At 68.3% G+C, this 56,556-nt stretch carries 56 protein-coding genes and 1 other RNA gene (2 of these 57 cut by a window edge); 20 read left to right on the top strand and 37 right to left on the bottom strand.

All coding sequences use genetic code 11. From position 1 onward, the window contains the following. Positions 1-1,056 carry the end of an endo-alpha-N-acetylgalactosaminidase family protein gene (locus BLU77_RS03130; RefSeq protein ID WP_089771652.1) on the top strand. Its footprint begins 2,424 nt before the window's first position, so only the last 1,056 of its 3,480 coding nucleotides appear in the window; its start codon lies beyond the left edge, outside the window; it ends in the stop codon at positions 1,054-1,056. A gap of 99 nt (positions 1,057-1,155) precedes the next feature. Continuing rightward, positions 1,156-1,695, top strand: a complete 540-nt coding sequence (locus tag BLU77_RS03125) for a DUF4916 domain-containing protein (RefSeq protein ID WP_089771651.1) — start codon at positions 1,156-1,158, stop codon at positions 1,693-1,695. A gap of 30 nt (positions 1,696-1,725) precedes the next feature. On the opposite strand, the gene BLU77_RS03120 is transcribed toward BLU77_RS03125, so the two are convergent. From BLU77_RS03120 to BLU77_RS03100, 5 genes are all read right to left on the bottom strand, one after another. Then, positions 1,726-3,393, bottom strand: a complete 1,668-nt coding sequence (locus BLU77_RS03120; protein WP_089771650.1) for an FAD-dependent oxidoreductase — start codon at positions 3,391-3,393, stop codon at positions 1,726-1,728. Between the two features lie 51 nt (positions 3,394-3,444). Beyond that, positions 3,445-4,302 carry a carbohydrate ABC transporter permease gene (locus BLU77_RS03115; RefSeq protein WP_089771649.1) on the bottom strand — a complete coding sequence of 286 codons (858 nt, stop codon included), beginning with the start codon at positions 4,300-4,302 and terminating at the stop codon, positions 3,445-3,447. Between the two features lies 1 nt (position 4,303). Further along, the gene (locus tag BLU77_RS03110) at positions 4,304-5,251 is read right to left on the bottom strand and encodes a carbohydrate ABC transporter permease (RefSeq protein ID WP_175476925.1); all 948 of its coding nucleotides are present in this window, start codon (positions 5,249-5,251) and stop codon (positions 4,304-4,306) included. Beyond that, positions 5,235-6,533, bottom strand: coding sequence for an ABC transporter substrate-binding protein (locus BLU77_RS03105; RefSeq protein ID WP_089771647.1), 1,299 nt, complete (start codon positions 6,531-6,533; stop codon positions 5,235-5,237). The genes BLU77_RS03110 and BLU77_RS03105 overlap by 17 nt, the downstream gene beginning before the upstream one ends. 63 nt (positions 6,534-6,596) lie before the next feature. Further along, a complete protein-coding gene (locus BLU77_RS03100; protein WP_089771646.1) occupies positions 6,597-7,625 on the bottom strand; it encodes a LacI family DNA-binding transcriptional regulator in 1,029 nt (342 codons plus the stop codon). 254 nt (positions 7,626-7,879) lie between these two features. On the opposite strand from BLU77_RS03100, the gene BLU77_RS03095 reads away from it, so the two are divergent. The 5 genes from BLU77_RS03095 to BLU77_RS03075 all read left to right on the top strand — a co-directional run bounded on the left by BLU77_RS03095 (position 7,880) and on the right by BLU77_RS03075 (position 12,587). Beyond that, positions 7,880-9,388: an alkaline phosphatase D family protein gene (locus tag BLU77_RS03095; RefSeq protein WP_245708646.1), complete on the top strand. Its 1,509-nt coding sequence runs from the start codon at positions 7,880-7,882 to the stop codon at positions 9,386-9,388. Further along, positions 9,381-10,949, top strand: a complete 1,569-nt coding sequence (locus tag BLU77_RS03090) for a beta-N-acetylhexosaminidase (protein WP_245708645.1) — start codon at positions 9,381-9,383, stop codon at positions 10,947-10,949. Before BLU77_RS03095 ends, BLU77_RS03090 begins: the two co-directional genes overlap by 8 nt. A gap of 40 nt (positions 10,950-10,989) precedes the next feature. Next, the gene (locus tag BLU77_RS21985; RefSeq protein WP_175476924.1) at positions 10,990-11,130 is read left to right on the top strand and encodes a hypothetical protein; all 141 of its coding nucleotides are present in this window, start codon (positions 10,990-10,992) and stop codon (positions 11,128-11,130) included. Beyond that, entirely contained in the window at positions 11,118-11,522 is a 405-nt protein-coding gene (locus tag BLU77_RS03080; RefSeq protein WP_245708644.1) for a DUF3054 domain-containing protein, read from the top strand. The genes BLU77_RS21985 and BLU77_RS03080 overlap by 13 nt, the downstream gene beginning before the upstream one ends. Before the next feature lie 120 nt (positions 11,523-11,642). Continuing rightward, positions 11,643-12,587: a type IV toxin-antitoxin system AbiEi family antitoxin domain-containing protein gene (locus tag BLU77_RS03075; RefSeq protein WP_089771643.1), complete on the top strand. Its 945-nt coding sequence runs from the start codon at positions 11,643-11,645 to the stop codon at positions 12,585-12,587. A gap of 60 nt (positions 12,588-12,647) precedes the next feature. On the opposite strand, the gene BLU77_RS03070 is transcribed toward BLU77_RS03075, so the two are convergent. The 3 genes from BLU77_RS03070 to BLU77_RS03060 are packed head-to-tail and all read right to left on the bottom strand — an operon-like array spanning position 12,648 to position 15,938. Further along, complete coding sequence (locus tag BLU77_RS03070; RefSeq protein ID WP_217632344.1) at positions 12,648-13,532, bottom strand: carbohydrate ABC transporter permease; 885 nt, start codon at positions 13,530-13,532, stop codon at positions 12,648-12,650. Next, positions 13,532-14,479 (bottom strand): carbohydrate ABC transporter permease, encoded by a 948-nt coding sequence (locus BLU77_RS03065; RefSeq protein ID WP_089771641.1) that lies wholly within the window; start codon positions 14,477-14,479, stop codon positions 13,532-13,534. Before BLU77_RS03065 ends, BLU77_RS03070 begins: the two co-directional genes overlap by 1 nt. Position 14,480: 1 nt before the next feature. Then, positions 14,481-15,938, bottom strand: a complete 1,458-nt coding sequence (locus BLU77_RS03060) for an ABC transporter substrate-binding protein (RefSeq protein ID WP_089771640.1) — start codon at positions 15,936-15,938, stop codon at positions 14,481-14,483. Positions 15,939-16,100: 162 nt separating this feature from the next. Here BLU77_RS03060 and BLU77_RS03055 point away from each other — a divergent pair, with 162 nt between their 5' ends. Then, positions 16,101-17,021 carry a sugar-binding transcriptional regulator gene (locus BLU77_RS03055; RefSeq protein WP_089771639.1) on the top strand — a complete coding sequence of 307 codons (921 nt, stop codon included), beginning with the start codon at positions 16,101-16,103 and terminating at the stop codon, positions 17,019-17,021. On the opposite strand, the gene BLU77_RS03050 is transcribed toward BLU77_RS03055, so the two are convergent. From BLU77_RS03050 to clpS, 8 genes are all read right to left on the bottom strand, one after another. Further along, a complete protein-coding gene (locus BLU77_RS03050; RefSeq protein WP_089771638.1) occupies positions 17,011-18,495 on the bottom strand; it encodes a mannitol dehydrogenase family protein in 1,485 nt (494 codons plus the stop codon). The genes BLU77_RS03055 and BLU77_RS03050 overlap by 11 nt on opposite strands. Before the next feature lie 91 nt (positions 18,496-18,586). Further along, on the bottom strand, positions 18,587-19,237 hold the full coding sequence (rdgB, locus tag BLU77_RS03045) for an RdgB/HAM1 family non-canonical purine NTP pyrophosphatase (RefSeq protein WP_425441216.1): 651 nt from the start codon (positions 19,235-19,237) through the stop codon (positions 18,587-18,589). Further along, positions 19,234-20,022: a ribonuclease PH gene (gene rph / locus BLU77_RS03040; protein WP_089771636.1), complete on the bottom strand. Its 789-nt coding sequence runs from the start codon at positions 20,020-20,022 to the stop codon at positions 19,234-19,236. The genes rdgB and rph overlap by 4 nt, the downstream gene beginning before the upstream one ends. A 170-nt stretch (positions 20,023-20,192) precedes the next feature. Then, a complete protein-coding gene (locus tag BLU77_RS03035; protein WP_425441203.1) occupies positions 20,193-22,889 on the bottom strand; it encodes a phosphoenolpyruvate carboxylase in 2,697 nt (898 codons plus the stop codon). 234 nt (positions 22,890-23,123) lie between these two features. Continuing rightward, on the bottom strand, positions 23,124-23,897 hold the full coding sequence (locus BLU77_RS03030; protein WP_089771635.1) for an MBL fold metallo-hydrolase: 774 nt from the start codon (positions 23,895-23,897) through the stop codon (positions 23,124-23,126). Continuing rightward, a complete protein-coding gene (gene murI / locus BLU77_RS03025) occupies positions 23,897-24,739 on the bottom strand; it encodes a glutamate racemase (protein WP_245708642.1) in 843 nt (280 codons plus the stop codon). Before murI ends, BLU77_RS03030 begins: the two co-directional genes overlap by 1 nt. A 39-nt stretch (positions 24,740-24,778) precedes the next feature. Continuing rightward, positions 24,779-25,399 carry a DUF2017 domain-containing protein gene (locus tag BLU77_RS03020; protein WP_089771633.1) on the bottom strand — a complete coding sequence of 207 codons (621 nt, stop codon included), beginning with the start codon at positions 25,397-25,399 and terminating at the stop codon, positions 24,779-24,781. Between the two features lie 5 nt (positions 25,400-25,404). Continuing rightward, positions 25,405-25,716 (bottom strand): ATP-dependent Clp protease adapter ClpS, encoded by a 312-nt coding sequence (gene clpS / locus BLU77_RS03015; RefSeq protein ID WP_089771632.1) that lies wholly within the window; start codon positions 25,714-25,716, stop codon positions 25,405-25,407. Between the two features lie 75 nt (positions 25,717-25,791). On the opposite strand from clpS, the gene BLU77_RS03010 reads away from it, so the two are divergent. Continuing rightward, on the top strand, positions 25,792-27,132 hold the full coding sequence (locus BLU77_RS03010; protein ID WP_089771631.1) for a nicotinate phosphoribosyltransferase: 1,341 nt from the start codon (positions 25,792-25,794) through the stop codon (positions 27,130-27,132). A gap of 141 nt (positions 27,133-27,273) precedes the next feature. Here BLU77_RS03010 and BLU77_RS03005 read toward each other — a convergent pair whose 3' ends face one another. From BLU77_RS03005 to BLU77_RS02990, 4 genes are all read right to left on the bottom strand, one after another. Continuing rightward, positions 27,274-29,013 (bottom strand): DEAD/DEAH box helicase, encoded by a 1,740-nt coding sequence (locus BLU77_RS03005; RefSeq protein ID WP_245708772.1) that lies wholly within the window; start codon positions 29,011-29,013, stop codon positions 27,274-27,276. Positions 29,014-29,099: 86 nt separating this feature from the next. Next, on the bottom strand, positions 29,100-29,441 hold the full coding sequence (locus tag BLU77_RS03000; protein WP_089771629.1) for a DUF3039 domain-containing protein: 342 nt from the start codon (positions 29,439-29,441) through the stop codon (positions 29,100-29,102). A 122-nt stretch (positions 29,442-29,563) separates the two neighbouring features. Beyond that, positions 29,564-30,364: an ABC transporter permease gene (locus BLU77_RS02995; protein WP_089771628.1), complete on the bottom strand. Its 801-nt coding sequence runs from the start codon at positions 30,362-30,364 to the stop codon at positions 29,564-29,566. Then, positions 30,361-31,272, bottom strand: coding sequence for an ABC transporter ATP-binding protein (locus BLU77_RS02990; RefSeq protein ID WP_425441202.1), 912 nt, complete (start codon positions 31,270-31,272; stop codon positions 30,361-30,363). Before BLU77_RS02990 ends, BLU77_RS02995 begins: the two co-directional genes overlap by 4 nt. A gap of 88 nt (positions 31,273-31,360) precedes the next feature. On the opposite strand from BLU77_RS02990, the gene BLU77_RS02985 reads away from it, so the two are divergent. Continuing rightward, positions 31,361-32,308, top strand: a complete 948-nt coding sequence (locus BLU77_RS02985) for a TetR/AcrR family transcriptional regulator (protein WP_089771626.1) — start codon at positions 31,361-31,363, stop codon at positions 32,306-32,308. A gap of 137 nt (positions 32,309-32,445) precedes the next feature. On the opposite strand, the gene BLU77_RS02980 is transcribed toward BLU77_RS02985, so the two are convergent. Further along, positions 32,446-32,727, bottom strand: a complete 282-nt coding sequence (locus BLU77_RS02980) for an HU family DNA-binding protein (RefSeq protein WP_089771625.1) — start codon at positions 32,725-32,727, stop codon at positions 32,446-32,448. A 271-nt stretch (positions 32,728-32,998) separates the two neighbouring features. On the opposite strand from BLU77_RS02980, the gene BLU77_RS02975 reads away from it, so the two are divergent. Both BLU77_RS02975 and BLU77_RS02970 read left to right on the top strand, forming a co-directional pair. Further along, complete coding sequence (locus tag BLU77_RS02975; RefSeq protein ID WP_089771624.1) at positions 32,999-34,156, top strand: acyl-CoA dehydrogenase family protein; 1,158 nt, start codon at positions 32,999-33,001, stop codon at positions 34,154-34,156. 125 nt (positions 34,157-34,281) lie between these two features. Then, positions 34,282-35,052, top strand: a complete 771-nt coding sequence (locus tag BLU77_RS02970) for an ABC transporter ATP-binding protein (RefSeq protein WP_089771623.1) — start codon at positions 34,282-34,284, stop codon at positions 35,050-35,052. 9 nt (positions 35,053-35,061) lie between these two features. On the opposite strand, the gene BLU77_RS02965 is transcribed toward BLU77_RS02970, so the two are convergent. Both BLU77_RS02965 and BLU77_RS02960 read right to left on the bottom strand, forming a co-directional pair. Next, positions 35,062-36,039, bottom strand: a complete 978-nt coding sequence (locus BLU77_RS02965) for an ABC transporter permease subunit (protein WP_089771622.1) — start codon at positions 36,037-36,039, stop codon at positions 35,062-35,064. Beyond that, positions 36,039-37,004, bottom strand: a complete 966-nt coding sequence (locus BLU77_RS02960) for an ABC transporter ATP-binding protein (protein WP_089771621.1) — start codon at positions 37,002-37,004, stop codon at positions 36,039-36,041. The genes BLU77_RS02965 and BLU77_RS02960 overlap by 1 nt, the downstream gene beginning before the upstream one ends. Positions 37,005-37,268: 264 nt before the next feature. Here BLU77_RS02960 and BLU77_RS02950 point away from each other — a divergent pair, with 264 nt between their 5' ends. From BLU77_RS02950 to BLU77_RS02940, 3 genes are all read left to right on the top strand, one after another. After that, positions 37,269-37,991, top strand: a complete 723-nt coding sequence (locus tag BLU77_RS02950) for a GAF and ANTAR domain-containing protein (RefSeq protein ID WP_089771619.1) — start codon at positions 37,269-37,271, stop codon at positions 37,989-37,991. 290 nt (positions 37,992-38,281) lie between these two features. Further along, positions 38,282-38,551, top strand: coding sequence for a GlsB/YeaQ/YmgE family stress response membrane protein (locus BLU77_RS02945; RefSeq protein WP_089771618.1), 270 nt, complete (start codon positions 38,282-38,284; stop codon positions 38,549-38,551). Positions 38,552-38,621: 70 nt separating this feature from the next. Further along, a complete protein-coding gene (locus tag BLU77_RS02940) occupies positions 38,622-38,801 on the top strand; it encodes a CsbD family protein (protein WP_089771617.1) in 180 nt (59 codons plus the stop codon). Positions 38,802-38,981: 180 nt separating this feature from the next. Here BLU77_RS02940 and ssrA read toward each other — a convergent pair. From ssrA to BLU77_RS21980, 4 genes are all read right to left on the bottom strand, one after another. After that, positions 38,982-39,351: a transfer-messenger RNA gene (gene ssrA, locus BLU77_RS02935) on the bottom strand. A gap of 137 nt (positions 39,352-39,488) precedes the next feature. Beyond that, positions 39,489-39,905, bottom strand: a complete 417-nt coding sequence (locus BLU77_RS02930) for a hypothetical protein (RefSeq protein ID WP_089771616.1) — start codon at positions 39,903-39,905, stop codon at positions 39,489-39,491. 74 nt (positions 39,906-39,979) lie between these two features. Beyond that, entirely contained in the window at positions 39,980-41,836 is a 1,857-nt protein-coding gene (locus BLU77_RS02925) for a DUF2207 domain-containing protein (RefSeq protein WP_089771615.1), read from the bottom strand. A 19-nt stretch (positions 41,837-41,855) separates the two neighbouring features. Next, complete coding sequence (locus tag BLU77_RS21980; RefSeq protein ID WP_175476923.1) at positions 41,856-42,002, bottom strand: hypothetical protein; 147 nt, start codon at positions 42,000-42,002, stop codon at positions 41,856-41,858. Between the two features lie 26 nt (positions 42,003-42,028). Here BLU77_RS21980 and BLU77_RS02920 point away from each other — a divergent pair, with 26 nt between their 5' ends. Beyond that, positions 42,029-42,745, top strand: coding sequence for a hypothetical protein (locus BLU77_RS02920; RefSeq protein ID WP_089771614.1), 717 nt, complete (start codon positions 42,029-42,031; stop codon positions 42,743-42,745). 2 nt (positions 42,746-42,747) lie between these two features. On the opposite strand, the gene BLU77_RS02915 is transcribed toward BLU77_RS02920, so the two are convergent. The 9 genes from BLU77_RS02915 to BLU77_RS02875 all read right to left on the bottom strand — a co-directional run bounded on the left by BLU77_RS02915 (position 42,748) and on the right by BLU77_RS02875 (position 52,365). Further along, a complete protein-coding gene (locus tag BLU77_RS02915; protein WP_089771613.1) occupies positions 42,748-43,422 on the bottom strand; it encodes a YceI family protein in 675 nt (224 codons plus the stop codon). 80 nt (positions 43,423-43,502) lie between these two features. Continuing rightward, positions 43,503-44,021 carry an SsrA-binding protein SmpB gene (gene smpB, locus BLU77_RS02910; RefSeq protein ID WP_089771612.1) on the bottom strand — a complete coding sequence of 173 codons (519 nt, stop codon included), beginning with the start codon at positions 44,019-44,021 and terminating at the stop codon, positions 43,503-43,505. Positions 44,022-44,141: 120 nt separating this feature from the next. After that, entirely contained in the window at positions 44,142-45,563 is a 1,422-nt protein-coding gene (locus BLU77_RS02905; protein ID WP_139177569.1) for a M23 family metallopeptidase, read from the bottom strand. Positions 45,564-45,568: 5 nt separating this feature from the next. Continuing rightward, complete coding sequence (ftsX, locus tag BLU77_RS02900) at positions 45,569-46,483, bottom strand: permease-like cell division protein FtsX (RefSeq protein ID WP_089771610.1); 915 nt, start codon at positions 46,481-46,483, stop codon at positions 45,569-45,571. Between the two features lie 8 nt (positions 46,484-46,491). Beyond that, positions 46,492-47,181 carry a cell division ATP-binding protein FtsE gene (gene ftsE, locus BLU77_RS02895; RefSeq protein WP_089771609.1) on the bottom strand — a complete coding sequence of 230 codons (690 nt, stop codon included), beginning with the start codon at positions 47,179-47,181 and terminating at the stop codon, positions 46,492-46,494. A gap of 235 nt (positions 47,182-47,416) precedes the next feature. Further along, positions 47,417-48,544: a peptide chain release factor 2 gene (gene prfB / locus BLU77_RS02890; RefSeq protein WP_089771608.1), complete on the bottom strand. Its 1,128-nt coding sequence runs from the start codon at positions 48,542-48,544 to the stop codon at positions 47,417-47,419. Further along, entirely contained in the window at positions 48,523-50,109 is a 1,587-nt protein-coding gene (locus BLU77_RS02885; RefSeq protein WP_089771607.1) for an aldehyde dehydrogenase family protein, read from the bottom strand. Before BLU77_RS02885 ends, prfB begins: the two co-directional genes overlap by 22 nt. A 94-nt stretch (positions 50,110-50,203) precedes the next feature. Next, on the bottom strand, positions 50,204-51,604 hold the full coding sequence (locus tag BLU77_RS02880; protein WP_245708641.1) for a multidrug effflux MFS transporter: 1,401 nt from the start codon (positions 51,602-51,604) through the stop codon (positions 50,204-50,206). Positions 51,605-51,792: 188 nt separating this feature from the next. Then, positions 51,793-52,365: an HhH-GPD-type base excision DNA repair protein gene (locus tag BLU77_RS02875; RefSeq protein WP_089771606.1), complete on the bottom strand. Its 573-nt coding sequence runs from the start codon at positions 52,363-52,365 to the stop codon at positions 51,793-51,795. A 488-nt stretch (positions 52,366-52,853) separates the two neighbouring features. Between BLU77_RS02875 and BLU77_RS02870 the strand changes: the two genes are divergently transcribed. From BLU77_RS02870 to ehuA, 4 genes are read left to right on the top strand one after another with little or no spacing between them, the layout of a single operon-like run. Beyond that, positions 52,854-53,780, top strand: coding sequence for a transporter substrate-binding domain-containing protein (locus BLU77_RS02870; protein WP_089772934.1), 927 nt, complete (start codon positions 52,854-52,856; stop codon positions 53,778-53,780). An 11-nt stretch (positions 53,781-53,791) separates the two neighbouring features. Next, positions 53,792-54,505, top strand: a complete 714-nt coding sequence (locus BLU77_RS02865; protein ID WP_089771605.1) for an amino acid ABC transporter permease — start codon at positions 53,792-53,794, stop codon at positions 54,503-54,505. A gap of 1 nt (position 54,506) precedes the next feature. Further along, positions 54,507-55,157: an amino acid ABC transporter permease gene (locus BLU77_RS02860; RefSeq protein ID WP_089771604.1), complete on the top strand. Its 651-nt coding sequence runs from the start codon at positions 54,507-54,509 to the stop codon at positions 55,155-55,157. Beyond that, positions 55,144-55,944 carry an ectoine/hydroxyectoine ABC transporter ATP-binding protein EhuA gene (gene ehuA / locus BLU77_RS02855; RefSeq protein WP_281242035.1) on the top strand — a complete coding sequence of 267 codons (801 nt, stop codon included), beginning with the start codon at positions 55,144-55,146 and terminating at the stop codon, positions 55,942-55,944. Before BLU77_RS02860 ends, ehuA begins: the two co-directional genes overlap by 14 nt. 85 nt (positions 55,945-56,029) lie before the next feature. Here the strand turns inward: ehuA and BLU77_RS02850 are convergent, their stop codons facing one another. After that, positions 56,030-56,556, bottom strand: partial view of a heavy metal translocating P-type ATPase gene (locus BLU77_RS02850; RefSeq protein WP_089771603.1) — the end only. It continues 1,600 nt past the right edge of the window; 527 of the gene's 2,127 nt are visible here — the last part of the coding sequence; its start codon lies off the right edge, out of view; its stop codon occupies positions 56,030-56,032.

The raw sequence follows: 56,556 nt of genomic DNA, 5'->3' as shown, positions 1-56,556 counted from the left end.
GTCACCACCACGTTCACCAACACCGAGGACGAGACGGTGACGAACGTGGGCGCCATGCTCGACACCCCGGAGGGGTGGCTGGTGCAGGTGGCCGAGGGCTCGACGAACCTGGTCGAGACGCTCGAGCCCGACGAGTCGATGAGCACCAACTGGGTGCTCACCCCGCCGGCGGAGGCCGCCGGGACCACGGAGGCCCTGCAGGTGCAGGCGCAGTACCTGCACGGGTGCACGAAGACCGTCACCGCCGACCTCACGGCCAACACGGCCACCCGCAGCCGGATCCCCAGCGAGGCGATCACCGTGACCGCCAGCAGCGAGGAGACGAACGTCTCACCCACCCGTGGCCCCGCGGTGAACATGCTCGACGGTGATCCAAGCAGCATCTGGCACAGCCGGTGGACCAGCGACGCCACCAGCTACCCGCACGTGCTCACCTTCGATCTGGGCACCGAACAGGCACTGGACGGGATCTCCTACCTGCGCCGGCCGGCCAACCAGAACGGTCCGATCAAGGACTACCTGGTGGAGGTCTCCTCCGACGGCGAGACGTGGACGCAGGTGGCCGAGGGCGCCTGGGAGAACACCGACCAGTACCAGGACGTCGACTTCGACGAGGTCACCACCCGGTACGTGCGGGTGACGGCGCTGAGCTCGATCTCGGGCACCCAGTTCGCCGCCGTGGCCGAGATGGTCTTCTACGGCGACCCGGGTGCTGCGCCGGCCGCGCACGACCCGCAGCCGCTGCCGGAGGACGACTATTCCGCGTGCACCGCTCCGCCTGCGGTGGAGGTCGAGCCAGGTCGGGCGCGTGCCGGGGCTGAGGTGTCGGTCACGCTCACCGGGTTCCCGGCTGAGTCCGAGGTGACGCTGGCCCTGGATGAGGAGACCGTGGGCACCGCGGTCACCGATGCCGAGGGAAGTGCCGTGGCCACGGTGACGGTGCCGGCGGAGACCGAGCCTGGGCCGCGTGCCCTGGTCGCCGCTGAATCGGGCGGCGGCGCGTCGGCATCGACCGAGCTGCTGGTGATCCCCCGGGGCGGCCCGAGCACCGGCTGATGATCAGGCGGCACCGGCAGCGGACGCACGCGCACTCCCCCGGGTGCGCGTGCGTCCGAGCGTTCGCCAACCGACCCCTCGGCGGGGTACAACACAGGGGTGAGTGATACGACTGTCGAGGCCGGTGACGGCTGGTTCGAGCCGGACGAGCTGGCTGCCGTGCGGCGCCGGCTGCCGATCCTGTACGTGGATGTGGTGCCGGTGCGGGTGGACCCGGACGGCGTGATCCAGCGAGTCGGGATGTTGCTGCGCACCCCGCGCGACGGCGGCATCTCCCGCGCGCTGGTCTCCGGGCGGGTGATGTTCCACGAGTTGATCCGGGACGCGCTGGCCCGCCACATCGACAAGGACCTGGGGCCGATGGCGCTGCCCCGCATCCCGGTGACGCTCACCCCGTTCACGGTGGCCGAGTACTTCCCCACGCCGGGCATCACCGCCTACCACGACGCACGCCAGCACGCCGTCTCGCTCGCCTACATCGTGCCGATCGACGGCGACTGCCAGCCGCAGCAGGACGCCCTCGACATCGGCTGGTTCACCCCCGAGGAATCCGTCTCCCCGATGGTGCAGGCGGACATGGTGGACGGTCACGGGGCCCTGGTCCGCACCGCCCTGGCCACGGTGGGGCGGCTGGTCTGAGCGAGAGCCCGACGGCGCAGCCCGCCACGGTCACCGCGGCAGGTTTCTGGCCCCAGCACTGGACATCTGCTTCTGCAGCACGGGACCGGCGGCATCCGGGCGGCCGGTGCGGCGGATGTGCTCCGGCCAGGCCAGCGGCACGCCGAGCCGATCGGAGAGCACCTCTTGGAACGCGCGGAGCTCGGCGGGGTCCTGGCGCACCTCGGCCGGGGTGAGCCCGGCGTTCAGGCTGTAGGCGGCGACCGCGCCGGCCGCCTCGCCGATCGACCACTCCACCGGGTGCAGCCGGTAGGCACCATTGGTGATGTGGGTGGTGCCGATGTTCTTGTTGGCCGCGAGCAGGTTCTCAGCCTGCGCCGGAATCAGTGCGCCGAGCGGGATCTGGAACGGGAACGAGGCGATGTCCACGTAGGTGCGCCCGGACGTCGACGGGTGCAGGTCGATCCGGTAGAAACCGATACCGACCGTATCCTCGAACACCTCCGAGCCGGCACCCTCACCCCGCATCTGACACCCGATATGCGCCTCCGTCACCGTGAACAGGGCCTTGATCCGGCGGGACTCACGGATGTAGGGCTCACGGGCCAGCCCGTCGCTAGTGCCGAGGACGTCACCGCGTAGCTTCAGTCCCGGATAGCCCCGGCCACCGTCCGGCCGTGGCGCCTCGGTCTGCATCCAATACACGAACGAGAGCGTCAGTTCGCGGGCACTGCGGAGCGCCTCCTGCCGAGTCTCTTCGGATACCCCGAGCAGCGGGAGTTCCCAGTAGTCGGTGTGCGGCCAGTTCACCAGCGAGATGTCGCCACCGGTGTAGGACGACTGCAGCTGGCGCGCCGCGAGGATGCGTCGGTAGTGCCACAGGTCGCGATGCTCACTGTGCACTGCCTGCTCCGGACTACCCTCGAAGAGAGGCCGGTATCGGTCCTCCAGGGTGATCGGGTGGACGTCGGTCCACGAGAGTTGAGAGCCTGGCCACCGCGGGTCGACGGTGTCGCGCCAGTAGGCGTAGTCCGTCGGCTTCTCGATCACATGGTCCTCGCCGGCCCGATACTCCACGGCCGCACACCAGGTGATGGCTTGCTGGTCATACCGGTCGGCACGCTCCGGGGCATGCAGTTCACCGGTCTGCGCGCGCGACTCCGCCCCGATCACGTGCGGGATATCGGCGAGCTCAAGCAGGTCACCGAGCTCGGTCGCGTCGAGGACCATCTGGCCCTCCACCCGGTGCCGCTCCCCCGTGCCGCGATCGCAGAGCGTCACCGAACGCACCCGGTCCCCCACCCGTTCGGCGGCCACCGGTTCGTGTTCGAGCAGGAGGGTGAGCCGACCATCGGCGACCTCCGGGGCGAGCATCTCGGCCAGGACGGTCGCGGAGACCCTTGGTTCGTGACACAGCGCGGAGACGAAACCAGCGCCGGGATTGAGCCGCTCATCCGCTCGTGCCCGGTCCGTCAACGGGTAGTGCCTGCGGTAGTGCTCGCGGATGCGCGTGCGCAGCTGGGCGTAGCTCGCCGAGACGAAGTCGCTTTCGATCCATGGGTGTTCGTCCGGCGGGACGGCCTGGGTGGTCATCTGGCCGCCGAGCCAGTCACCGGCATCAGTCAGGATGACTGTTCGCCCGAGCGTCACAGCTGCGCGGGCGGCGGCCACACCGCCCAGCCCGGCACCGATGATCACTATGTCTGCGCTATATGGCACGTGCGCGTGCTCCTCGTGAGTAGTTGGTGCAGCAGGTCAGGTCACGACCTCTTATCCCTTGATGCCGCCTTCGGAGAGGCCGGCGATGAAGCCTCGCTGGTTGACGAGGAAGACGGCGAGGACTGGGAGGGTGACCAGGATGGTTGCGGCCATCAGTGCGCCGTAGCGCACATTCCCAGTCGCCGCGAAGGTGGTGATGGCCAGCTGGACTGTGGTGCTGCGCTCGGAAGCAGAGACCACCAGTGGCCAGAGGAAGTCGTCCCACACTCCGGTGAAGGAGAACACCGCGACCAGGGCGAGCAGCGGTTTGGCCATCGGGAGGTAGATCCGGACGAAGGTCCGCAGCTCACTGGCCCCATCGATCCGTGCGGCCTCGGCGAAATCTCGGTCCATACCGGCGAAGTACTGCCGGGACAAGAAGATATTCATCGTGCCCACCAGGTAGGGCAGCATCAGGCCTCCGACCGAGTCCAGAAGACCGCTCCCGCCGTCACCGAAGATGTCGTTACCTCCGGCCAACGGAAAGTGCCGGGCCATCAGGAACAGCGGAATGAGCGTGACCGAGACCGGGATCGCCACAGTCGAGAGCAACACGTAGAACAGGGGCTTGCTGCCGCGGAACGGCAGGTGAGCGAAGGCATACCCAGCGATCACCGGCACGGTGCAGTTCGTCGCGACAGCGATCACGGTGACGATCGTGGAGTTGGCAAAGGCGGTGTCCAGGTTGGCGGCCTGGACCGCAATCGTGAAGTTCTCGATAGTGGACTGCTCCGGGATGAAGCCCACCGGCTGCCCCTCCGGGGTGAACGCCAGGCTGAGCATCCACCAGAACGGCAACAGCACCAGCGCGGTCACCAGGGCCAGGACAGCAATCCGGATACCGCTGCGGTGTCGACGTGTGATCGCCATGTCAGTCCCGCCTTCCTCGACCGGCTCGCAGAGCCACGATCGTCAGCCCTGCGATGAACGCGAACAGCACGAACGCCATCGCCGAGGCGCTGCCCATCTGGTTGTACTGAAACGCTTCGGTGTAGATCAGGTAGTTGACCGTGGTGGTGGATCCATACGGACCTCCCTGGGTCAGCACGAAGATCTCGGCGAACCCTTGGGCCAGGTAGATGATGTCCATCACGATCACGTAGGTGAGCATCGGGCGGATACCCGGCAAGGTCACCGCGCGGAACTGCTGCCACGCGTTCGCACCGTCGACGCGGGCAGCCTCATACAGGTCCTTCGGCACTGTCTGCAGCCCGGCCAGCAGGAGCACCATGTTGCTGCCCAGGGCCTTCCAGACGCGCATCGCCGAGACCGCATTCAGGGCGCCACCCTCGGTGGTCAGCCACCGCTGCCCGGACTGCCCGAACACCTCCAGCACCTGGTTGACGAGCCCCTGGTCGGAGTACATCCACAACCAGACCATGCTCACTGCGGTGAGAGAGACCACGTGCGGCACGTACAGGCCTGTCCGGAACAACCCCACACCCCGGAAGGCCCGATTGGACAGCATCGCCAGACCGAGCGCGATCACGACCGTGACCGGCAGCACCTGCAGCACGTACCGACCGGTCACCAGCATCGCCTGGCCGAACTCGGGATCACGCACGATGGCGGCGTAGTTGTCCCACCCGACGAAACTCGGCCCGTCCCTGCTGATCGGACTATAGGAGTTGAAGCTCAGCACCAGTCCATAGACCACCGGCCCGAGCTGAAAAATCGCCACGTACAGAGCCGCCGGCAGCACGAACAACAGCCCCATCCGTGCCTGCGGGCTGCGCAGCCGACTCTTGCGCCCCCGAGCCGGCGGTGCGCCGGCCGGAGCTTCCGGCCGGCGCACGGTGGGATCAAGAACCCGAGGCAAGGAACTGCTCCACCTCGCTGTTTGCCTGCTCGAGCGCCTCAGCGGGCTCAACCTCGCCGTGCAGCGCACGCTCCAGGTGCTGCCCCATCGCATCCCGCATCTGCGTCCACGCTGGCACGTTCGGGTTCGGATGGGTACTCGGCAGGGCCTCGACCGCACGCTGCAACTCCGTGTTGGCGGAGATGTACTCGGACTCGATCGACGACGCATGCACCGGCAGCGCGCCGAGCGCCTCCGCGTACTCGAGGTTGGTCTCCGGGCTGATCATTTCGGCGATGAAGTCCCAGGCCAGGTCCGGCACGTCGCTATCGGCATTGATCATCAGCCCGTTCGCGGGTCCGCCGAACGCACCGGGCTCGTTGCCCTCGAACGCCGGGGGCATCATCAGCCGCAGGTCACGATCGGGGCCTGCTTCCTGAAGCTTGACGATGTCACCGGCGGAGATGAGCTGCATGGCGGCGGCTCCCGTCACCACCGGGACCTCAGCAGGCTGTCCGGGAAGCTGTGCGCCGAGGGTGTTGTCCACGGCGTTCTCACCCTGATAGAGGCTCGCGTAGAACTCCAGAGCCTCGACCCCCTCCGGAGAGTTCATCGTGGCTGCGGTGTTGTCCTCGTTGAGGAACTCCCCACTGTTGGACCACAGGAACGTGCCGAAGCTCTGCTGTACCCCGATGGGGTCGCTCGGCACAATCAAGCCGGCTCGGCTGATCTCGTCGCCGTTGCGTTCGGTGAGTTGTTCGGCGACCGCACGGACCTCCGCCCAGGTCTCCGGTGGCGCGTCCGGGTCCAGGCCAGCCGCTTCGAAGTCGGCCCCGCTGTACGCGATCATTCGGATGGTCATGATGAGTGGGGTCATGTAGGGCGTGCCATCGACCTCCCCGCCGGGGAGGGCGGCCGCCATGTCCTCACGTTCGCCGGGGTCCATCTCGTCCAGGTACGGACCGAGGTCCAGCACCCGTTCGTTCGCGGCAAGGTCCGCGGTGGCGGCCACGCCGTGGCCGATCACATCCGGTGCGGTTCCGGCGGCGAACGCCGCATTGAGCTTCGGCCCGAGGTCACCCCAGTCAACGAAGGTCACCTCGACGTCGACGTCTGACTCCTCCTCGAAGGCTGGCACGATGGTCTCGTTCACCAGTGCCATCTCGGCCTCGCTGTTGCCGGGGAACCAGACGACCAACTGATCTCCACTCGCCTCCGAGCCTCCGCCGGAGCCGCAGGCCGCCAGGGACGCCACCAGTGCTCCGGTCGCCAGCGCGACGGGCACTCTTCGAACGTGTTTCATCGTCGAATCCTCTTCTGATCACATTGAGTTCACCGCCGGACCGTCATCGGACCGGCGGACTTGCTACGTCAACGGCAGCAGCGTCGACCCTGCGACAAACTCGCAGGGCAGCCGTTCGTGGACCGTGCGCTCATGCAGACCGGCGAGAGACTCCAGGAGCAGGTCAACGGCCCGCATCCCCATCTCCCGCCGGGGGACGTGCAGGTGTGTCCATGGGTGGGAGGCGACCGCAGGATCGATCATCGAGTCGAGGCCGACGATCGAGATCTGCCCGGGCACGTCCAGGCCCGCCCGGTCGCACAGCGCACCGATCACCTCGAGCTGCGCCGTGCTCTCCACCAGCAGTGCGGTGGCGCCGCTGTCGACCAGACCACGCAGCCAGACCTCGTCGATCGTCTTCGTCGCAAGCTGCGCGTCGTGGACCACGTCGAGACCGGTCTCCGCGACTGCCTCCTGGAAGCCCCGGCGACGCTCGACACGTGGTTCGACCCGGTCGTCCAGGCCGAGATAGGCGACCTTCCGGTGCCCGAGCTCGAAGACGTGCCGAGTCACGTCACGCACACCCTCGACATAGGCGGCCGTCACGTACGGGCCGAGGGCGGCCGGCTTCTCCCGGCGCCCGATGAAGACGAACGGAAAGCCCTCCTCGGCCAGTCGAACGAGCTCCTCATCGTGCTGGTGGAAGCCGATGATCAGGGCGCCATCGGCGATCCGGAGCCGATTCCTCCCTTCGTCGAAAATGCTTGCCGGGCCCTTCTGCTGGTGCATCGAGGTGAACAGCACGAGATCGTGACCGGCGCGGATCGAGCCCTGTTCAATCCCGACCAGGATCTCCTCGTAGTACGACTCCCGGCTCGTCGGGAAAAGCGGCTCGTAGGCGTGCACCCCGATCAGCCGGTTACGTCCGCCGCGCAGGGCGCGCGCAGTGACATTCGGGACGTACCCGAGCTCACGGGCAGCGGACATGATCCGCTCCTCGGTCTCACTGTTGATGCCGTACTCCACGGTCTTGCCGTTCAGAGTCAGGGACACCGTGGTCTGAGAGACGCCCGCCATCTTGGCGATATCACTCTGCCGGGGTCGAAGCGCCATCGGCTCCTCCAATTCGGATTAGACGGGACGTTAGCAACCTCTCACGATCGGAGTCAACAACTTTTGTCGTTAACCCATCGTTCGCTTACTAATTTGAATTAGAGTCTTGACCTGCCGATCCGAGCGCCGACATGCTCGTCGTCACAGGCGTCGGTTATCGACGGTCGGCGCACGATCTGGGGAGTGAGATGTCACAGCGGAGACAGACCAGCCGACGACGTTTTCTCGGGTACACCGCAACGAGCACGGCCGCAATGTTGCTGGGCACTGGCGCCTGGGACAGCGCAGCCGCCGCACCGCACACAGTTGGCGGTTATCCGTTCACCCTGGGTGTGGCCTCAGGAGATCCGCAACCGGACGGCGTGGTGCTGTGGACCCGACTTGCACCAGAGCCACTCGCCCCAGACGGGCGGGGCGGCATGCCAGAGCGGGTGGTTCCGGTCCGCTACGAGGTGGCCGCTGACGAACAGTTCCGGCGCATAGTCCGCCGAGGCGTCGCGCACGCGACCCCACGATTGGGGCATTCGGTCCATCCGGAGATCCACGGGCTCGAGCCCGGACGCGAGTATTGGTACCGCTTCTTCGTCGCCAACCACGCCTCCCCGGTAGGGCGGACCAAAACCGCTCCACCACCCGGGTCGACGCCGTCGCTGCTCAAGTTCGGGTTCGGTTCGTGCCAGAGCTACGAGGCCGGGCACTACACCACCCTGAAGCACCTGGCCGAGGAGGACCTCGACCTGTTCGTGCACCTCGGTGACTACATCTACGAGGAGTCCTACGTAGAGAACCCCGTCTTTCATCACAATGGCGAGCCGCTCTATGACTATCTGTTGACCGAGTGCTTCGACCTGCCGCGCTACCGGCTCCAGTACGCGCTGTACAAGATGGACGAACACCTGCAGGCCGCACACGCCCAGTTCCCTTGGGTACACACCTTCGACGACCACGAGGTCGAGAACAACTGGTGGGCTGACAACTCGCAGCGGGACAACGAACCCGACCAGGATCCAGTGATCTTCCGCCAGCGCAAGGCTGCCGCCTTCCAAGCGATGTACGAGAACCTGCCGCTCCGCCAGGCGCAGATGCCCAACGACGCCGACATCCGCATCCACCGCAAACTCCAGTACGGCACACTGGCGGAGTTCACGATGCTGGACACGCGCCAGTACCGCACATCCAGATCGTCGCGCACCGACCCGAATTCGACGATGCTCGGTGGACGTCAGCGCGACTGGTTGATCGACAGCCTCACCGCCGGCGATGCCCAGTGGAAGATCATCGGGAACCAGGTACCGATGGTGCAGGTGGACCGCGACCCTGACGAGGAGGTCGAGCAGTTCTTCATGGATGGCTGGGACGCCTACGTCGCCGAGCGTGACAACGTGCTCAGCGCAGCCCACGAACATGACGCAGAGAACATCGTCGTCCTGACCGGGGACCGGCACAGCAACTACATCTCCGAGCTGAAGACGAACTATGACGATCCTGATTCGCCGTCGGTCGGGACCGAGATCGTGGGAACGTCGCTGAGCAGTAACAGGGACGGCGCGGACATGCTTCCGGTCGGTGAGGACTACCTCAAGACCAACCCGCACCTGAAGTTCGTCAACTTCCAGCGGGGCTACAGCCGGATCACGGTGACGAGGGACGAGCTGCAGAACGACTTCCGGGTCGTGGAGAAGATCTCCGAACCCGACTACCCGATCTCCACCCGGGCCACGTTCGCCATCGAGGATGGCGTGGTGGGCGCCCACCGTGTCTGAGCGCCCCGACCTCGTTCCCGCACCCCGCCAGTATCGACCGCGGCCCGGACAGCTCACGCTCGAGGGACGGATCGGCCTGAGCACCGACTGCGCCTCCGAGTCGAGCGCCACACTGCTCACCGAGGCCTTGACCCAGGCTGGCGTGCAGGTCCGGAATGTGGAGCGCAGTGAGCGGACCGCGGTCACCCTGCGCATCGATTCCGGCATTTCGGCAAGCCCCGAGGGCTATCACATCGACATCACCACCGAGCGTGCCCTGATCACCGGAGCCTCGGCGGACGGCCTTGCTCGAGCGGTCCAGACCATTCGTCAGCTGCTGCCGGCCGATGCGCTTCGCCGCGCTCCGGTCGGCGGAGCACCGTGGCTGCCCTGCTGCGAAATCGACGACGCGCCCCGGTACGGCTGGCGAGGCGTGCACCTCGATCCGGCCCGGCACTTCATGCCGGTCCCGTTCGTCCTCAGGATGATCGATCTCGCTGCCCTGCATCGCCTGAACGTCGTCCACCTGCATCTCACCGACGACCAGGGCTGGCGACTCGATGTGCCCTCCCGCCCCCTGCTGGCCGAGCATGCATCATGGCGAACGGAGACGGTGATCGGTCGAAGCTCGGACTTCGACGGCACCCCGCACGGTGGCTACTACTCGCGAGCCGATCTCGATGAGATCGTCGAATACGCCCGACGGCGGCACATCACCATCGTCCCCGAGGTTGACCTTCCCGGGCACGTCCAGTCGGTGCTGTCCGCCTACCCCGAGCTCGGCAACACCGGCCATCCGGTGGAGGTACGACGCACCTGGGGCATCTCCGAGAACGTCCTGGCGCCCACCGAGGAGGCACTCGCCTTCGCCAAGGAGGCGCTGGACGTGGTGATCGAGGCATTCCCCGGCCCATGGGTGCACATCGGAGGCGACGAGGTGCCGCGCACCGAGTGGCGGGCCAGCGCGGTCGCAGCCACTCGAGCCAGGGAGCTCGGGCTGCGGACGGTCGACGCACTTCAGAGCTGGTTCCTGCGCGAGCTGCACGCCTACCTGGCAGAACGGGGGCGCCGGGTGGTGGGCTGGGACGAGATCCTCGACGACGGCGGCATGCCCACCGACACCATCGTGATGGCGTGGCGCGGGACGCAGCCGGCCATCGCAGGGCTGACGTCCGGGCATGACGTCGTGATGGCCACCAACACCGTGACCTACCTCGACTATGCCGCCTCCGACGAGGAGGGAGAGCCGATTGCCCAACCGCACACCCTCACGCTCGCGGACATCCTCGACTGGGAACCCGAGCCACCGCAGGCCGCCGACCTGCCAGGCACGGTGCTCGGGGTCCAGGCCCAGCTGTGGAGCGAGTACCTGCCCTCCGCCCGCGAGACCGAGTACGCCGCCTTCCCACGGCTGTGCGCCATCGCCGAGGCCGGCTGGTCGGCGCCCGAGTCCCGACCGGACCTCATGGATCGTCTGCCTGCTCATCTGCGCCGGCTCGACGCGCTGAGCGTCAACTACCGCCCGCTCACCGGACCGCGGCCGTGGCAGCGTGGCGGCACGGGGAGCCGTCGTCGCCCGTAACCACACCATCGCCGGGAAGGCACACAGCTATCCTGCCGTGATGGAAGGTACGGATTTGAACAGCGCGACGTGGATCTTCACCCTGCAGAGCAGCGGTCCAGCAATGACCGCCGTGAATGTGGCCGATGGGCACGGCGCCCTGGCGCGCACCGCGTTGGCGACCGTGGGGTGGTCGGTCTGAGCGAGAGCCCGACGGCGCAGCCCGTCCCGATCGGCGCGGCTCGCCCCGCGTGGTCGGCTGAGGCCGATCTAGTGGCGGTGCTGGTGTTCGTGGTGGCGGGCCGGGGCACGCACCACGAAACTGTGCTGCTGGGTGCGCTCGGCACGGCGTGGCCGTTCCTGGTTGCCCTCGTCCCAGGTTGGGCGCTCGCCCGCGCGTGGCGGGCCCCGGTGTGCCTGTGGCCCACCGGGGTGATCGTGTGGCTGGTGACGGCGGCCGGTGGCCTGGCCCTGCGCGGCCTCACCGGTGGTGGTCTCTCGGGCGCCTTCCCCCTGGTGACCGTGCTCGCCCTGGGCGGACTCATGGTCGGCTGGCGGGCCGCCGTCGTACTCTGGCACCGATTTCGGCGCTAGCGGGTTGCTTGAGTGTCGTGAATCGGCCGAAACGCGACACTCAGCCAACCCTCGTCGGCGAGATCGACCGATATCCACAGGCCAGAGCGGATGATCGCCGCGATGTGGTGCGATCGAGTCATGGCGGATCATCGGGCGATCGCGAATGCGGAAGCGCTCGCCAGACGTCAGGCCGGGATGATCAGCCACGCCCAGGCCAGGGCTGAGGGGGTCACGCTCGCCCAACTGCGCACCCTGGTGCGACAGGGCCGCTGGGTTCGAGGCACCCGTGGCGTCTATCGGACCCCGGTGGACACCCGGCTGGACTCGTGGGACGAGGCCAGGCAGCAGGCGGCATGGATGGGTGTGCTGGCCGTCCCCGGTTCCACGGCGGTCGGCATGGCCGCCCTCGCGCTGCTGCAGCTCCAGGGACTGCCACGACAGATCCCGTCCGAAGTGTGCGTTCCGCACGGGCGGAGCATCACGGGTCCGGCGGGTGTGCTCGTGCGGCGACATCGCAATCCGATCCCGACAGTCCTGATCAACGGGTTCCGCGTCGCCACGGCGCCGGTGGCCATTGCGCTCGCACTGCCAGATCTGGACCGGTGCAACGCGGTCGCCGTGCTCGACTCCGCACTGCACACCGGGCGTTTGACGAAGGCAGGTCAACGCGAGCTCGAGCAGGCGCTGGCCGGCCGACGTGGAGCACACCGCACCAGGCAGCTGATCACGCTGGCCGACCGCCGGGCTGAGTCCCCGCTCGAGACTCGGGCGCGGCTGATCTTCATGGATGCCGGGCTGCCCCCGGCACAACTGCAGGTGCGAGTCCGCAACCGGAACGGCCGGGTGATCGCTCGGGGTGACCTGGGATGGCGGCGGGCGGACGGTTCGTGGGTGATCGTTGAGATGGACGGCCGCGGGGTGCACGGCAGACCCAGTGCGGTCTACGCGGATCGGGGCCGTCAGAACCAGATAGTCCTGAACCGGCAGATCACGATCCTGCGATTCACCGATCGGGACCTCGACGACGGGAACGCCGTCGCGGTCGTCCGGACAGCGATCACCTCGCCGTCGCGGGTTGCTTGAGTGTCGTGAATCGGCCGAAACGCGACACTCAAGCAACCCAGCACGGTGGGTGCGGCGTCGTTACTTGATCGCGCCCATGGACAGCCCACGCACGAGCTGCTTCTGCGCCACCCACCCGGCGATCAGCACCGGGAGCGAGGCCAGCAGGCTCGCCGCGGAGAGACGGGCCAGGAACAGGCCCTCGCTGGTCATCGTGGAGGTGATGAAGATCGGCACGGTTGCCGCCCGGGCCGCCGTCAGGTTCAACGCGAAGAAGAACTCGTTCCAGGCGAAGATCACGCAGATCAGGGCCGTCGCTGCCAGGCCCGGCGCCACCATCGGGATGAGCACCGCGCGCAGCGTGCGCATCAGCCCCGCGCCGTCCATCGATGCTGCCTCGAGCACCTCCCCCGGGATCTCCTGGAAGAACGAGCGCATCATCCACACCGCGATCGGCAGGTTCATCGCCGTGTACAGCACCACCAGGGTCCAGATCGTGTCCAGCACGTGCAGCCGGCCGGCGATCACGTAGATCGGCACGATCACCGCCACCACCGGCAGCATCTTGGTGGACATGAAGAAGAACAGCACGTCCTGGGTCTTCTTCACCGGGCGGATCGCCAGGGCGTAGGAGGCCGGCACCGCCAGGGCGATCACCAGCACGGTGGAAAAGCCCGTGGCGATCAGGGAGTTCGCGAAGTACACCCCGGCCCCACCGTCGATCACGGCCCGGAACTGGTCCAGGGTGGGCGTGAAGAACCAGGTGGGCGGGCTGGAGGCCGCCTGGGCCTCCTGCTTGAACGCCGTCACGGCCATCCAGGCAACCGGGAAAAAGAACGCGATCGCGATCACCCAGGTGAGCACCGTGAGCAGTCCGCCACGCACACCCTCCCCACGGTCGGGGCGAGGTGCTCGTGGTGCACCGGTCGCCGAACTACGGATCTCAGGGGACGTCGTCGTCATCATCAGTCCTTCTGCTCGAAGCTGCGGAAGATCAGGCGCAGGGCAAAGGTGGCCACGATGATCGTGGCGATCACCACCACCACACCCATGGCGGCGGCCTGACCGATGTCGAAGCCGAGGAACGCCCGCTGGTAGATGTAGAACGGCAGGTTCGCGCTCGCCGTCCCGGGACCACCCGCCGTCATCAGGTAGATCTGGTCGAAGGTGTTCACCACGTAGATCGCACCCAGCAGCACACCGAGCTCGATGTAGCGGCGCAGCTGCGGCAAGGTGATGGACACGAACGTCTTGCCCCAGCCGGCGCCATCCATCTGCGCCGCCTCGAGCACATCCTTGGGCTGGGCCTGCAACCCGGCCAGCACCAGCAGCATCATGAACGGCGTCCACTGCCAGACCAGCGCGATCAGGATGCTCAGCACCGGGTAGGTGGAGGTCCAGTCGACCGGGCCGATCCCGATCAGGCCGATCAGCCAGTTCACCATCCCGTAGGTGGGGTTGAGCATCGAGACGCTCCAGATCATCGCCCCGGCCACCGGCATGATCAGGAACGGGGTGATCAGGAGCGTGCGGGCCAGGCCCTGGCCCACGAACTTGCGGTCCAGCAGCAGCGCGAGCCCGATCCCGAGCAGCATGGCCACGACCACGCATCCCAGGGTGAAGATCACGCTGTTCAGGGCGGCCTGGCGGAAGGTGGAGTCCGCGAACAGGTCCGCGTAGTTGGACAGGCCCACGAACCGGTCGCCATCGGGGCGGAGCAGGTTCTCCGAACGCAGTGAGTACCAGATGGTCACCAGGAAGGGCACCTGGGTGACGATGATGGTGAAGATCAGCGCTGGCAGCAACGGTGCCCGACGGCGCCACGCCTCGGCGCGTTCGATCTGCGCAGGTGTCTTCTCATCGGAGCGGCGCTCGGCCTCGCGTCGGTGGTGCTTCTCGACGAGGGTGCTCATCTCAGCCTTCTTCCTGGTACGAGTCGGCCACTGTCTCGGCGTACCGCTGGGACTGCGCGAGGGCTTCGTCCACGGTGATCTGACCGGCGATCGCCGCGGAGATCTGCTGGCCCACCCGGGTGCCCAGGTCTTGGAACTCCGGGATCCCGACGAACTGGATTCCGGGATAGGGCACCGGCTCCGTGAAGCTGTTCTCCGGACTAGCCAGCCCCATGGAGGTCAGGGTCGGCTCGGAATAGGCCTCGGCGATCTCGGCATACTCGGGAATCTCGTAGGTGGACAGGCGGCTTCCCGGCGGCACCCGCTCCCAGCCGAGCTCGTCGCCGACCAACTGGATGTAGTCGGGACTGGTCATCCAGGAGACGAAGTCCCAGGCCGCGTCCGTGTGCTCGCTGGTGGTGGGGATGGCCAGGGACCACGAGTACAGCCAGCCGGCTGACTCGGTCTCGCTGACCGGGGCCGGCACGTAGCCGACGTTCCCTGCCACCGTGGAGGAGGACGGGTCCTCGATGGAGGAGACCATCGAGGTGGCGTCGTACCACATGGCGGCGTTGCCCTGAGCGAAGCGGGTGAGGCAGTCACCGAAGCCGGAGGTGGCGGCGCCCGGCTGGCCGTACTCGCGTACCAGGCTCACGTAGTCGCTGACGGCGGCATGTACCTCGGGCGTGTCCAGCTGGGCGTTCCAATCGGAGTCGAACCAGCTGCCGCCGTAGGTGTTCATCACCGTGGTCAAGGGAGCCATCACTTCACCCCAACCGGCGAGACCGCGCAGGCAGATGCCGGAGAAGCCGGCTTCGGGGTCGTGCAGTTGAGCAGCGAGGTCGCGGACCTCGGTCCAGGTGGGGCGTTCCGGCATGGTGAGGCCCTGCTCGGTGAAGACATCCTCGCGGTAGGCGAGAAAGGAGGACTCTCCGTAGAAGGGCACGGAGTACAGGTCCTCTTCGTAGGAGAGCGCCTCGGCGACGCTGGGCACGAAGTCCTCCGGCTGGTAGCCCTCGGTGCTCTCGGCGTAGGGCTGCAGATTCTCGATCCAGCCGTTCGCCGCCCACATCGGAGTTTCGTAGTTGGAGATCATCACCACGTCGAACTCGCCGCCGCCGGTGGCCACTGAGGCGGTGATCTTCGCTCGCGCCTCGTTCTCGGGCAGGCTGACGAAGCGCACGTCGATGTCCGGGTGCTCGGCACGGAACTCGTCCTGCAGCGAGATCGCATCCTGCATCTGCGGGTTGGAGACGATCGCGACCACGATCTGCTCTTGCCCGTCTCCCCCGCCGACGGCGCCCGCTCCGGCGCAACCGGCGAGGGCGAGCGACGCCGCGCCGGCAACAGCGGCGATGCGGCGAGAGTGGCGCAGACGAGGCCTGCGCGGACGGGACCGCGTCGGACCCGCGCTGTCTGGGGGGCCCGCGGGTGATCGGCGCCGCTCGGGCACCGGGCGGGCCAGCTCATCTGGGAACATCGTCGTCCTTTGTGTCAGTGCGGTCATGGCCGCGCGCTGCCCCTCCGAGCCGAAAGTCGCTCATCTGATCGGGAGCGGTGCGCTCATCTGATATTAGGTGACCATAGTCGGATACACTCAGATGAGCAAGAGCGCGATGCCCATCTGTTACCCGGAGGAGTTATGGATCATGATGAACTGGTCCTGATGCGCGACGTGAGCATCGACTTTCACCTCGAAGGCAAGTCGAAGGTGGAGATCGCCAAGGAGCGGGCCCTGTCGCGGTTCCAGGTGGCACGTCTGCTGAGCACCGCACGGGAGCTCGGCATCGTCCGGATCTCCATCGCGCTACCTGAGGAGTCCGGCGCCGATCTGGGGAACCGGCTCGCCGCCGACCTCGGGGTGGAGGTGCTGATCAGCCCGTCACACTCGGATGCCGCGCAACGCCGTGAGCTGTTGGCCCGGACCGTCGCGCGGGCCGTGCGTGATCGGGTGCACGAAGGCATGACTGTGGGGATGTCCTGGTCGCGCACGATCGAGGCGGCCGCGCGCTACATCGACCGACTCGCCCCCTGCGACATCGTCCAGCTCGTCGGCGCCCAGCCCGTCCAGGGCAGCGGCGACTCCCTGGAGCTGATCCAACGCTTCAAGGGCCTCCCCGGGGTGAACACCTGGCCGATCTGGGCACCACTGGTGGTGCGAGACGCGGCGACCGCCACCGGACTGCGCGAACAGGAACAGATCGCTGAGGCGCTCGCCAAGGCTGACGCACTCGACCTCGCTGTCGTAGCGATCGGTGGATGGTCCCGGCCGACCTCCACGGTGTACCCGAACCTCACCGAGTCCGACCTCGAGGCCGCGAGCGCCGGCGCGACGGTGGGCGAGTGCTCCGGGCGACTCTTCGACGCCGATGGCCGGGAGGTACGCACCCCGCTGGATGAGCGCGTGGTGGCAGTGACCCTGGATCAACTGCGACGCACACCCGACGTGGTCGCGTGCGGTTTCGGTGCACCGTCCGCACCCGCGATCCGTGCCGCTGTACGGGGCGGATTCGCTTCCACCCTCGTGCTGGACGCCGACTGCGCCCGCGCACTTACGAGCTGAAGGAGTCCACGAGGTCGGTCACCGTGGCTCGTGCGCCACGGCTGCGCAAGGACTCGAGCGCCCAACGGTAGGCAGCCACGAATCTCTCGTCGTCGACCAGGTCGGCGAACAGGTCCCGGTCGCGGATGAACGCCAGGTCGTCGTCAGCCTGCTTGACCGCCGCAGCATGCACCCTCTCGGCGATCCGATCCACGATCTCGATCGGCTCGCCCTGCTCGTCCACCCCTTCGGCATAGCGCGCCCAACTGGCCACCACGGCAGCCGAGAGCGCGATCTCACCATCGGTAGCCAGGTTCTCCCGGATCACCGGCACCAGCCAGGTCGGGATGCGGTCGGAGGACTCCGCGCACAACCGAGCCACAGTGTCCCGCACCGCGGCGTTGCTGAACCGCTCAATGAGGGTGGACTTGTACTCCTCCAGGTCCACCCCGGGAACCGGCCGCAGCGTCGGCGTGCCCTCGCGATCCATGTAGCCGCGCAAGAAGCGGGCGAACAGCTCGTCCTGGCACACCTCGTGCACCAGCCGATACCCCGAGAGGTAGCCGACGTAGGCGAGCGCCTGGTGGCTGGCATTCAGCAGGCGGAGCTTCATCAGCTCGTAGGGCATCACATCGTCGACCACCTGGACACCGGCATCCTCGTACGGCGGCCGACCGGAGGCGAAGGAGTCCTCGAGCACCCATTGCGTGAACGGTTCGGTCACCACGGGCCACGCGTCGTCGATCCCGAACGACTCGTTCACCATGGCGCGATCGGCGTCGGTGGTCACCGGGGTGATGCGGTCCACCATCGAGTTGGGGAACGGCACTTCGCGTTCGATCCAGTCGGCGAGCTCGGGATCCTTGGCGCGGGCGAATGCAGAGAACATCCGGTGCGCCACTTCGCCGTTGCCTTGGATGTTGTCGCAGCTCATCACCGTGAACGGGGCCGTACCTGCCTCCCGACGGCGGTGCAGCGCCTCGACGACGTACCCGAAGGACGTCGTCGGGGTGGCACCAGGCGCGAGGTCGGCGCGCACGGCGGGGTTCTCCAGGTCGAACTCCCCGGTGACCGGGTGCACGTTGTAGCCACCCTCGGTGACAGTGAGGGACACGATCCGCACCGCCGGGTCGACCATCCGAGCCAGGGCAGCCTCGGGATCGTCGGGGGCGAACACGTAGTCGGCGATGGAACCGATCACCCGCGCCTCGGTCCGGCCGTCTGGATGCTTGACCGCGAGTGTGTACAAGCCATCCTGAGCGTGGAGCGCATCGCGCATCCGCACGTCTCCTGGCAGGAGGCCGAGGCCGCAGATGGCCCAGTCCAGCGCCTTCCCCTCGCCCATCAGGCGATCCAGGTACATCGCCTGGTGGGCGCGGTGAAACCCGCCGACCCCGAGGTGAACGATCCCGACACTCAGCTGGGAACGGTCATATCGTGGCACCGCCACGGTCGGGTCGAGGTCATGCAAGGTCTCGTCACTGAGAGAGGTCATCACGGCTCCTGACGTCGGATCGTGACCTGAGATTATCAGATGAGCAAGAGGTGCTCGATCAGATGAGCAGACCGGTGGATGGGTGAGACGTTCAGCCGCGGAGCGCCGTCACCACGCGCGGAGCGATCGCCCGGAACGCCTGGCCCCGATGCGAGATCGCGTTCTTCTCCTCCGGGGTGAGTTCAGCGCATGAGCGCGACTCGCCGTCGGGGCGCAGGATCGGGTCGTACCCGAAGCCGCCCTCCCCGCGTGGAGCGGGGAGCAGCGTGCCGCGCAGCTGTCCGAGCTCGACGTGCTCGGTCCCGTCCGGGGTCACCAACGCCGCAGCGCACACGAAGGCGGCACCGCGGTGCTGCTCCGGTACGTCCGCGAGCTGGGCGAGCAGCAGGTCGAGATTCGCCTGGTCGTCGCCGTGCGCACCTGCCCATCGAGCGGAGAAGATCCCCGGGGCGCCACCGAGCACGTCCACGGCCAGGCCGGAGTCGTCGGCAATCGCGGCCACCCCGGTGTGCACGACCAGGGCGCGTGCCTTGATCAGAGCGTTCTCGGCGAAGGTCACTCCGTCCTCAACCGGCTCGGGTGCACCGACGTCACCGGCCCCGACGATCCCGGCAGTGTCGTCCGAGGCGATCCCTGCCTCGGCGAGGATGGCCCGCAGCTCGCGCACCTTGTGCGCGTTGTGCGTGGCGAGAACGAGAGAAGGCCGAGGCGAGCGACCTGATGGGGCTCCCACCGCCGTCAGGCCTCGAGCGGCCCGGGCGTGGGGCGCCGGGTGACAGCGGTGGCCAGCGCCTGCCCCTGCAGCTCGGTCAGGCGAGCCGTACCAGTGACGGCGAGGTCAAGCAGGGAGTCGAGCTCACCCCGGTGGAACGGCACCCCCTCGGCGGTGCCCTGCACCTCCACGAACGAGCCCGAGCCGGTGACCACCACATTCATGTCCGTCTCGGCCCGCACGTCCTCCTCGTACGGCAGGTCGAGCATCGGCGTTCCGTCGATGATGCCGACGCTGATGGCGGCCACCGAGTCGCTCAGCACGGTGGCGCCGGGCTTCACAGCACCGTTCTCCCGGCCCCAGGTGACGGCGTCGGCGAGGGCGACGTAGGCTCCGGTGATCGCAGCCGTCCGGGTGCCGCCGTCGGCCTGCAGCACGTCGCAGTCGAGCACGATGGTGTTCTCGCCGAGCGCGGAGACATCAATGATGGCGCGCAGCGAGCGCCCGATCAGGCGGGAGATCTCGTGGGTGCGCCCGCCGATCTTGCCCTTGACGGACTCACGGCTGGACCGGGAGTTCGTCGAGCGGGGCAGCATCGCGTACTCGGCGGTGACCCAGCCCAGGCCGGAGCCCTTGCGCCAGCGCGGCACGCCCTCGGTGAAGGAGGCGGTGCACAGCACCCGGGTGCCACCGAACTCCACCAGCACACTGCCCTCGGCCTGGTCGGACCACCCGCGGTGGAAGGTCACCGGGCGGAGCTCGTCAGGGCGTCGGCCGTCGGCGCGGGTCACGGCAGTCGTGGCGGAATCAGTCATGACACCGAGCCTACGGCAGCGGGCGGCATGCTCTCCCGCCACGCTCGACCGACCGCGCCCTCATTCCCACGGCCGAGCGCAACCTTGTGCGGCGTTTCGGCGAGGAAACGCCGCACAAGGTTGCGTCCGGCGAGGGAAGGGGCAGGGGCGCCGAGGGTGGTGCGAGGTCGTCAGCCGGTGTTCTGCAGGCCCGCGGCCACACCGTTCAGGCTCAACAGCATCAGACGGCGGACCGCCTCATCCTGCTCAGCGTCAGCACCCTCATCCTCACGCAGGGCGCGCAACGCCCGGAGCTGCAGCAGAGAGAGCGCGTCCACGTACGGGCTGCGCAGCTGCACCGCACGGCCGAGCACCCGGTGCCCGGCGAGCAGCCGCTCCTGGCCGGTGATCTCCACGATCCACTTCTTGGTCAGCGCCAGCTCGTCCAGCACCAGGGCGGCGAGGTCGTCGCGGTCGCCGAGGGCGAGGTAGCGCCGGGCGATCCGCTCGTCCGTCTTCGCCAGCGACATCTCGACGTTGTCGATCATCGTGGCGAACAGGGGCCAGCGCTGGTAGGCCTCCCGGAGCCGCTCCAGGTCCCCCACACCGGCGAGCGCCGTGCCCAGCCCGAACCATCCGGTGAGGTTGATCCGCGCCTGGGTCCAGGCGAACACCCAGGGGATCGCACGCAGGTCCTCGAGGGACTCCATGCTCAGCCCGCGGCGGGCCGGGCGGGAGCCGAGCGGCAACCAGCCGACCTCCTCCTGCGGGGTGACCTGGCCGAACCAGGCCGGGAAGCCCTCGGAGCGGACCAGTTCGTAGAAGCGCTCCCGGGACACCTCGTCCATCCGCTCGGCCACATCGGCGAAGTCGCGGGCAGCGGTGGAGTTGCGCTCCTCCACCGTGGGAGTGGACTGCAGCAACGTGGCTGCAGCGACCTGCTCGATGTGCCGCTGAGCGATCACCGGGTCGCCGTACCGGGCGAAGATGACCTCACCCTGCTCGGTCAGCTTGAACCGGCCGTCCACCGAGCCCGGGGGCTGGGCGAGCACGGCGCGGTTGGCCGGACCGCCACCACGCCCGAGAGCGCCGCCGCGGCCGTGGAACAGGGTCAGGGTGATGTCGTGCTTCTTCGCCCACTGCGCGATGCGCTCCTGAGCGTCGTACAGCGCCAAGGTGGCCGAGACCGGGCCGACGTCCTTGGAGGAGTCGGAATAGCCGAGCATCACCTCGACCCGACGCCCGGTCGCCTCCAGCCGCTGCTGCACCTGCGGCAACGCCAGCATCTCCTCGAGCACATCGGTGCTCGCCTGCAGGTCGTCGAAGGTCTCGAACAGGGGGATCACGTCGAGCACCGGGGCGTTCTCGGCAGACCCAAGTGCTTCCTCGGCCAGCCGGTACACCGCGGCGATGTCGTCGGCGCAGGTGGTGAAGGAAATGATGTACCGGTGCGCGGCGAGTTCGCCATGGCGGCGTTGGATCCCGGAGATCGTGCGCAACGTCTCCAGCACCTCCTGGCTCCGCTCGCTCAGCTCACCGCCGGCATCGATCTCGGCGAGGGTCTGGTTGTGCACCTGCGAGTGCTGCCGCACCTCGAGCTCAGCAAGGTGGAACCCGAAGGTCTGCACCTGCCAGATGAGGTCCTGCACATCTCCGTAGGCCTGCCGGGCATCACCGGCCTGCGCCAGGGAAGACTGCACCACGTCCAGGTCGGCAAGCAGCGCGGCAGAGTCGTCGTAGCCCAGGTCGGCATCCCGACGGCGAGTGGCTGCGATCCGTTCGGCGATCACCAGCATCACGCGCCGGTACGGCTCGTTCGGGGACTTCCCAGCGATGTCGTCGGTCAGCTCCGCGGAGAGCTGGCGCTGCCGGTTCCACAGCGCCTCGAGGTCGTCCGAGGAGGGCGTCGTATCGGCACCCAGGGTGAGCGCACGCCCGATCCGCAGGGCGGCCTTCTCGAGTCCGCTGAGCACGTGCTCGGAAGCAATCGCCGCCGCCGACCGGGTGATCGAGGACGTCACGTTCGGGTTGCCGTCCCGGTCCGCGCCGATCCAGCTGCCCAGACGCACGAAAGCCGGAGCCTGCACCGGAGCTGGGGTGTCCGGGTCCTGCAGCAGGGCGTCCACGGTCCGGTACATCGCCGGCAGGGCGGTGAACAGCGTCTGGTCGAAGATCCCCATCGCGGTGCGCACCTCGTCCAACGGGGTGGGCTTGGTAGCACGGAGCGGTGAGGTCCGCCAGAGCCGATCGATCTGGGAGATCAGCTGACGGCGGTTGCCCTCCAGCGCGTTCGGCCCCAGTCGGGGGTCGTCGCGCTCACCAAGTAGCTCGGAGATGCTGCGGATGCTGGCAGCCACAGCACGGCGGCGTGCCTCGGTGGGGTGCGCGGTGAGAACGGGACGGAACTCCAGACCGGAGATACGCCGTCGGGCCTCGTCCTCGCCAAGTTCTTCGCACAGGAACGCCCACGCCCTGCGCAGGGAGTCCTCCGGCGGTCGGTCAGGGTCGATCGAGTCGGTGTCGCGAGCGCGCAGCGTGCGCACCCGGTGGAACTCCTCGGCCAGGTTCACCAGGTGGAAGTAACAGGTGAACGCGCGGGCCACCTTCTCGGCACGGTCCAGGCTGAAGGACTCCACCAGCTCTTCGGCCTGGGTGAATGCCTCGGTGCCGCCGTCGTCGTAGGCCGAGATGGCCAACTCGCGCAGGCGCTCGACATCAGCGAGGAGCTCGGGGCCGCCGCTCTCGGTAAGAACGGTGCCAAGCATCTCGCCGAGGAGCCTGACGTCGTGGCGCAGGGCGTCCGGCATCTCCAGTACCGCTCCGGTCCGGGAGCCGGTGGCGATCCCGTTCGCGGGCGTGGTCACGGTCGCTTCGGGTGCATCGGTCATAGCGGGAGACTACCGAGCCTTTACCGCTTCGTGACACCCACTCCCGTGAGTGGACAGTCACACCGCGGGTGGTCGGGTACTCGCGGGGCGCACCCGAGCGGCCCGCATTCGATGACGACCGAGTGCGCGACTTCTCGGCCATATCTCAACGAATGAGCGAGATTCGCCGCACTCGCGCAAGGGGGTGTGGGGGTGGGGTGGCCGAGCGGGGCGTGGTGGGATGTGTCACACCGGTCACACGATCCAGGTGGCTCCCGGCTCGGCGAGGTCGACCGGCCCGGAGAACTCGGTGAGGGCCTCGGCAAGCACCGTCTCCGAGCTCACCCACGGTTGCACATGGGTGAGCACCAACCGGCCCGCGTCGGCCCGGGTTGCGGCCTCGCCTGCGCGCCGTCCGGTCAGGTGGATGCCCCGGACCACGTCGCAGGACTCGCTGAACGCCGCCTCGCAGAGGAAGAGGTCGGCACCGGCGGCGGCCTGATCGAGGCCGGCGCAGGCGTCGGTGTCGCCGCTGTAGGTGAGCACCCGGGTGCCGTTCCCGCGCTCGCTCGGACCTTCGATGCGCATCGCGTAGGCCGTCACGGGATGGTCCACCTCGACCACCGTGATCCGCAGCGGGCCCACGTGCACGTCGACGCCAGGCTGCCACGGGCTGATCCGGAACTGGCCGTCGATGCACTCGCCGTTGCCGCACACCTGGCCGATCCGCTCGCCCGTCTCGGCCGGGCCGTGCACCGGGACCGGCGGGTACGGTCCCTGTGGCCCGTACCGCAGGTAGACGTGCATCGCCGCCATGTCAACCATGTGGTCGGCGTGCAGATGGGAGAGCAGCACCGCGTCCACGGTGGCCGGGTCGCAGTACCGGAGCAGCTGCCCGAACGCGCCGGAGCCGAGGTCCAGGAGCACGCGCCAGGTGCGCTCACCGTCGTCAGCCTCGACGAGATACGCCGACGAGGCCGACTCCGGGCCGGAGACCGACCCCGAACAACCGAGCACCACGAGTCTCATCAGGTTGCCTCCACGACCGGGATCTCCCCGGTGATCTCTGCGGCCGACTCCGCGCCCACCTCGGGGCCGAGGAACCGGTGGGCAAGCCGGGTGAACGCAGCCGGGTCGCCGGTGCTGAGGAACCGGTGCCGTACCGCGCTGGGCGCTGGTTCGGCCCGACCCAGCCCGTTGGCCACCAAGGCCGCATACACGTCCTTCGCTGTCTCCTCCGCGCTGGAGACCAGCGTGACGGCGTCCCCCACCACGTACTGCACCACACCCGTGAGGAGGGGGTAGTGGGTGCAACCGAGCACGAGTGTGTCCACGTCCGCCGCCAGAATCGGGGCGAGGTAGTCCCGAGCGACGTCGAGAAGCTCGGACCCGGAGGTGACGCCCCGTTCGACGAACTCCACGAACCGCGGCGCTGCGGTGGTGGTCAGCTGCAGGTGCGGCGCCGCGGCGAAGGCATCCTCGTAGGCGCGCGATGCGATCGTGGCGCGGGTGCCGATCACCCCGATCCGCCCGGTGCGCGTGGCGGCCACGGCTCGGCGCACAGCCGGCTGGATCACTTCCACCACGGGCACGCCATCGGTGAGGGTGTACCGCTCCCGGGCATCCCGCAACACCGCAGCCGATGCCGAGTTGCACGCGATCACGAGCATCTTCACGCCCGAGGCAACCAGGTCGTCCATCACCGCTAACGCGTGAGCGCGCACCTGCGCGATGGGCAGCGGACCGTAAGGGCCGTGCGCCGTATCCCCGACGTAGCGCACACTCTCGTTCGGCAACTGATCGATCACGGCCCGGGCGACCGTCAGCCCTCCGACCCCCGAGTCGAAGATGCCGATAGGTGCATCACTCACCCAAGAGAGCGTAGAGCCGGGGCCCGACACTCGCACCGCTCAGTCGTCGAGTGTGGGCAGCATCACCTGCAGCAGGGACTCCTGCAGCCAGCTGAGTGCGGAGTAGAGCATCCCGAGCGCCTCGCGTACCTCATCCTGCTCGGAACCCCGCTTCGTCGAGCGGAACACCGCCCGGTGCAGCTCCTCGGCATCGGCCTCGGTGCGGATCCCGAGCCGTTCGGCCACCACGAGCCGGACGTCGTTGAGGGCGCTGGCCCATTCCATCGCATGCTCGGGCGGGACCCGCACCTGAGTGCCCGGGGTTTGTAGTGCCGTCCAGACCATCCGCAGGCGTGCCGTCTTGGCCTGCCGCAACTCCGCCTCGGTGAGGCGTCGGAACTCCGCCGAGACCTCGTCGTCAGTGACGCTCGCATCCGGGAGCAGTCGCGCCAGTGCAGGGTCAGCGGGTGTCAGCAACCCGTCGGCCGACCAGGCCAGGCCGGCCAGCGGATCGGTGACCTGATTGCCGGGGTGAGGGCCGTCGTCGGGCGCGTCGGCCAGCGGACCGAGCGGCACCCCGAGCAACTCGCTCGTGTCAGCGACCACCCGCGCCAGGATGGTGCGCTCATCCCCACTGATCTCGGCGACGAACGCGCCACGGCGCCTGCTGAACCCCCGCACGCCCGTCAGTCCCCGTCCTGGGAGAGCGTGGCCCACAGCCCGTAGGAGTGCATCGCCTGCACGTCCACCTCCATCTTCTCCCGGCTGCCGTGGGAGACGGCGCTGCGGCCCTGCTCGTGTACCTGCATCATGAGGGCGCGCGCCTTCTCCTCGGAATAGCCGAAGTAGCTGCGGAAGACATAGGTCACGTAACTCATCAGGTTCACCGGATCGTTCCACACGATGGTTCGCCACGGCTTGTCGGGGGCAGTGCGGGCGTCCGACTCGGTCACGGAGTCGGTGTCCGGTGTGCCCACCGGCGCGGAGGAGACGGCCATACGGCATAGCCTACGGATCCTCCACTGCGGTGGCAGCAGATCCCCGAGCGGCGTGCAGGCGGATACCGTGGGCCCATGTCTGCCCGATCCCACGTGTGCACCCCACCCAGCACGGCCCTGCTCACCGACCGGTACGAGCTCACCATGGTGCAGGCGGCGCTCGCCGATGGCACCGCCTCGCGACGCTGCGTCTTCGAGGTGTTCACCCGCCGCCTCCCTGCGGGCCGCCGCTACGGGGTGGTCGCCGGGACCGGGCGCGTGCTGGAGGCGCTACCCACGTTCCGCTTCGCCGACGCCGAGCTGGAGTACCTGCGCGAGAACTCGATCGTGAACGACCAGACATTGGACTTCCTCGCGAACTACCGGTTCACCGGGGAGATCTACGGCTACGCCGAGGGCGAGGTGTTCTTCCCCGGATCGCCGCTGCTGACCGTGGAGTCCTCGTTCGCCGAAGGAGTGCTGCTGGAGACACTGGTGCTTTCCATCCTCAACTACGATTCCGCGGTGGCCTCGGCCGCCTCCCGGATGACCGGCGCGGCCGGGTCCCGCCCGTGCCTGGAGATGGGGGGCCGGCGGGCGCACGAGCACGCGGCCGTGGCCGCGGCCCGCTCGGCAGTGGTGGCCGGGTTCGCCGGCACCTCCAACCTCGAAGCGGGGCGCCGGTACGGGCTGTCCACGATCGGCACCGCCGCCCACGCATTCACCCTGCTGCACGACGACGAACCCTCCGCCTTCGCCTCGCAGGCGGACTCGTTCGGCGAGCACACCACGTTGCTGGTGGACACCTACGACATCACCGAGGGAGTGCGCCGCGCGATCGCCGCGGCGGGCACCGGCCTGGACGCGGTCCGACTGGACTCCGGCGATCTGGGCCAGGTGGCTCGGGAAGTGCGCGACCAGCTTGACGACCTCGGCGCGACGGGCACCAAGATCGTGGTCTCCTCCGACCTCGACGAGCACGCGATCGCTGCCCTGGCGGCGGCCCCGGTGGACTCCTACGGTGTGGGTACCTCCGTGGTGACCGGTTCGGGTGCTCCGACCTGCGGAATGGTCTACAAGCTGGTGATGCGGGAAAACAGCGCCGGCGTGATGGAGCCGGTGCAGAAGGCGTCGGCGTCGAAGGCGAGCGTCGGTGGGCGCAAGAGCGCGGCGCGTCGCGTCGATGCCTCGGGCCGGGCCAGCGAGGAGGTGGTGATGAGCGGGGCGCAGGCGTCTTGGCAGCCGGCCGAGCCGGACCTGCGTCCCCTGCACCTGCCGCTCGTGCTGGACGGGGTGGTGCAGCCGGGTTTCACCGGAGCGGACGGCGTGACGCGGGCTGCCGAGCGGCACGCCGCCTCACGCGCCGAGCTGTCCCCGTACGCCCGGCGCCTCTCCGCCGGTGATCCTGCCATCCCGACGACGCACGTGAGCGCGTAGGCACCGCACCCGCACCCGGCGTCCCACCCCGCACCCCACCCCGCACCCGCGCCTCACCCCACCTCGCCGAACGCAACCTTGTGCGGCGTCTGAGTCGCTGAACGCCGCACCAGGTTGCGTTCGGCGGGGTGGCTGGGCCGGTCAGGACTGACCGACGAACCAGCGACGCACCTTGGCGATCCGGGTACGCAGGTGCTCGGCCGAGGCGGTGGCCACCTCTCCCCCGCCGGAGTGCTCGCGCAGGCGCGTATGCACCACCCCGTGCGGGGTGCCGCTGCGCCGGGCCCAGGCCTTCACCAGCTGGTTGAGCTCCTTGCGCAGCTCGGCCACCACCCGGTGATCGTCCACCGGGCGCTCGGCCACGGCCCCCTTCTTGCCCCGGGCAGCCACATGATCGGCCTGCCGCGAGCGCAGCAGCGTGGTCACCTGATCGGCGTCGAGCAGACCCGGGATGCCGAGGAAGTCCTGCTCCTCCTCCGACCCCAGCTCGGCGCCGACGCCGAACTCACCGCCGTCGAAGAGCACCTTGTCGAAGGAGGCCTGCGCTTCGAGCGCCTCGAACCCGGGGAGCATCAGGTCGTCGGAGGCCTTCTCCTCCTTGTTCGCCGCGGCGAGTTCGGCGTCCTCGGCGGCGAAGATCTCTACCGTCTCCTCGCCCACCGTCTTGCGATCCAGGGCGTGGTCGCGCTCGGTCTCCATCTCGTTCGCCAAGCCCAGCAGGGTCGGCACGGAGGGGAGGAAGATCGAGGCCGTCTCGCCGCGCTTGCGGGCCCGCACGAACCGGCCCACCACCTGGGCGAAGAACAGAGGCGTCGCCGCGGAGGTCGCATACACCCCGACGGCGAGGCGCGGCACGTCGACCCCCTCGGAGACCATCCGCACCGCCACCATCCAGCGCTGCTCCCCCTCGGCGTACTCCTCGATCCGACGGGAGGCATCGTCGTCATCGGAGAGGACCACCACGGGCGGGGTGCCGGTGATCCGCTGCAGGTGCGCGGCGTAGGCGCGTGCCTTCGTCTGGTCGGTCGCGATCACCAGCCCACCGGCGTCGGGCACGTGCCGGCGCACCTCGGTGAGGCGCCGGTCGGCAGCCGCCAGCACGGACGGGATCCACTCCCCCTGCGGGTCCAACGCGGTGCGCCACGCCTGGGCCACCATGTCCTTGGTGAGCGGCTCACCGAGCCGTGCACTGATCTCGTCCCCGGACTTGGTACGCCACCGCATCTGCCCGGAGTAGGACAGGAAGATCACCGGACGCACCACGTGGTCGGCGAGCGCATCCCCGTAGCCGTAGGTGTAGTCGGCCCTGGACCGGCGGATGCCGTCGGCGTCGGGCTCATAGCTGATGAACGGGATGGGCGCAGTGTCGGAGCGGAACGGGGTGCCGGTGAGGGCGAGCCGCCGGGTGGCCGAGTCGAACGCCTCCCGGACTGCGTCGCCCCAGGAGAGCGCGTCACCGCCGTGGTGCACCTCGTCGAGGATCACCAGGGTGCGGGCGTTCTCGGTGCGGGCACGGTGCAGGTTCGGGTTGGCCGCCACCTGGGCATAGGTGAGCGCGACGCCGTCGTAGGCCGCGCCCTGGCGACCCTGCGCGTTGCGGAAGTTCGGATCGATCCGGATGCCGACCCGGCCGGCAGCGTCGGCCCACTGCGTCTTGAGGTGCTCCGTGGGGGCCACCACGGTCACCCGCTGCACCACCCGCCGCTCGAGCAGCTCGGTGGCCACCCGCAGGGCGAACGTGGTCTTCCCCGCACCCGGGGTCGCGACGGCGAGGAAGTCCCGGGGATCACGGGCCAGGTAGGACTCCAGTGCCGCGGCCTGCCAGGCGCGCAGCCGGGAGGCGGTGCCCCACGGTGCGCGTGCCGGGTATGCCGGTGGCAGGTTCGAGGCCGCAGCGGTGGAACCCGCCGATGCCGGGGCGTCGGTGGTGCTGGAGGTCTGAGTGGCGGCCGGGGTGGTCGGCCCGGTCACTTCTTGGAGCCGAAGCCGAAGAAGCCGCGCCGCCCGCCGGAGGAGTCATCGTCGCCACCACCGGTGATGCCCTCGTAGATCTCCTTGCACGCGGGGCAGATCGGGAACTTCTTCGGGTCCCGGTTCGGTGTCCACACCTTGCCGCAGAGGGCAACCACCGGACCGCCGGAGACGGCGGCCGCGGTGATCTTCTCCTTCTTCACATAGTGCGAGTAGCGCTCGGAATCGCCGGGAGCTGCTTCCTCACGGGTCTCCTCCCGCTCCAGCACGTCGGTACCGGGCTGCGAGGAGATGCGCTCGGGCTCCTGGGGCTGCGTGGGAGGGGTGGGCTCGCTCATGCCTCCCATTGTACGAAGCCCGACGGCGTCCCGCGCCCCAGGCAAGCGACCTCACCCGGGTGCACGCGTCAGTGACGTCCGCACCGATCCCGGCCCGAGCGAGCCGGCGCGTGTCACCGCGATCATCGCCGGCCACCCTGGCGGGCGAAGACGATCGCCGACCACACCACCGCCGTCGTGAGGATGGCCACCATCCATACGAGGGCGACCACCGGTGCATCTCCGGCCGGCGTGCCCATCAGGAGGCTGCGCAAGGTCTCGATCACCGGGGTGATCGGCTGGTGCTCGGCAAATCCACGCAACCACGACGGGAGGGTCTCGGCGCCGACGAAGGCCGTGGAGAGATAGGGCAGGAACAGCAGCACGAAGCCGTAGCCGTTCGCCGCCTCCGGACTGCCGGTCGCGAGCCCGATCGCTGCGAACAGATAGGTGATCGCGAGGATGTAGGCCGCGACCACGCCGATCGCCAGCAACCACTCACCCACGCCCGCCGTCGGCCGGAACCCGATCGCGAGCGCCACGCCGAGTACGACCACAGTCGCGACGAGGTTGCGGGCCAGGCTGGCCACCACGTGCCCGGTCACCACCGCCCAGCTGCGGATCGGCAGCGTGCGGAACCGGTCCATGATCCCGGACGCCTTGTCACCGGCCACGTCGATGGCGGTGGAGGAGGCGCCGAACCCTGCACACAGCAGGATGATGCCCGGCACCACATAATTCACGTAGTCCCCGCTCGAGTCGATCGCGCCGCCGAAGACGTAGACGAACAGCAGCATGAGCATCACCGGCAGCAAGATCGCCATCAGCATGGCGTCGACGTTGCGCACGCTGTGACGCAGACTGCGCGCGATGAAGACGGCGTCCACGGCGCCGGGGCGAGGGCGCGCTGCTGCGGGCGCGGCCAGCTGGGCCAGAGCGTTCATGAGTGGCTCCGTCCGGCGGTCGCGAGCTCGGGCGAGGAATCGTCCTCGCCCTCGCCGGTGAGGGCGAAGAACACGTCGTCCAGGCTGGGCCTGCGCACCGCCAGCTCACCCGTGACGCCCAGTGCGTCGATGGCATCAAGCGCTCGCCGCAGACCGGCCGAGGTGCCATCGGTGGGCTCTGCGTGCAGGAGTGCCCCGACGGCGTCCCGCACCTCCACCACCTCCTCACCGACCGCTCGCTTCAGCTCGGCCGGTGTTCCTTCGGCGACGATCCGCCCGTCCCGCAGGATCGAGACGGTGTCGGCCAGCTCGTCTGCCTCCTCGAGGTACTGCGTGGTCAGCAGCACGGTCGTTCCGTCCGCACGCAGGGCACGGATCACCTCCCAGAGTTCTCGCCGGCTCCGCGGGTCCAATCCGGTCGTCGGTTCGTCCAGGAAGACCACCGGAACGGCGACTACCAGGCTCAGCGCCAGGTCGAGCCGTCGGCGCATCCCACCGGAGTAAGTCTTCACGCGCCGATCCGCCGCGCCGGTGAGCCCGAACCGCTCGATGAGTTCGCGCGATCTCGACCGTGCCGCGCGGCCACGCAGACCGTGCAGCCCGGCCATCATCCGCAGGTTCTCCTCGGCGGTGAGCACCTCATCCACCGCGGCCGACTGTCCGGTGAGCGCGATCCGGCGCCGTACTCCGACAGGGTCGTCGATGAGGTCCGCACCCGCGATCTGCACCGTGCCGGCATCCGGACGCAGCAGCGTCGCCAGGATCGTCACCAGGGTCGTCTTCCCTGCCCCGTTCGGTCCGAGCAGCGCGTGCACGGTTCCGCTCTCGACTCGTAGGTCCAGGCCGCCGAGGACCTCCACCGGACCGAACGACTTGCGCAGCCCGCGCACGTCGATGGCTGTGTTCATCATCCATCCCTTCATCAATGTGTACGGCATACACAGTATGTGAGATACACCGACTTGTCTACGCCATAAACAAAACTAGGGTGAGGGTATGGACCACGACCCGGACGAGATCGGCCTCCCCCGTGGCATCGCACTCGCATGGGGCGTGGCTGCCCACCCGCAGCAGCGCGGCCCCAAACGCGAGCTCAGCCTCGAGCGGATCGTCGACACCGCCGTCGAGCTCGCCGACGCCGACGGCCTCGGCGCCGTCTCCATGGCCGCTGTGGCGAAACGCCTCGGCTTCACCACGATGTCGCTCTACCGGTACGTCACCAGCAAGGACGATCTCCTGCTCCTGATGGGCGAGACGGCGCTCGGCACCCCTCCCCACAGCGTCACCGAGGCGCCCACCTGGCGCGAGGGCCTGCTCCGCTGGCATCACGAGTCCCTGGCCGTCTACCGGGCCCACCCCTGGATGCTCGACCTACCGATTACCGGGATCCCGAGCACACCGGCGAACCTCGCCTGGGTGGATACGGCGCTGAGCATCCTGGTCGAGACTCCGCTCGACCCGCTCGAGCGCACCGCAGTCCTGCTGCTGATGACCGGCCACGCACGGTGGACCGCCATCGTGGAGCGCGGGTACGACGAACAGGCCCGGGAGGCGGGCCAGACGCCCGACGATCTGGACCGTCAGGTCGCCGCGATGATTGACGCCCTCGTCACCGAGGAGCAGTTCCCCGAGCTCCGCCGGGCCATCGACGCGGGCGTCTTCACGGCAGACGCCGATCCGCTCGCGTTCGGCCTGGAACGCCTGCTCGACGGCGTGGCGCTCTACGTGGAGGCGCGAGCCTCGGGCGCGCCAGCAGACGTGCCACCTCCCGAGGAGGCCAGCACCGACGCCTTCCCGAAGGACCGGAAGGTCCGCGAGGCGCGGTCGGCGCGGCGGGAGGCCGAGAAGGGCGTGCGCGAAGCGAACAAGAAGCTCCGCGAGGCGGTCAAGCGCGAACAGGAGGCTGTCGCCCGAGCGCGGGAGCATGAGAAGTCCGGCCACTGACCACGGCGAACATGACCGGCGACCCCTCGCTCCGCCGTCGACTGCTCGGCAGATCGCGATGCCGGGCTGGCATGACGAAGGGGCGCGGGATCATTCCCACGCCCCTTCGGGTGGCGACCGTCAACGGCCGCCGGTGATCACTTGGCGACGGCCTTCTTCAGGGCCGAGCCGGCGGAGACCTTCACGCCGTAACCAGCGGGGATCTGGATCTCCTCGCCGGTACGCGGGTTGCGACCGGTGCGTGCGGCGCGCTCCACGCGCTCCACGCTGAGCAGGCCGGTGACCTTGACGGCCTCGCCCTTGCCCAGGGATTCCACCAGGACCTCCTGCAGGGCGCCCAGGGCGGAGTCTGCATCGGTCTTGGTCAGACCAGCCTTGTCGGCGATGGCGGCAACGAGCTCGGTGCGGTTGACGGACACGGAGATTCCCTTCGTTCGTGGCCGCTCCCCGATCGGGGAGCGCTGTCGTCACACTACGACGACGCGCCCCGTCCGCGGGCATTTCGACGGCGTTTCTCGGCGTGTTTCCGCCATTTTCGCCCTCTGGGTCGGTTCATCCTGCCTCATCTGTCACAACATTCACATCTGTCACACATTCTCTCGGGTGGTCGTTGCTCCGCCCGGCATACGCTGACCAGAGGCCGCGACCGGCGGCGCCAGAGCCCCGAGTGCATCGACGAGAGGACGCGAGATGGCATTCCTGGAGACCGACCTGCTGGACCGGATCCATGCCCGCGCCGCGGGGTACGACCGGGAGAACGCCTTCTTCGCCGACGACCTGGCGGACCTGGTGGCGAGCGGGTACCTGAGCGCGCACGTGCCGGCACGGCTCGGCGGAGGCGGGCTCACCCTGGCCCAGCTCACCCGGGAGCAACGCGCGCTGGCGGGTGCGGCCCCGGCCACCGCGCTGGCGGTGAACATGCATCAGGTGTGGGTCGGTGTGGCCACCGTGGTACGAGCCCGTGGTGAGTCCTTCGCCGATCAGGTGCTCACCGAGGCGGCGTCCGGAGAGATCTTCGCGTTCGGCATCTCCGAACCGGGCAACGACCTGATGCTGTTCGGCTCCACCTCTACCGCCGAGCCCGACGGCGCAGGCGGCTACCGCTTCACCGGCACCAAGATCTTCACCTCGCTCTCCCCGGCCTGGACCCGCCTGGGCGTGTTCGGCGCGGACACCACCAGCGCCGACGAGCCGAAGTCGGTGTTCGCGTTCCTGCACCGGGACGAGGTGAAGGAGGGGCGGGTACAGATCCTGGACGACTGGGACACGCTCGGCCAGCGCGCCTCCCAGTCGCGGACCACGCTGTTGCGCGGTGCGCACGCCCCGGCCGAGCGGGTGATTCGCCGGATCGACCCCGGGCCGAGCCGTGATCCGCTGATCTTCGGCATCTTCGCCTGCTTCGAGATCCTGCTCGCCGCCGTCTACACCGGGATCGCCGAACGGGCGCTCTCCCTGGCGGTCCAGGCTGCGCAGCAGCGCACCTCCCGCAAGAACGACGGCGCCTCGCTGGCCCACGACCCGGACGTGCGCCGCCGGATCGCGGCAGCAGGCATCTCCCTCGACGGCGTGGTGGGCCAGCTCGAAGCACTCGCCCGGGACGTGGACGAGGGCACTGACCACGGTGACCTGTGGTTCCCCCGGCTGTCGGCACTGAAATGGCGGGCCACCGAGGTCGCCCGCGAGGTGGTGACAGCGGCCATGCAGGTGGCCGGTGGGTCCGCGTACCGCACCGGCGACGAGCTCGGTCGCCTCTACCGCGACGTGGCGGCGGGGATGTTCCATCCGAGCAGCGAGGACTCCGCTCACCAGGCGATGGCGACGGCGATGCTGGGGCCGCTGCCTCGCTGAGCCGCCGAGCGCAACGCTGTGCGGCATTTCCGTGGCTCGATGCCGCACACGATTGCGTTCGGCCATCGGGTGCGGCGGATAGCATGCAACCAGTCCCCGCCTCATGATGAAGGAGCACAGCGCGCATGGCCGGTTCGGTCCTCCAAGCCCACGATCTCTGGGGCGGCTACCCCGGTACCCCGGTGATCAACGGCATCGATCTGACGATCACCGCCGGTGACGCCCCGTTGGGCATCATCGGTCCCTCCGGCGTCGGCAAGACCACTCTGGCCCGACTGCTGCGCGGTACCGAGCGCCCCACCCGGGGGCAGGTGACGTTCAACGGACGTGCGATCCGCCGCATGCCGCGCCGTGAGGCCAAGGAGTTTCGGGCGGCGGTGCGCTTCCAGTCCCAGGACTCGATGACCGTCACCGACCCGCGACTCACCGTGGCCGCCAACCTGAAGGAAGCGCTGAAGATCGCCCGCAAGGCGGGGCGCACGCACGCCACCACGACGGCGGAGCTACTGGATGCCGTCGCCCTCCCCGAGCAGTTCGGCAAGCGGGCGATGATCACGCTCTCCGGGGGCGAGCGACAGAGGGTCGCGCTGGCCACTGCGCTGGCCACCCGCCCGGAGATTCTGGTACTGGACGAACCGTTCACGGCCGTGGACCCGCAGACCCGCGGGGAGATGGCCCGGCGCCTCGGCGCCATCATGGAGCGGCTGGGCACGGCAGCGGTGGTGATCTCACACGACCTGGAACTGGTGGAGCGGATGTGCCCCTCGGTGCACTTCCTGGCCGAGGGACAGTTCGTGGCCAGCGGTCCGGTGAGCGAAGTACTCGCCAACGCCGAGCACCCGGCGGTCCGGGACCTCGCCGAGGCCGCCCCGCTCGCCGTGCAGCGGTTTCGCTGAGCCGCCGCCTCAGGTGATGTCACGCTGCCGGAACACCAGGGCGCCGACGGCGACCAGCAGCACAGCCAGCACGGCCAGATAGCCCGCGCTCCAGGCGAACGAGATGCTGCGCTCGACCTCCTCGCAGGCGATCGCGCCGTCCGGCCGCTGCTCACAGGTCAGGACCCAGTAGCTGGAACCGTACTGCAGCCAACTCATCAGGTTGCCGCGGACAGACCATGGGGTCAGCGCCCGCACCGCTGAGACGAGGATCGCCTCGACCGCAATCACGTACCCCGCCACGACAGCCAGCACCACGGCGGTGGATCGCAGCAGGAACCCCAGGACCGCTCCGGCCACGGCCGCCAGGGGCAGCACCGCGAGCGTGCGCACAGCACTCCAGAACAACGCCGAGGACACGGTCGCCTCGACCCCACGAAGCTCGAACGCTCCCCAGGTACCGACCGCCAGGATCCCGGTCAGGAGGAGCGAGAGCAGCAGCGCAAGGAGGGCGACGGCGCCGACCTTGCTCGCGTAGACGCGGAGCCGGCGGGGCTGGAACGTGAGCAGGGTCCCCATCGCACCGCTGGCGAACTCGGCCGCGACCGCCGTGGTGCCGATCGCGAGTCCGACGCTACCGAGGACCAAGATGCTGAACGGACGCACCGTGAACGCCACGTGCTCCGCCAGGGTCGCCTCGTACGGGAGGTACCACTCCGGTTGCGGTTCCATCTGGTCGCACCCGAAATCGTAATCTTCGCCGTCACGCTCCGATTCCCGCTCCTGGTCCTCCAGGCACTGGGCGACCATCTCCTCGCCGTTCTCCTCCCAATCGGCCAGCTCCTGCTGGTAGGCCTCCTCCGCCACGGCGCGCTGGTCGTCCGTGATGGGTTGGGCGGCGGCCCAGGACGTGAGCACGATCGCGAGACTGGCCAGGAGGCCGGCGATCAGGAGCACCCAGACAAGCAGGCGCAGGCGGATTCGGCGCAGTTCGGTGCGGAGTAGCATCAGGCAGCTCCCGCCTGGGTGCTGGGCCGCCGGTCTCGCCGGCGAGGACGCCCGAGCTCGACCTCTTGGGTGAGTTCGAGGAAGACTGACTCCAGCCCGACCCGGACCACGCCGAGCTCGGCGGCGTAGATGCCGTGCTCGGCAAGCAGCCGGTTCACGCACGCGGGATCATCGGCACCGTCCAGGAGCAGGGCACCCTCATCGACCCGGGCCGTCAGGCCTGCGCGAGCGAGCACGGGGAGCGCCGTGTCCGGCTCCGGCACGACCACGCGCACGGTGACGGCCCGCTGACCGATGATGTCGGAGACGGCACCCGTGGCGATCAGCCGGCCACGACCGATGATCGAGACAGTGTCAGCGATCTGCTCCACCTCACCGAGGATGTGGCTGCTCACCAGCACGGTGTGCCCCTCGTCGGCCAGTCGGCGCATGGTCGTACGGATCTCGTGGATCCCGGCCGGGTCGAGACCGTTCGTGGGCTCGTCGAAGATCAGCAGGTCGGGCTCCTTGAGCAGCGTCGCCGCGATCGCGAGGCGCTGCTTCATGCCGAGGGAGTAGGTGCCGAAGCGATCGTCGGCACGGTCAGCGAGGCCGGCCTGAGCGATCACGTGACGCACCCGACGGCGCCTGGCTCCGATCGCCCCGGCGAGCAGCTCCAGGTTCTGCCGCCCGGTGAAGTTCGGGAAGAACTTCGGCGATTCGACGATCGCACCGACCCGGCCGATCACGTCCGGCAGCTCAGCTGGAACCGGCCGTCCGAAGATCCGGATCTCCCCCTCGTCCGGCCGGATCAGACCGAGCAGCATCCGGATCGTGGTGGTCTTGCCCGAGCCGTTCGGCCCGAGGAAACCGTGCACACCGCCGACGGGGACCCGTAGGTCGAGCCGGTCGACGGCCACGCGTCGACGTACTCCCGGATAGGTCTTGCGCAGTCCCTCGGTCGTGATCGCACAGTCAGCGGTCATCACCCCTCCTTGCGTTGGCCCCCTACGGTCACTCTAGCCGCGGGACACGCCGCTGTACGAGCGTTTAGCGGTTCGTAGTGCAGTCGTCGAGATCCCGGGTGGCCACGCTGGCAGCCACTCTTCCCACCCCGATGAACCGCTGAGGCTCAACGACACGGTGCCGGACATCAGTGTCCCTATTGCCGACGCCCGGCACAGTCTTGCCGTGCATAATGAGCCCCCGGGTCACGACACCCGGCGCCAAACCAAGGAGCATGCCCGCGCATGGCCACCACGAATCACTCTCTCGCGCGCGAGAGGTCCCTCAGCATGTTCGAGCAGCTGGGTGAACTGCTGTACACCGGCGATGACTACGGGAGTGCCTACCACGCAATCTGCTCAGCCACCCGTGTCCTCGTGACCGGGTGCGATCACGCGAGCCTGATGATGCGGGAGGGCGACCGGTGGTCCACGCCGGCCGCCACCGACGAGATCGCCCTCAGGATCGACCAAATCGAACGTGCCGCCGGTACCGGACCGTGCGTCGACGCGATCGAGGACGACGCCCCGCAGCTCGCGCCGGACCTGAACGATCCGGACGCCCCGTGGCCCCGGCTGCGTAGCCTCCTGCTGGAGCAGACCCCGATCCGCGGCATGCTCGGCTTCCGCATCGTGCGTCAAGGGCGGAAGGTCGCCGCCCTCAACCTCTTCAGTGATCGACCGAACGGCTTCACCGACGACGGAGTGAACCAGGCGGCCATCCTCGCTGCCTTCAGCTCGGTGGCGCTGCAAGCGGCCGCGGACCGGCAGGACGTCATCACGCTCCGCGGCGGACTCACCTCCAACCGGGAGATCGGCAAGGCCATCGGCCTGCTGATGGCGTATCACCGCATCTCTGACGACGCGGCGTTCGAGATGCTGAGGACGACCTCGAACGAACTGAACACCAAGCTCGCCACGGTGGCCGAGCAGGTGGTGGCCGGTCACGTCCGCCAGCTCGGAGGCTGAAGCCCGGCAGCGATCGGTCGATCCCGCGCACGTCGCAATTGACGCATCCGCGGTCGTGCTGCACGATAAGGACCGTCTCCAGCCAACGGGACGGCAGGTTCTGCGTACCCAGCGGAGGCATCCCGTGGTTGGCTATCGATCGTCGTCATCGGCGACCACTCGGCCACATCGGCCCGTGCACCGGCACGGGCCTTCCTGCATGCCCTCGTGTGCTGGGACGTTCCCCTGCCACGTCAACGGTCCGCGGGCGGCACGCCCCCGGACCACACTCGAAGGGGTAGTGCACTGACATGACCATCATTTTCTATCTCGTGGTCGGCCTGATCGCCGGGGCGATCGCCAAGTTGATCCTGCCTGGCAAGCAAGGCGGCGGCATCCTTGCCACCATCGTCCTCGGAGTCATCGGCGCGCTCGTCGGCGGCCTGCTGGGGAACCTGATCATTCATGGGAACTTCAGCTTCGCACTGACCGGCGGGTGGTTCTGGTCCGTGGTGACTGCCATCGTCGGCTCGCTCATCGTCCTGTTCGTGTACGGAAAGCTGCAGGGCCGGAAGGCGTAGCACGCGGACACGAACAACGCCTGTGCGCGATCGCGTACAGGAACCAACCACGCACAGAAACGGAGTCATCATGTCGGGAACATTCGACAAGGCCAAGGGCAAGGTCGAGGAGAAGGTCGGCGAAGCCAAGGAGAAGATCGGCGATGCCACCGATGACCGGAGCCTCCAGGCTGACGGCGTGACGGACCAGGCCAAGGGTGCCGCGCGCCAGGTCAAGGGGAACGTCAAGGACGCCCACGACAACCGCTGATAGGCCCAGGACAAGCAGTAGGGGCTCGGCGCACGTGATGTGCCGAGCCCTTACTGCAGGGAGTGGAGGTGGCGGGAGCCGTCGCTGTCGGCCTGACGGCCGCCAATGCGCCCCTCGGCGATTCCCACAGGCCGCAAAGGATGAGGGACGGCCCACAGGGCGTGGGCCGTCCCTCATCGTTGGTGGAGGTGGCGGGAATCGAACCCGCGTCCGACAGTGCGGAACCAGGACTTCTCCGGGTGCAGTCTGCTAGTAGATTTTCTCGGCCCCAGCGATCACGCAGACAAGTCGCTGACGGGCTCAGTCACCTAAAAGTCCCCGCAACCCCGATGACGAGGGTTACGAGCAGTGGCTCTCTAGATGACGCCAGGAACCGGGTCGAGAGCAACCCCGGGCTGACGGACTTCTACGCTCGCTCAGGCGGCGAGGGCGAAGTCGGTGCGCTTGGAATCGGCACCTATTGGTTTGCAAGGAGCGTTTGACGAGATGACCTTGCATCCTCGACCCGCTTCTCCTGGAACGACAACCGTCGTCGAAACCGATCACCCCCCTGTTGAGTTGTCACACATCCACCGCCGGCGCCCGTGGGCGCTGCAGTGAACATGCGTCAGTCTACCGGGCACAACACCATCGGCGTCACGAGTATTTCCTCGTGACGCCGATCGGATGTGCTGGTCGAGCTGAGACTCAGACCTTGCTGCCCTTGCGCTCCAGCAGCAGCGCGAGGCCGATGCCGAGGAGGAAGATGTCCTTGGCCATCCCGATGCCCTCAGGTGTGGGGCGGATACCGTCGGACTCGGTCATCCCCGGCGTCCGCAGGTAGAGCCACACCAGGGACCCTGCGAACGCCGTCAAGCCCAGCCCCACCAACTTGCTCGGCAGGAACGGGGTGAGCAGCGAGGTGCCGAGGGCAATCTCACCGGCTGCGAGGTACGTGCCGAAGTCCTCGGCAGAGAGCTGCTCGAGCTGGGGGAAGGCGTTCAGAGCCATCTGCTGCAGGCCTGCAGCAGACTCGGCGTCCAGGTTCAGCTTGTTCAGTCCGGAGTTCAGGATGAAGGCCCCGGCGGTAAGCCGCAGGGGCAGGCGGTGCAGGGCGAAGCCCATCGTCTCGCTCCTCAAGTCGTGATCGCGTGGATGGTTCGACCCCACCAATCTACCCACGGATCGGTGCTGGCAGATCACCAACCACCGCCGCCACCGCCACCGACACCCGCGCCGACGCTGCCGCCGGAGAATCCGGAGGCGCCACCGGCGCCCATGGCGGCTGCGCCCACCGACACCGACGCGGTGCTCACGAAGCCGGAGACGCTGGTGAACGCCGCCGCGGTCCACACCCCGGGCGTCGCACCCACGTACCAGGTGGGCTGCAGCTCCACCTGGCCTGCCGCAGCCGCGTCGGCGAAGACCGTCGCCCAGTGCTCGGCCACACCGAACGCGATCGCGTACGGCAAGTAGCGCGAAAAGATGTCCTGCCCCTCCTCGAAACGCAACTGGTTCGCCTCGGCGGTCTCCAGATACTTCTTGAAGCCGAGCGTCTGTGCCAGCACCGCGGTCCCGTCTGCCGTCCGTGCAGGGGCGAAGCTCGCCGCCACCATCAGCGCGATACCGGTGAGCACCACCGCGAGCCCGACGAAACCCCACCCGGTGAGCAGCCCGAGCGCGATGGTCACCCCGACCCCCGCCATGAAGGTCAGCACCCCCGCCGCCACCCACGCGATCCGCACTTGCTGCGGCGACTTGCTGAACCAGCCGCGCTCGACCACCCGGTCGTACAGCTCGGACTGTGTCTGGCTCATCGACTCCGTGAACTCGGTCCCGAGCTCGGACATCCGCACCTTGCGGTCGCTGCCGGGGAAGACGCCGCGCAGGATCGTCTCCTCGAACGGGAGCAGGCCCTCCCAGCTCGCCTGTGGCCCGGTGAGAGTCCGGCGCAACCACCAGTCCGGCGTCCCGTCCTTGCTCTCGTCCACGGGGACCTCCTCGATGGTGAGGTACCCGCGCACGGCGAGGTCCACGATGGTGGCTGTCACGTCCTGGGTGTGCGCCACCTCGTCCAGGAGGGTGCCTGCAGCACCCGGCGTGACGCCGTCGGGCGGGGTGAAGCGGACGGCGACGGGACCGCCCGAGGCGTGCCCCTCCCCCTGCCCGGAGGCCCCACTGACCGGAGTGAGACCTGGGGTCAGGCCCAGGTGGGCGCGGTCGCGTCCGCGTTGCCGGGCGCGGACCACCACGGCCGCGATGCCACCGCCGGCGAGCAGGAGCGCCAACCATGGTGCGACGGTGTCGATGCCGAAGAAGTTCGACCAGGTGGTGCGCTCGACGAGGATGGGCTCCACACCGCCGAACGTGTCCGGGTCGTAGGCGAGCACGATCGTCATCCCCTCGCCGCTGTCCAGGGCAGGCTGGTCGAACGAGGCCAGGCCGTCGGACCGGTAGGTCGCGTTGGCGCAGATGTCGTCGCTACCCACCGGTCCCACGTAGCACGCGGCGTCCCGGATGGCGTGCGGGCCGTCGATCTCGACCAGCACGTCGGACATCGGCACCTCCCACGCGGAGCCGATCACGTTCCAGAAGACCTCGTCCTGGCCGTCGGCGCCGGCACCGGAGTTGGGGACTCCCGCTACCGTGTAGGAGATCGTGTACTGCTGGGCCCCGGAGACTTTTTCGTTCTCGTCGCCGACGTAGACGATCAGGCCACCGTCGTCGGACTCGGTGGTCACGTCCGCCGGCGCCCCGGAGTCCGAGGAGGCCGTGATGCCGGTGTACTCCAGCACCCGGTAGTGGTCGGGATCGTCGGGGATCTCCTGCCGCTCCACCAGGGTCAGATAGGGACCGTGCCCGGACTCGTCGGCGAAGTCGAACGTCATGTCGATGGTCACGTCGATCGTGCCCTCAGGGTGCACCTGGGCATCCACGTGGTAGCGGGTGATCGACCACGCGTCCTCAGCATCGGCGTGTGCGGCGGCCGGTACAGCCAGCACGGCGACGAGCGCCACGGCGAGGAGTGTCAGGATCCGGTTCAGAAGGCGCCGCATCCGTCCAGCCTATGCAAGGTCAGGGAGCGGCAGCCTCCCCCGCGCGGACGATCCTGGCCACGATCTCCTCCGCCACCGGGTGGTCCGAGACCCGGATACGCTGACCACCCCGGTCCATGAACTGCTGGACTTCACCTTCGTGGCGCGCCGTTCCTGCGGCTGCCACGAGACACCCGACTTCTGAGGAGTGCCGTGCTCAGTCCCTGGATCATCGCGGCGATCGTGCTCGGCAGCCTGCTCGGCGTCGCGGGCCTGGTGGCGGCGATCGTCGTCGCGGTGCGCAGCGGCCGTCCGGACCCGCGCAGCACGGCCGAGGTGACCGCCGCCGCACAGGAGGCCGGGTGGACCTACGTGGGCACCGATCCCGGAGTGCTGGACCGGCTCCAGTTGCGGCACCTCTTCCCGGACGCCCGATCGGCGACAACCACGCACGTCATGCATCGCCAGATGGCAGGCCGCCCAGCCGTGGCGTGCGGCACCACGGGGCGCGGCTGGAGCAACGAAACGGAGCGGATGCGCACGCGAGTCACCGTCTCCGGCGTCAACTACGCCTTGTGCACGCTTGAGCTGCCGGGACGGTTGCCGACGTTCAACCTGCTCAGCGAAGGTCCTGGCGGCGCCGCCGCCACCTCGCTCGGGTTGTTGAGCGACCTCGACACCGAGTCGAACACGTTCAACGAACGCCTGCGGGTGGTCGCTGCCGATGACAGACTTGCGCACGCCCTGCTCGCGCCCACCGTGATCGCGGCCATGCAGGACGGTCCACCGGAGACCACCCTGCAGATCGTCGGGAACCAGCTGGTGAGCTTCCGGCGCGGCACCGCCGACCCGGTCGAGCTCGCCGAGCGCGCCGCCTGGCTCGGCCGCGTGGCCGACGCGATCCCTGCCTTCGTGTATCAGAACCGCTGACGCTACTCGGCGAACTCCCACACCAGGGAGAACTCCACCGCGCCGGCATCGTCGACGGTCACGAACCCGAGATCGGGCGCCTGGACGTCGAAGTCGGAGAACGTGATCGGCACAGTGCCGGCCACCTCCACCTGCTCGGCAGTGACGGCGGTCTCCGTCTCCAGCTCCACCGACTGGGTCACGCCATGCACCTCGAGGTCACCGGACAGGGTGAGGGAACCTCCGCCGTCGGGAAGCTCGGCAGGGTCGGTGAGGGTGAACGTGGCCTCCGGAAACTCCTCGACATCCAACGCCGAATCACGGAAGTAGGCGTCCCGCGCCGACTCGTCGGTGGCCACGCTCGCCATGTCCACAGTGATCATCGCCTCCGTGACCACACCGGCCTCCACGGTGGCCGACCCCTGCACCGACTCGGTACGGCCGGTGACGTTGACGTCATTGCCCTGCAGGATCTCGTGCACGCGGTACCCGGCATAGGATCCGTCAGCCAGGGTGAGTTCCCCGGTCAGACCGGCGGGATCGACCGACGGCTCGCCCGAGCTCCCGGGATCGAGGCTCGGCGCCTCATCGGCACGGGAGTTCGCCCATTCGGCGTAGATCCCGGGGCCGACCAGGGCACCGGTGCCACCGAGCACCACCACCGCCGCACCGATGATCACGGTCGTCCGTGCCCGCATCCGCTCACTCCGTTCGTCGGTTGTGAGGGATTACGTGCGCCGAACGCTGGAGGGATTGGACGAGTTCAGGCCGAGGACGCTCAGCGGTGCTGGCGCAGGCTCATCGCCCGCTGCGCCTCGCGCGCGTCCTGCTTCTCCCGCAGCGCCTGGCGCTTGTCCCACTCCTGCTTGCCTCGGGCGACCGCGATCTCCACCTTGGCGCGGCCGCCGATGAAGTACAGCTCGAGCGGCACGATGGTGAAGCCCTTCTCCTTCGTGCGCTGGGTGAGCTTGAGGATCTGCTCCTTGTGCAGCAGCAGCTTGCGCTTGCGGCGGGGAGAGTGGTTCGTCCAGGTGCCTTCGGTGTACTCGGGGATGTGCACGCTCTCCAGCCAGGCTTCACCGGCGTCGACGTACACCCAGCCGTCCACGAGGGAGGCGCGCCCAGCACGCAGGGACTTCACCTCGGTCCCGGTGAGCGCGAGCCCGGCCTCGTAGGTGGCATCGATGTGATAGTCGTGCCGGGCCTTCTTGTTGCGCGCCACCACGGTCTTGACCGTCTTGGGGTCGACGGCGCCACTCGTCTTCTTCTTCTTTGCGCCCTTGGCCTTGTTGCTCATCGCTCTCCTTCGCCGGTCCACTGTAAGCCCCGGCACGGCCGCACCCCCACGTGAATTATCGACGGCGTGGAGAACCTTGCTACCCGATGTGGCAGCAAGGTTCTCCACGCCGTCGATAATTCAGAAGCCGGGAAGGTTCATCGGGTCAATCGTGGATCCGTTGCGCCAGACCTCGAAGTGCACGTGGCACCCGGTCACGTTGCCCGTAGCACCGGTGTAGCCGATGGTCTGGCCCTGCGACACAGACTGTCCCTGGCTCACAGCGAACCGGGAGAGGTGGTTGTAGACCGTCACGTAGGTGTTGCCGTTGATGGTGCCGTGGTTGATCATCACCTGGTTGCCGTGCGTGCCGTTCGGGGCGGGGCGCACCGCGAAGGCCGTACCGCCCGCCGAGGCCACCTGGGAGTTCCCGCAGGCCGAGCGCAGGTCCACACCCTGGTGCATGTAGTAGCCACCGGTGATCGGGTACCAGCGCATGCCGTAACCCGAGGTGACGTACAACGGCCGCGGCACCGGTGGGATCAGAGCCGCACTCGACGAACTCGACCCTCCGCTGCTCGAGCTCGACCCACCGGATCCGCTGCTCTGTTGTTGTTGCTGCTGCTGCTGTTGTTGCTGTTGCTGTTGCTGTTGCTGCTGCTGGCGACGGGCACGTTCAGCTTCCTCGCGCCGACGACGCTCCTCCGCCTCCCGCTCTCGTCGATCGATCTCGGCGATCTCGGCCGCGATCTCCTCGTTGTCTTCCTCGATCTGCGCGATCTGGTCGTTGTACTCCTCGCGCAGGGTCTCCAGCTCGGCTGCGCGCGCCTCCTGGTCGACCTGCAGCTGTTCGATCTCAGCCACCAGGTTCGCGGCCTCCTGGCGGGCTACGTCGGCAGCCTCTACCGCGATGTCCGCCTCGGCCTTCAGCTCGCCGATCCGCTCCGTGACGGCGTCCAGACGGGCCTGCCGGTTCCGGTTCACCGCTACCAAGTTCTCCAGGTCCGCCAGCGTCTGATCCTGAGTGCGCAGGGCCGAGTTCATCACCGAGTACTGGCTCGCGAAATCGTCCGCATCACTGGCCTCGAAGATCACCGAGAGCGTGGACGCACCCTCCCCGCCGCGGTACGCCGATCGCGCCACCTCACCCATCGCGGTCTCGGTCTGGGTGATCTCACCCTCGGTCAGATCGATCTCGGAGGTCAGGTCGGCCTGCTGGGCCTCGGCCACGTCCAGCCTGCCCTGCACCGACTCCGCGTGCCGCTCTGCCGCGGCCAGCTCGTCGTTGGCGATCTCCAGCTCACCGCGGGCAACCGGCAGCCGCCGTTCGATGTCGTCCAGCTCGAGGTAGACGTCGGCGAGGTCGGAGTTCGTCCCCTCCAGGGCCGCCGCCACTTCCTCGCGTTCGGCCTCGTTCTGCTCCTGTTGCTCCTCGAGCTCGTCGCGCTCGTCGGCCACCGCTGGACCGGAGAGCAGCACCAGAGCCAGCGAGAGCGCTGCTGCCCACGCACCCCGAGACCGGTGGAACGGTCTGGGACTACTGGAGGGACGCCGTCGGGACATCTGGATCACACCTTCGTGTATCGGCTCAGGCTGACCAGCGAGCTGATCGCGGCCAGCACGATTCCGATGGCCACCAGGAGCGGGGCCACCACGAGCACGTCGGAGGTACTGACGAAGTTCACCCACCGGACCGAGCCGGCGAGCCAGTTCTCGATCACCGAGCGAACACCGAGCCACAGCCCCGCACTCGCCAGCACGGCGCCGAGCAGGGCAGCGATCGCCCCTTCCAGCATGAACGGCAGCTGGATGAAGAAGTTCGACGCACCGACCAGTCGCATGATCGAGGTCTCCCGGCTCCGGCTCATCGCCGAGAGGCGGATCGTGGTGGTGATGAGCAGCACCGCCGTGACGATCATGACGGCGGCCAGCCCCACGGCCAGCACGGTGGCACGGTTGAGCACGAGGAACAGCGGTTCCAGGATGGCGCGCTGGTCCACCACCTCCTCGACGCCGTCCCGTCCGGTGATCTCGTCCGCCACCACCTGGTAGAGCTCCGGATCCACCAGGCTCACCCGCAGCGAGACCTGCATCTGGTCCTCGGTGATGCGCTGGGCCCAGTCCTGATCGCCGAACTGCTCCTGGAACGAGGCGTACGCCTGCTCCTTGGTCTCGACGAAGACCTCCTCCACGTACGGGCTGAGGCCGTCGGAGGTGAGCACACCCTCGAGGGTCTCGATCTGCTCCTCGGTCACCTCACCGCCGGCGCAGGTGGGCGCCGACGACCCTTCCGGGCAGAGGAAGACCGACACTTCGACCCGGTCGTACCAGTCGTCCTTCATGTTGCTGATCTGCATCTGCAGCAGCACCGCGGCACCGACGAAGGTGAGGGAGATGAAGGTGACCAGCACGACGGAGACGGCCATGGCGACGTTGCGGCGCAGACCGTTGCCGATCTGGGAAAGAACGAACTGAAGTCTCATGAGGGCCCCTACCGCGCCGCGCCGTAGACGCCGCGGTCCTGGTCGCGCACCATCTGACCGTCCACCAGCTCCACGACGCGCTTACGCATCTGGTCCACGATCTCGTCGTCGTGGGTGGCCATCACCACGGTGGTCCCGGTGCGGTTGATGCGGTCCAGCAGGCGCATGATGCCCACTGACGTGGTGGGGTCGAGGTTTCCGGTGGGCTCGTCGGCGAGGATGATCGCCGGACGATTCACGAACGCCCGCGCGATCGCCACCCGCTGCTGCTCACCACCGGAGAGCTCGTGCGGCAGTCGCTTCTCCTTGCCCGCCAGACCCACCATCTCGAGCGTCTCCGGCACGGTGGACATCACGTGGTGCCGCGGCTTGCCGATCACCTGCAGGGCGATCGCGACGTTCTCGAAGACGTTCTTGTTGTGCAGCAGGCGGAAGTCCTGGAACACGCACCCGATCTGGCGGCGCAACTGGGGCACCTTCCACTGGGAGATCTGGGCCAGGTCGCGACCGGCCACGTGCACCGAACCGCTGGTGGGGCGCTCCTCCCGCAGCACCAGGCGCAGGAAAGTCGACTTCCCGGATCCGGAGGCGCCGACCAGGAAGACAAACTCGCCCCGGCCGACCTCGAGGGAGATCTGATCCAGGGCAGGGCGCGCCCCGCGGGCGTACACCTTGGACACTTTCTTGAACCGAATCACTGCGCTGCCTGGCCAGTCTTGGGGAAGGGGGGAAGGGCAAACCCTGGCCACTGGCAGCGTAAGCAGCCCCGACCGCGCTCCTTCGCCTGACACGCCGGGCGCGTCGAGGTGAAACACACCACGACCGAATCGGACTTCTCCGCGCGAACATCGTTGTACGCCCGGGTAGGCCTGTTTCAGGGCGACAGTTCGTTCGAGTGCGCCCCCAGCGCCGGATCCGGCTGTGCAGCGTGAACTACACCCCGGCGTCAGCCTCCGCCTCAAGCTGCTGCTGCTTGCGCCAGCGGATGCCGGCGTTGACGAAACTGTCGATGTCCCCGTCGAACACGGCCGACGGGGTGCCGGACTCGTGCTCGGTGCGCAGGTCCTTGACCATCTGGTACGGCTGCAGCACATACGAACGCATCTGGTCGCCCCAGGATGCCTTCACGTCACCAGCCATCGCCTTCTTCGCGGCGTTCTCCTCCTCCTGGCGCTTCAGCAGCAGGCGGGACTGGAGCACGCGCAACGCGGCGGCCCGGTTCTGGATCTGGGACTTCTCGTTCTGCATCGACACCACGATCCCGGTGGGGATGTGCGTCATCCGGACGGCAGAGTCGGTGGTGTTCACCGACTGCCCACCCGGACCGGAAGAGCGGAACACGTCGACCTTGATCTCGGTCTCCGGGATCTCGACGCTGTCGGTCTTCTCGATCAGCGGGATCACCTCGACGGCGGCGAACGAGGTCTGCCGGCGCCCCTGGTTGTCGAACGGCGAGATGCGCACGAGGCGGTGCGTGCCGGCCTCCACCGAGAGCGTGCCGAAGGCGTACGGCCCCTTCACCTCGAAGGTGGCCGACTTGAGCCCGGCCTCCTCAGCGTAGGAGGTGTCCAGCACCGCAGTACCGAAGCCCCTGCCCTCTGCCCAGCGGATGTACATCCGCATCAGCATCTCGGCGAAGTCGGCGGCATCCACGCCACCGGCCCCAGCGCGGATCGTCACCACGGCGTCCCGCTGGTCGTACTCGCCGGAGAGCAGGGTGCGGATCTCCAGGTCCTCCAGGGTGCTGCGGATCTTCGCCAGCTCGGTCTCGGCCTCGGCGAGGGTATCGGCGTCGTCCTCCTCCTGGGCGAGCTCCACGAGCGCACCGAGGTCGTCGATCCGGTCAGCCAGCTTGTCCATCCGCTCGAGGTCGGTCTGGGCGTGGGAGAGCTGGCTGGTGACCTTCTGGGCGGCCTCGGGGTCGTCCCACAGGTCCGGCGCCGCAGCCTCCTCCGAGAGCTGCGCGATCCGCTCGCGCAAGGCGTCGGGATCGGACACAGCCGTGATCGAGTCGAGGATCTTGTGCAGACCCTGGATCTCTAGAGGGAAGTCGGTAGCCACAACTGGCAAGGGTACGCGATGAGCCGGCGGCCGATCACGTCACCCGTTGTCCTGAGCACCCCGGCGCCGTGCTCAACGCAGACGCCAGCTGAGCAGCTTGCGGTAGGCCGACATTCCCGACCGGACGGCGTCCGGCACCTTCGTACTCTCGGCCGGCGTAAGCAGATCGGCCAGCGACAGCGGCAGGTCCGAACCGACCACCGCACGCCGGTGGGTGAAGGTCTCGAACCCGTAGCGCCCGTGGTACTGCCCCATCCCGGATGCCCCCACTCCCCGAACGGCAGCCCAGGCAACGACTGGGACAGTGCGTAGTCGTTGCGAGCCACGCCACCCGAACGAGTTCCGGCGACGAACTTGCCGAAGTCGGCGTCCCGCGGGCCGAACCAGCTCGCCACCAGCGGCTCCGGTTTGTCGGCGAGCTCGTCGATCAGGTCGTCCAGGTCGTCGTACGGGTGCACGGCCAGCACCGGCCCGAAGACCTCTTCATGAGCCAGGTCCATCTCGTCGGTCACCCCGAGCACCACGGTGGGCGGCAGGATCCGTGCCGAACGCAACGCCTCGTGCCCGCTCTCGTCCGAGCGGACCGCGGTCAGCACCTGGGCCCCCTTCTCCGCGGCGTCCTCGAGCAGCGCGGTGATGCGCTCGTAGGCGGCGTCGTTGATCAGGGTGGGCATCTCGTCGCGCTCGAACAGGTCCGGAACCACGCGGCCCCACGTGGTGAACACCTCCTGCACGAACGAGCGGGCCGACTCAGTCGGCACGTACACCTCGTCCGGAGCGATGCAGGCCTGACCGGCGTTCACCAGGCGAGCGGTCGCCACTCGCTGGGCGGCCCGCTGCAGCGCCGAACGCTTGCCCACCGACGCCGGGGCCACCACCACCGGGTTCTTCCCACCGAGCTCCAGGGTCACCGGAGTGAGGTTCTTGGCCGCCGCCCCCATGACGGCGGAGCCCACCTTCGCCGATCCGGTAAAGAACAGATGGTCCAGGGCCAGGGAGGAGAACTCCTTGGAGACCTCCACATCCCCGGTCACCACGGCCACCTCCTCCACGTCGAAGGCGTCGTGAACGGCGTTGGCGAACACCTCGGCGGTGGCAGGCACCGCTTCGGACATCTTGATCATCACCCGGTTGCCGGCCGCGAGTGCGGACAGGGCAGGGATCGCGGTGAGGTTGATCGGGAAGTTCCAGATCCCCATCACGCCGACCACGCCGAGCGGTGATGGATGCACGGCGGCGCTCAGTCCGGCCGCGCCGGCGAGCAGCCCGCCCACACGGCCCCACGGCCGCTGCGGTCGCATCCAGCTGCCGACCCGGGCGCGGGCTAGTTCGGCATCCGCGGCGAGGGTGGCGATGTCCGAGACCAGGGTGGTCACGTCGGGTCGGTGCCCGAAGTCGTCCGAGATGGCCTCCACGAGGGCGTCGGTGTGGGACACGACGGCGTGCGCGAACCGGTCGATCCGGTCCCGGCGAACGGCCGCGTCGGGGAACCCGTCCCGGTGGAAGGCGGTGCGCTGCAGCTGCAGCACCTCGGACATAGGGGTCGAGGTGGTGGTGGCGCTCATCCCTCCACTGTGCCCCGTACGGCGCCGCAGTGCCAACAGACCGCGGGTCGGCGCAGCCGGGCACCACCCCCGACGGCGTCCGGTCGACCTGGTCTCATGCCGTCCAGCCGCCGCGACGGTAGGCCGGGGTGCCGAGCGCGAGCACCAGGGTGGAGGCGATCATCGCCCCGACGATCACGATCGCCATGGCCGTGGCGGAGGCACCAAGAACACCGACCAAGGGAGCCACCGAACCGGCCACGCCGGCTTGGGAGAATCCGATCAGAGCAGCGGCGGCCCCGGCACGCTCTCCGTGCCGGGTGAGGGCGAGCGCTGAGGCGTTCGGTGGCACGAGGGCGTTCACGAAGAGCATCAGCCAGAGCGGGATGCACAGTCCGATCAGGCCACCGGTTCCCGTGGCCGCGACCACGAGGAGCGCGATCGCGAGCATCGTCGAGATCGGCAGCGCCAGACGCATGAGCCGGATCGGTGCGAACTTGCGCACCAGTGCCGCGTTCAGCTGCGACCCGAGCACCAGGCCGATGCCGTTCAGGGCGAACAGCAACGAGAACTGGTGCTCGCTGAGGCCGTAGCCCTCCCGGATCACGAACGGAGAGCCGGAGACGTAGGCGAACAACGCCGCCATGCCGAGCCCGGGCAGGAGGGCCAGGGCCACGAACTGTCGGTCCCGCAGCAGCACCCGGTACGAGCCGAGCACGGACCGAGCCGAGCCTGTGTTGCGCCGCTCGGCCGGCAGCGACTCGGGCAGAAAACGCCAGACGATCACGAACAGGGCGACCCCATAGAGCGCAAGAGCCGCGAACACCATGCGCCAGTCCCAGATGGAGGCGATCACCCCGCCGATGGTGGGCGCGAGCAGCGGGGCGACCCCGATCACCAGCATCAGGCGGGAGAGCACCGCGGAGGCTTCGGCACCGGAGAGCCGGTCCCGGATCACGGCCACGGCCACCACGCCGGCAGCAGCGTTGCCCATGCCTTGGATCATCCGCAGGGCGATGAGCGGCATCACCTCGGCCGCCATCATGCACAGGATCGAGGAGACGATGTGCACCACGATCCCGACCAGCACCGGCAGACGCCGCCCGTACTTGTCCGAGAGCGGGCCGATGAGGAGTTGCCCGAGCGCACCGCCGATCAGCGTGGCGGTGATGGTGAACTGCACGGACGCCTCACCGGCGGCGAGGTCGGTCACCACTTCGGGCAGCGACGGCAGGTACATGTCGGTGGTCAGGGCGCCGAGAGCGGCCATCGAGCCGAGCAGCAGCACCAGCTTGACCGGGGTACGGCGGCGCGCCGATGGTGCTGCGCTCCGCGGCTGCTCGTGGCTCGACACCACCGCGGGGGCCTCCGGCGTGGCGACGGCTGGGGTCGCTGACGTCGTCGGCACAGCACCGGGGGCGCGGGTGACGATGTCGTGCGGAACGCCGTCCGGGCTCGGCACGGTGGGGTCGTCGGTCCGGTCGGTGGGAGCGCAGGGGACGGTGTCAGAGCTCACGAACTTCTTCCAGAGTGATAAGTGCGCGCTCGACCCGATGGGAGCGCGAGAGCATGAATGGATCAGGCTCTATTGTCCGCCGGTCGCGCCTCGAATCTCGAATCGATTCGCACCCTGGTCGTGTGATTCTGGCGACAGTGGCCACCTCGCGGCAAAGGCGCGGCCAACGCCGGTGCGTCAGAAGGGAATCAACGTGCCTTCGCGGCCGCCTTGGCGGCCTTCTTGGTGGCTCGAACCCTGAGCAGCGACTCGGAGTCGACGACGTCGGCGATCGAGCGGAACGCCCCGTCCTCGCCGTAGGGGCCGGCCGCCTCGCGCCACCCGTCGGCCGACAGACCGCGCTGCTTGCCGAGCAACGAGAGGAAGATCTTGGCCTTCTGCTCGCCGAACCCGGGCAGCGCCTTCAACCTCCGCAGGATCTCGGCGCCGTCCGGTTCGCCGCGGGTCCAGAGTGCGGTGGCGTCTCCGCCGTAGGTGTCGACGAGCTCCTGGCACAGCGCCTGGATGCGCGCGGCCATCGAGCCGGGGAACCGGTGCACGGCCGGAGGGGTGGCACACATGGCCTTGAACTCCTCCGGGTCCGCTGCCGCGATCGTGGCGGCGTCGAAGGAGCCGGTCCGGTCCGCGATCTTCTTCGGGCCGGCGAAGGCGGATTCCATCGCCACCTGCTGGTCGAGCAGCATGCCGATCAGCAGGGCCAGCGGGTCACTGTCCAGCAGTCGGTCGGCGTCAGCGTCTCCGGTCATCCACAAGGTCGCCATGGGCCCATCGTTCCACGACCGCATGCGCGCCGCAGCACCCGCGCGATGAGCGCTTCGAGGAGGCAGGAGCCTCGGTGTCCCAGCTCGCGAGCACCACGCGCTTATTCAAGCAATAGTCAATGCTGCACCAATAAACATCCTGTTACTCGAACGAAATATCACAGAACGATAACGATGGCGGGGGTCAGCAGTGTGCCCCACCTCACCTCCTGACCCCCCTCGTGGACGGCCAGCCAGCCGCACGATCACGCGGCTGGGGCCATGCGCCATCGGGTGCCGATCGGCATGCACGACCTGCGGCTCTCCATTTGAGGCCCGTCCCGCACATGCCTAGCGTGGAGAAGCATCCATGACCAGTCGGGGTGACCCGTCCGGTACCGCGTGCCCTCCTGGTGGTTCAACCACGAACCGCCAGGGGACCGTTCAGCCCTGCCAGCACGGGGGCCGGTAACCGGGAGGCTTGGCCTCGTCCGACCGAAGGGACCATGATGACAACCACGAAGCGACGAGCCGTCGTGATGACGGCTGCGGCCGGCGCGATCGCGCTCGGCCTCACCGCGTGCGGTGGCGGCGACGACGGCGGAAGCGGTGGCAACGGTGACGGCGGAGACGGCGGCGGTGACTCCCGCCTCGCTGAGTTGCAGGAGTCGGGCACGATCGTCGTCGGGATCAACGGTGAGGAGCCCTACAGCTACCTCGACGAGAACGGCGATCCCGCGGGTGCCACGATTGCCATTCACGAGGCGGTCTTCGCCGAGATGGGTATCGACACCATCGAGGCGACGGAGGTCGAATGGGACGCCTTGATCCCGGGGCTGCAGGCCGACCGGTTCGACGCAGTCTCCGCCGGTATGTCGATTCTGCCGGAGCGTTGCGCTGAGGCAGACTTCGGTGTTCCGGAGATCATGTACACGACCGGCCTGATGGTGCCGGAGGGCAACCCCAACGGCCTTGCCACCTTGCAGGACATGGTTGACACCGACCTGACGCTGGCGGTGGGTAGCGGTGCGATCGAGGAGGGCTACGCCACCGACCTCGGCATCGAGTACGAGACCGTCGGTACGCCTGAGGACGGCATGGAGCTCGTCGAGGCGGGGCGCGTCGACGCTTACGCTCTGACCGGCATCTCCCTGCGGGCCCTCGCTGAGCGCAACCCGGACGTGCCGGTCGAGGTCACGGAGTCCTTCGTGGCTGAGGTCGACGGCGTACCCCAGGTCGGTGCCGGCGCCACGGTGTTCGCCCAGGGAGACGACGAGTTCCGCGAGGCCTACAACGAGGCCTACCAGAGCGTGATCGGTAGCGCTGCGGACTTCGAGGCCATCGTGGGTGAGTTCGGCTTCACCGAGGCTGAGTACCCCACGGAGAACATCACCACTGAGATGCTCTGCGCCGGGGAACTCCCCGAGGCTGGCTGAGCAGCACTCTTGTGGACGGTCTCCTCGACCAGGTGAGCACGGCGGCGCCGCGCTTCTGGGACGGGCTGGTGGTCACTCTCCAGCTCGGCCTGGGCGGCGCCGCCGTTGCCTTCGTGATTGCTGTTGCGCTCGGCCTGCTGACGCTGAGTCCGCATGTCTGGCTACGGGCTCCCGGGCGCGTCGTGGTGGAGTTCTTCCGCGGCACGTCGCTCGTGGTGCAACTCTTCTTCTTCTTCTTCGTGCTCCCACAGATCGGCCTCGATTTCGATCCGATCCCTGTTGGCATCATCGCCCTGGGCCTCAACTACGGCGCCTACGGTGCCGAGGTGGTGCGTGGGTCCCTCGCTGCCGTCCCGAAGGCACAGTGGGAGGCCACGACAGCGCTGTCCATGGGTTCGTTCCAGCGGATGGTGCGCATCATCTGGCCGCAAGGCTGGGCGCTCATGCTTCCTGGTCTGAACAATCTGCTTGTCATGCTTGTCAAGGGCACGGCGCTGGCCAGCTTCATCTTCCTGCACGACGTGACGTTCGTGGCCGACGACCTGCGACGCACGATGGGCAAGCTGTTTGCGTTCGGCGCGGGATTCGCTATCTACTACGCCCTGAACCAGCTCCTTTCGAGCGGGATGCGGGTGCTGGAGTTGCGCGCGCAGCGTCGCCTGGGCCTGAAGCCGGAGAGCGCCAAGGCCGCCAAGCGCGCCGAAGCCGTGGCGGGGGTGGGCTGACATGAACTGGAGCTGGGAGCACGCCGAAGCAGTCCTGCCGACGCTGTTGATGGCGTTCCTGAAGGTCACGTTGCTCGTCACCATCGTCTCCTCGATCGGAGCCGCCGTCCTGGGTCTGCTGTGGGCCGTGGTGCTGCGCGAGGCGCCACGCGTTGTCGCGGCCATCGTCTTCCGGATTCTCGACGTCATCCGGATGACGCCGATTCCTCTTCAGCTCGCGGCGATCTGGGCGTTCGTCCTCACCACCGATATTGACCCGTTGACGGTCGGCCTCATCGTGTACGCGGTGCACTACTCGACGTACATGGCGGAGTCCTACCGCGCCGGAATCGAGTCGATTCGTCCCGGCCAATGGGAGGCGGCCACGGCACTGTCCATGTCGAAAGCGCGGACGTGGCAGGCAGTGATCATCCCGCAGGCGCTGCGTGCCACTCTCCCGTCCCTGGGAAACTGGGCGATCGCCATGTTCAAGGACACCCCGTTCCTGATCATGATCTCGGTCCCGGAAATGGTGACGGAGGCCCAGGCGTACGGCGGAAGTACCTTCAGCTATGACGAACCGATCATCCTTGCCGGTCTGATCTTCCTCGCGGCGAGCTACCCGACCGCCGTCCTGATGCGGAAACTGGAGAACCGTCTTGCCACCTACTGACGAATCCCTGCAGCAGGTGCCGGGAGCACCTGCCCTGACGTTCGAGAACGTCGTCAAGAAGTTCGGCGACCTCACCGTGCTCAACGACCTCAATTTTCAGGTCGAGCGCGGCCAGCGCGTCACCCTGATCGGCCCGTCCGGCTCCGGCAAGACGACGATCCTGCGCCTGGTGATGACCCTGGAGTCGCTCACCGATGGCTACATCCACGTCGACGGCGTGCCGCTCACGCACCTGGAGCGGAACGGGCGCCGGGTGGCGCGGCGACACAAAGAGGTCGCTCAACTCACCCGGCGGATCGGGATGGTGTTCCAGCAGTTCAACCTGTTCCCGAACATGACGGTGATCGAGAACATCATCGAAGCGCCGGTGCATGTGCTCGGCAAGTCGAGGGACGAGGCTCGCAACCGCGGGATGGAGCTCCTGGACCAGGTGGGGCTCGGGGACAAGGCCGACCAGCACCCCAGCCGGCTCTCCGGTGGCCAGCAGCAGCGCGTGGCGATCGCCCGGGCGCTGGCGATGGACCCGGAGATCCTGCTGCTGGACGAGGTCACCTCCGCGCTGGACCCCGAGCTCGTCGGTGACGTGCTCCAAGTGCTCCGCGATCTGGCCGAGACCACCGACATCACGATGCTGATCGTCACCCACGAGATGCAGTTCGCCCAGGACGTCTCCGACCGCGTGCTGATGTTCGACAGTGGGCACATCATCGAGGACGCGAAGCCGGACGCCATGTTCTCCAACCCGACGCACGAGCGCACCAAGGAGTTCCTCCGCGCGATCCTGTAAGCACCCGCGCAAGAACTCGACGGTCCTCAGTCACGCAGTGCCCTAGGCGGCACCTGTATGGCTGAGGACCGTCGATTCTTTTGCCTCAGGGGCGCAGATCGAGCCGTCGTAGCCGCAGCGCATTGAGCGCCACCACCACGGTGGAGGCCGACATCAGCAGCGCTCCCACCGCCATCGGCATCACGAACCCGATCGGGGCGAGCACCCCGGCGGCGAGCGGTACGGCGGCCAGGTTGTAGCCGGACGCCCACCACAGGTTCTGCACCATGATGCGATAGCCACCGGCCGAGAGCCGCAGGATCGACAACACCGAGCGCGGGTCGTCGCCGGCGAGGATCAGCCCGGCCGAGGCGGCCGCGACGTCGGTGCCCGCCCCGATCGCGATTCCCACATCGGCCTGCGCGAGTGCCGGAGCGTCGTTCACGCCGTCACCGACCATCGCGACGACGTTGCCCGCCTCCTGCAACTGACGCACCTTGGCGTTCTTGTCCTCGGGGCGCACCTGCGCAAACACCTGGTCGATACCGAGCTCGGCAGCCACCGCTTGCGCGACCGGTTCGGCGTCACCGGTGATCATCACCACCGTGACGCCCCGCTCGTGGAGCTCGTGAA

It is taken from the genome of Ruania alba (assembly GCF_900105765.1).
GTDB classification, from domain to species: Bacteria; Actinomycetota; Actinomycetes; order Actinomycetales; family Beutenbergiaceae; genus Ruania; species Ruania alba.
This window is presented reverse-complemented; position numbering and strand designations above follow the sequence as displayed.

Bases quoted from the DNA above. Each gene is read 5' to 3' on its own strand.
- BLU77_RS03115 (WP_089771649.1), bottom strand. From the start codon at position 4,302: ATGGCGATCACACGTCGACACCGCAGCGGTATCCGGATTGCTGTCCTG.
- BLU77_RS03105 (WP_089771647.1), bottom strand. From the start codon at position 6,533: ATGAAACACGTTCGAAGAGTGCCCGTCGCGCTGGCGACCGGAGCACTG.
- BLU77_RS03100 (WP_089771646.1), bottom strand. From the start codon at position 7,625: ATGGCGCTTCGACCCCGGCAGAGTGATATCGCCAAGATGGCGGGCGTC.
- BLU77_RS03095 (WP_245708646.1), top strand. From the start codon at position 7,880: ATGTTGCTGGGCACTGGCGCCTGGGACAGCGCAGCCGCCGCACCGCAC.
- BLU77_RS21985 (WP_175476924.1), top strand. From the start codon at position 10,990: ATGGAAGGTACGGATTTGAACAGCGCGACGTGGATCTTCACCCTGCAG.
- BLU77_RS03075 (WP_089771643.1), top strand. From the start codon at position 11,643: ATGGCGGATCATCGGGCGATCGCGAATGCGGAAGCGCTCGCCAGACGT.
- BLU77_RS03070 (WP_217632344.1), bottom strand. From the start codon at position 13,532: ATGATGACGACGACGTCCCCTGAGATCCGTAGTTCGGCGACCGGTGCA.
- BLU77_RS03065 (WP_089771641.1), bottom strand. From the start codon at position 14,479: ATGAGCACCCTCGTCGAGAAGCACCACCGACGCGAGGCCGAGCGCCGC.
- BLU77_RS03060 (WP_089771640.1), bottom strand. From the start codon at position 15,938: ATGTTCCCAGATGAGCTGGCCCGCCCGGTGCCCGAGCGGCGCCGATCA.
- BLU77_RS03055 (WP_089771639.1), top strand. From the start codon at position 16,101: ATGGATCATGATGAACTGGTCCTGATGCGCGACGTGAGCATCGACTTT.
- BLU77_RS03050 (WP_089771638.1), bottom strand. From the start codon at position 18,495: ATGACCTCTCTCAGTGACGAGACCTTGCATGACCTCGACCCGACCGTG.
- rph (WP_089771636.1), bottom strand. From the start codon at position 20,022: ATGACTGATTCCGCCACGACTGCCGTGACCCGCGCCGACGGCCGACGC.
- BLU77_RS03035 (WP_425441203.1), bottom strand. From the start codon at position 22,889: ATGACCGATGCACCCGAAGCGACCGTGACCACGCCCGCGAACGGGATC.
- BLU77_RS03030 (WP_089771635.1), bottom strand. From the start codon at position 23,897: ATGAGACTCGTGGTGCTCGGTTGTTCGGGGTCGGTCTCCGGCCCGGAG.
- clpS (WP_089771632.1), bottom strand. From the start codon at position 25,716: ATGGCCGTCTCCTCCGCGCCGGTGGGCACACCGGACACCGACTCCGTG.
- BLU77_RS03010 (WP_089771631.1), top strand. From the start codon at position 25,792: ATGTCTGCCCGATCCCACGTGTGCACCCCACCCAGCACGGCCCTGCTC.
- BLU77_RS03000 (WP_089771629.1), bottom strand. From the start codon at position 29,441: ATGAGCGAGCCCACCCCTCCCACGCAGCCCCAGGAGCCCGAGCGCATC.
- BLU77_RS02995 (WP_089771628.1), bottom strand. From the start codon at position 30,364: ATGAACGCTCTGGCCCAGCTGGCCGCGCCCGCAGCAGCGCGCCCTCGC.
- BLU77_RS02990 (WP_425441202.1), bottom strand. From the start codon at position 31,272: ATGAACACAGCCATCGACGTGCGCGGGCTGCGCAAGTCGTTCGGTCCG.
- BLU77_RS02985 (WP_089771626.1), top strand. From the start codon at position 31,361: ATGGACCACGACCCGGACGAGATCGGCCTCCCCCGTGGCATCGCACTC.
- BLU77_RS02975 (WP_089771624.1), top strand. From the start codon at position 32,999: ATGGCATTCCTGGAGACCGACCTGCTGGACCGGATCCATGCCCGCGCC.
- BLU77_RS02970 (WP_089771623.1), top strand. From the start codon at position 34,282: ATGGCCGGTTCGGTCCTCCAAGCCCACGATCTCTGGGGCGGCTACCCC.
- BLU77_RS02965 (WP_089771622.1), bottom strand. From the start codon at position 36,039: ATGCTACTCCGCACCGAACTGCGCCGAATCCGCCTGCGCCTGCTTGTC.
- BLU77_RS02960 (WP_089771621.1), bottom strand. From the start codon at position 37,004: ATGACCGCTGACTGTGCGATCACGACCGAGGGACTGCGCAAGACCTAT.
- BLU77_RS02950 (WP_089771619.1), top strand. From the start codon at position 37,269: ATGGCCACCACGAATCACTCTCTCGCGCGCGAGAGGTCCCTCAGCATG.
- BLU77_RS02945 (WP_089771618.1), top strand. From the start codon at position 38,282: ATGACCATCATTTTCTATCTCGTGGTCGGCCTGATCGCCGGGGCGATC.
- BLU77_RS02940 (WP_089771617.1), top strand. From the start codon at position 38,622: ATGTCGGGAACATTCGACAAGGCCAAGGGCAAGGTCGAGGAGAAGGTC.
- BLU77_RS02930 (WP_089771616.1), bottom strand. From the start codon at position 39,905: ATGGGCTTCGCCCTGCACCGCCTGCCCCTGCGGCTTACCGCCGGGGCC.
- BLU77_RS02925 (WP_089771615.1), bottom strand. From the start codon at position 41,836: ATGCGGCGCCTTCTGAACCGGATCCTGACACTCCTCGCCGTGGCGCTC.
- BLU77_RS02915 (WP_089771613.1), bottom strand. From the start codon at position 43,422: ATGCGGGCACGGACGACCGTGATCATCGGTGCGGCGGTGGTGGTGCTC.
- smpB (WP_089771612.1), bottom strand. From the start codon at position 44,021: ATGAGCAACAAGGCCAAGGGCGCAAAGAAGAAGAAGACGAGTGGCGCC.
- BLU77_RS02905 (WP_139177569.1), bottom strand. From the start codon at position 45,563: ATGTCCCGACGGCGTCCCTCCAGTAGTCCCAGACCGTTCCACCGGTCT.
- ftsX (WP_089771610.1), bottom strand. From the start codon at position 46,483: ATGAGACTTCAGTTCGTTCTTTCCCAGATCGGCAACGGTCTGCGCCGC.
- BLU77_RS02885 (WP_089771607.1), bottom strand. From the start codon at position 50,109: ATGAGCGCCACCACCACCTCGACCCCTATGTCCGAGGTGCTGCAGCTG.
- BLU77_RS02875 (WP_089771606.1), bottom strand. From the start codon at position 52,365: ATGGCGACCTTGTGGATGACCGGAGACGCTGACGCCGACCGACTGCTG.
- BLU77_RS02870 (WP_089772934.1), top strand. From the start codon at position 52,854: ATGACAACCACGAAGCGACGAGCCGTCGTGATGACGGCTGCGGCCGGC.
- BLU77_RS02860 (WP_089771604.1), top strand. From the start codon at position 54,507: ATGAACTGGAGCTGGGAGCACGCCGAAGCAGTCCTGCCGACGCTGTTG.